Origin of the sequence: Faecalibacterium sp. An77, assembly GCF_002161315.1 — a bacterium.
In the GTDB taxonomy this organism is placed as follows: Bacteria; Bacillota; Clostridia; order Oscillospirales; family Ruminococcaceae; genus Faecalibacterium.
Map to the genome: position 1 here is coordinate 1 of NZ_NFHK01000019.1, position 47,247 is coordinate 47,247.

General features: G+C 60.0%; 44 protein-coding genes and 1 tRNA gene. 25 read left to right on the forward strand and 20 right to left on the reverse strand.

Annotated elements, in window-relative coordinates; translation table 11 throughout:
* Positions 1–168: 168 nt before the first annotated feature.
* Both B5G28_RS07865 and B5G28_RS07870 read right to left on the reverse strand, forming a co-directional pair.
* Positions 169–1,263: a DUF3048 domain-containing protein gene (locus B5G28_RS07865; protein ID WP_087247594.1), complete on the reverse strand. Its 1,095-nt coding sequence runs from the start codon at positions 1,261–1,263 to the stop codon at positions 169–171.
* 19 nt (positions 1,264–1,282) lie between these two features.
* On the reverse strand, positions 1,283–2,464 hold the full coding sequence (locus tag B5G28_RS07870) for a DUF3048 domain-containing protein (RefSeq protein WP_087247596.1): 1,182 nt from the start codon (positions 2,462–2,464) through the stop codon (positions 1,283–1,285).
* Positions 2,465–2,706: 242 nt separating this feature from the next.
* Here B5G28_RS07870 and B5G28_RS07875 point away from each other — a divergent pair.
* Positions 2,707–2,782: transfer RNA gene (locus tag B5G28_RS07875), tRNA-Lys, on the forward strand.
* 80 nt (positions 2,783–2,862) lie between these two features.
* On the opposite strand, the gene B5G28_RS07880 is transcribed toward B5G28_RS07875, so the two are convergent.
* The 3 genes from B5G28_RS07880 to B5G28_RS07890 all read right to left on the reverse strand — a co-directional run bounded on the left by B5G28_RS07880 (position 2,863) and on the right by B5G28_RS07890 (position 5,566).
* Positions 2,863–3,546 carry a VanZ family protein gene (locus tag B5G28_RS07880; RefSeq protein ID WP_158099599.1) on the reverse strand — a complete coding sequence of 228 codons (684 nt, stop codon included), beginning with the start codon at positions 3,544–3,546 and terminating at the stop codon, positions 2,863–2,865.
* Positions 3,547–3,751: 205 nt separating this feature from the next.
* Positions 3,752–4,234 carry a GNAT family N-acetyltransferase gene (locus B5G28_RS07885; RefSeq protein ID WP_087247600.1) on the reverse strand — a complete coding sequence of 161 codons (483 nt, stop codon included), beginning with the start codon at positions 4,232–4,234 and terminating at the stop codon, positions 3,752–3,754.
* Between the two features lie 24 nt (positions 4,235–4,258).
* Positions 4,259–5,566 (reverse strand): L-serine ammonia-lyase, iron-sulfur-dependent, subunit alpha, encoded by a 1,308-nt coding sequence (locus tag B5G28_RS07890; RefSeq protein ID WP_087247602.1) that lies wholly within the window; start codon positions 5,564–5,566, stop codon positions 4,259–4,261.
* A gap of 624 nt (positions 5,567–6,190) precedes the next feature.
* Here B5G28_RS07890 and rny point away from each other — a divergent pair.
* Positions 6,191–7,774, forward strand: coding sequence for a ribonuclease Y (gene rny, locus B5G28_RS07895; RefSeq protein ID WP_087247604.1), 1,584 nt, complete (start codon positions 6,191–6,193; stop codon positions 7,772–7,774).
* 117 nt (positions 7,775–7,891) lie between these two features.
* Here rny and B5G28_RS07900 read toward each other — a convergent pair whose 3' ends face one another.
* From B5G28_RS07900 to B5G28_RS07910, 3 genes are all read right to left on the reverse strand, one after another.
* Positions 7,892–8,122: a DUF4318 domain-containing protein gene (locus B5G28_RS07900; protein WP_242962192.1), complete on the reverse strand. Its 231-nt coding sequence runs from the start codon at positions 8,120–8,122 to the stop codon at positions 7,892–7,894.
* A gap of 45 nt (positions 8,123–8,167) precedes the next feature.
* Positions 8,168–9,118, reverse strand: a complete 951-nt coding sequence (locus B5G28_RS07905) for an ROK family glucokinase (RefSeq protein WP_087247606.1) — start codon at positions 9,116–9,118, stop codon at positions 8,168–8,170.
* Between the two features lie 192 nt (positions 9,119–9,310).
* Positions 9,311–9,502, reverse strand: coding sequence for a hypothetical protein (locus tag B5G28_RS07910; protein ID WP_242956992.1), 192 nt, complete (start codon positions 9,500–9,502; stop codon positions 9,311–9,313).
* 445 nt (positions 9,503–9,947) lie between these two features.
* Here B5G28_RS07910 and B5G28_RS07915 point away from each other — a divergent pair, with 445 nt between their 5' ends.
* The 6 genes from B5G28_RS07915 to B5G28_RS07940 all read left to right on the forward strand — a co-directional run bounded on the left by B5G28_RS07915 (position 9,948) and on the right by B5G28_RS07940 (position 15,043).
* Positions 9,948–10,805, forward strand: coding sequence for a hypothetical protein (locus B5G28_RS07915; RefSeq protein WP_087247608.1), 858 nt, complete (start codon positions 9,948–9,950; stop codon positions 10,803–10,805).
* 132 nt (positions 10,806–10,937) lie between these two features.
* Positions 10,938–11,537 (forward strand): RICIN domain-containing protein, encoded by a 600-nt coding sequence (locus B5G28_RS07920; RefSeq protein WP_087247610.1) that lies wholly within the window; start codon positions 10,938–10,940, stop codon positions 11,535–11,537.
* A gap of 95 nt (positions 11,538–11,632) precedes the next feature.
* Positions 11,633–12,121: an 8-oxo-dGTP diphosphatase gene (locus B5G28_RS07925; protein WP_087247612.1), complete on the forward strand. Its 489-nt coding sequence runs from the start codon at positions 11,633–11,635 to the stop codon at positions 12,119–12,121.
* Positions 12,122–12,508: 387 nt separating this feature from the next.
* A complete protein-coding gene (locus B5G28_RS07930; protein WP_087247614.1) occupies positions 12,509–13,201 on the forward strand; it encodes a hypothetical protein in 693 nt (230 codons plus the stop codon).
* A 776-nt stretch (positions 13,202–13,977) separates the two neighbouring features.
* On the forward strand, positions 13,978–14,367 hold the full coding sequence (locus B5G28_RS07935) for a CidA/LrgA family protein (protein ID WP_087247616.1): 390 nt from the start codon (positions 13,978–13,980) through the stop codon (positions 14,365–14,367).
* Positions 14,360–15,043: an LrgB family protein gene (locus B5G28_RS07940; protein WP_087247618.1), complete on the forward strand. Its 684-nt coding sequence runs from the start codon at positions 14,360–14,362 to the stop codon at positions 15,041–15,043. Before B5G28_RS07935 ends, B5G28_RS07940 begins: the two co-directional genes overlap by 8 nt.
* 110 nt (positions 15,044–15,153) lie before the next feature.
* On the opposite strand, the gene bsh is transcribed toward B5G28_RS07940, so the two are convergent.
* Positions 15,154–16,125: a choloylglycine hydrolase gene (gene bsh, locus B5G28_RS07945; RefSeq protein WP_087247620.1), complete on the reverse strand. Its 972-nt coding sequence runs from the start codon at positions 16,123–16,125 to the stop codon at positions 15,154–15,156.
* Between the two features lie 158 nt (positions 16,126–16,283).
* Between bsh and B5G28_RS07950 the strand changes: the two genes are divergently transcribed.
* Positions 16,284–17,705 (forward strand): RNA-binding domain-containing protein, encoded by a 1,422-nt coding sequence (locus tag B5G28_RS07950; protein WP_087247622.1) that lies wholly within the window; start codon positions 16,284–16,286, stop codon positions 17,703–17,705.
* A 75-nt stretch (positions 17,706–17,780) separates the two neighbouring features.
* On the opposite strand, the gene rpsI is transcribed toward B5G28_RS07950, so the two are convergent.
* Positions 17,781–18,179 carry a 30S ribosomal protein S9 gene (rpsI, locus tag B5G28_RS07955; protein ID WP_087247624.1) on the reverse strand — a complete coding sequence of 133 codons (399 nt, stop codon included), beginning with the start codon at positions 18,177–18,179 and terminating at the stop codon, positions 17,781–17,783.
* Between the two features lie 17 nt (positions 18,180–18,196).
* The gene (rplM, locus tag B5G28_RS07960) at positions 18,197–18,625 is read right to left on the reverse strand and encodes a 50S ribosomal protein L13 (protein ID WP_087247626.1); all 429 of its coding nucleotides are present in this window, start codon (positions 18,623–18,625) and stop codon (positions 18,197–18,199) included.
* A 307-nt stretch (positions 18,626–18,932) separates the two neighbouring features.
* On the opposite strand from rplM, the gene B5G28_RS07965 reads away from it, so the two are divergent.
* The 4 genes from B5G28_RS07965 to lepA are packed head-to-tail and all read left to right on the forward strand — an operon-like array spanning position 18,933 to position 23,331.
* Complete coding sequence (locus tag B5G28_RS07965) at positions 18,933–19,502, forward strand: hypothetical protein (protein WP_087247628.1); 570 nt, start codon at positions 18,933–18,935, stop codon at positions 19,500–19,502.
* The gene (locus B5G28_RS07970) at positions 19,499–20,296 is read left to right on the forward strand and encodes a tRNA 2-thiocytidine biosynthesis TtcA family protein (protein WP_087247630.1); all 798 of its coding nucleotides are present in this window, start codon (positions 19,499–19,501) and stop codon (positions 20,294–20,296) included. Before B5G28_RS07965 ends, B5G28_RS07970 begins: the two co-directional genes overlap by 4 nt.
* A complete protein-coding gene (gene alr, locus B5G28_RS07975; RefSeq protein ID WP_087247632.1) occupies positions 20,293–21,492 on the forward strand; it encodes an alanine racemase in 1,200 nt (399 codons plus the stop codon). The genes B5G28_RS07970 and alr overlap by 4 nt, the downstream gene beginning before the upstream one ends.
* A gap of 27 nt (positions 21,493–21,519) precedes the next feature.
* Positions 21,520–23,331 carry a translation elongation factor 4 gene (lepA, locus tag B5G28_RS07980; protein WP_087247635.1) on the forward strand — a complete coding sequence of 604 codons (1,812 nt, stop codon included), beginning with the start codon at positions 21,520–21,522 and terminating at the stop codon, positions 23,329–23,331.
* An 859-nt stretch (positions 23,332–24,190) separates the two neighbouring features.
* Here the strand turns inward: lepA and B5G28_RS07985 are convergent.
* The 6 genes from B5G28_RS07985 to B5G28_RS08010 all read right to left on the reverse strand — a co-directional run bounded on the left by B5G28_RS07985 (position 24,191) and on the right by B5G28_RS08010 (position 30,684).
* Complete coding sequence (locus B5G28_RS07985) at positions 24,191–24,904, reverse strand: ABC transporter ATP-binding protein (protein WP_087247637.1); 714 nt, start codon at positions 24,902–24,904, stop codon at positions 24,191–24,193.
* Positions 24,905–24,907: 3 nt separating this feature from the next.
* Positions 24,908–25,747, reverse strand: coding sequence for an ABC transporter ATP-binding protein (locus tag B5G28_RS07990; RefSeq protein WP_087247639.1), 840 nt, complete (start codon positions 25,745–25,747; stop codon positions 24,908–24,910).
* The gene (locus tag B5G28_RS07995) at positions 25,740–26,753 is read right to left on the reverse strand and encodes a branched-chain amino acid ABC transporter permease (protein ID WP_343214616.1); all 1,014 of its coding nucleotides are present in this window, start codon (positions 26,751–26,753) and stop codon (positions 25,740–25,742) included. Before B5G28_RS07995 ends, B5G28_RS07990 begins: the two co-directional genes overlap by 8 nt.
* A gap of 13 nt (positions 26,754–26,766) precedes the next feature.
* Entirely contained in the window at positions 26,767–27,645 is an 879-nt protein-coding gene (locus B5G28_RS08000) for a branched-chain amino acid ABC transporter permease (protein WP_087247641.1), read from the reverse strand.
* Between the two features lie 203 nt (positions 27,646–27,848).
* On the reverse strand, positions 27,849–29,066 hold the full coding sequence (locus tag B5G28_RS08005) for an ABC transporter substrate-binding protein (RefSeq protein ID WP_087247643.1): 1,218 nt from the start codon (positions 29,064–29,066) through the stop codon (positions 27,849–27,851).
* Between the two features lie 235 nt (positions 29,067–29,301).
* Positions 29,302–30,684 carry an MATE family efflux transporter gene (locus B5G28_RS08010; RefSeq protein ID WP_087247645.1) on the reverse strand — a complete coding sequence of 461 codons (1,383 nt, stop codon included), beginning with the start codon at positions 30,682–30,684 and terminating at the stop codon, positions 29,302–29,304.
* Between the two features lie 141 nt (positions 30,685–30,825).
* Between B5G28_RS08010 and B5G28_RS08015 the strand changes: the two genes are divergently transcribed.
* Complete coding sequence (locus B5G28_RS08015) at positions 30,826–31,725, forward strand: LysR family transcriptional regulator (RefSeq protein ID WP_087247647.1); 900 nt, start codon at positions 30,826–30,828, stop codon at positions 31,723–31,725.
* A gap of 4 nt (positions 31,726–31,729) precedes the next feature.
* On the opposite strand, the gene B5G28_RS08020 is transcribed toward B5G28_RS08015, so the two are convergent.
* Positions 31,730–32,308, reverse strand: coding sequence for a hypothetical protein (locus B5G28_RS08020; RefSeq protein ID WP_087247649.1), 579 nt, complete (start codon positions 32,306–32,308; stop codon positions 31,730–31,732).
* 84 nt (positions 32,309–32,392) lie between these two features.
* Here B5G28_RS08020 and B5G28_RS08025 point away from each other — a divergent pair, with 84 nt between their 5' ends.
* Positions 32,393–32,950 carry a biotin transporter BioY gene (locus B5G28_RS08025; RefSeq protein ID WP_087247651.1) on the forward strand — a complete coding sequence of 186 codons (558 nt, stop codon included), beginning with the start codon at positions 32,393–32,395 and terminating at the stop codon, positions 32,948–32,950.
* 107 nt (positions 32,951–33,057) lie between these two features.
* Here the strand turns inward: B5G28_RS08025 and argF are convergent, their stop codons facing one another.
* Positions 33,058–34,056 (reverse strand): ornithine carbamoyltransferase, encoded by a 999-nt coding sequence (gene argF / locus B5G28_RS08030; RefSeq protein ID WP_087247653.1) that lies wholly within the window; start codon positions 34,054–34,056, stop codon positions 33,058–33,060.
* A gap of 104 nt (positions 34,057–34,160) precedes the next feature.
* Positions 34,161–34,640, reverse strand: coding sequence for a dCMP deaminase family protein (locus B5G28_RS08035; protein ID WP_087247655.1), 480 nt, complete (start codon positions 34,638–34,640; stop codon positions 34,161–34,163).
* A gap of 389 nt (positions 34,641–35,029) precedes the next feature.
* Between B5G28_RS08035 and B5G28_RS08040 the strand changes: the two genes are divergently transcribed.
* From B5G28_RS08040 to B5G28_RS14450, 10 genes are all read left to right on the forward strand, one after another.
* Entirely contained in the window at positions 35,030–37,114 is a 2,085-nt protein-coding gene (locus tag B5G28_RS08040) for an elongation factor G (protein WP_087247657.1), read from the forward strand.
* Between the two features lie 248 nt (positions 37,115–37,362).
* Positions 37,363–37,845, forward strand: coding sequence for a transcription elongation factor GreA (greA, locus tag B5G28_RS08045; protein WP_087247659.1), 483 nt, complete (start codon positions 37,363–37,365; stop codon positions 37,843–37,845).
* Positions 37,846–37,864: 19 nt separating this feature from the next.
* On the forward strand, positions 37,865–39,838 hold the full coding sequence (gene lysS, locus B5G28_RS08050; RefSeq protein ID WP_087247661.1) for a lysine--tRNA ligase: 1,974 nt from the start codon (positions 37,865–37,867) through the stop codon (positions 39,836–39,838).
* A gap of 363 nt (positions 39,839–40,201) precedes the next feature.
* On the forward strand, positions 40,202–41,416 hold the full coding sequence (locus B5G28_RS08055; RefSeq protein ID WP_242956750.1) for an ABC transporter substrate-binding protein: 1,215 nt from the start codon (positions 40,202–40,204) through the stop codon (positions 41,414–41,416).
* A gap of 85 nt (positions 41,417–41,501) precedes the next feature.
* Positions 41,502–42,377 (forward strand): branched-chain amino acid ABC transporter permease, encoded by an 876-nt coding sequence (locus B5G28_RS08060; RefSeq protein ID WP_087247663.1) that lies wholly within the window; start codon positions 41,502–41,504, stop codon positions 42,375–42,377.
* Positions 42,378–42,388: 11 nt separating this feature from the next.
* Positions 42,389–43,795: a branched-chain amino acid ABC transporter permease gene (locus tag B5G28_RS08065; RefSeq protein WP_087247665.1), complete on the forward strand. Its 1,407-nt coding sequence runs from the start codon at positions 42,389–42,391 to the stop codon at positions 43,793–43,795.
* Positions 43,792–44,646: an ABC transporter ATP-binding protein gene (locus B5G28_RS08070; protein WP_087247667.1), complete on the forward strand. Its 855-nt coding sequence runs from the start codon at positions 43,792–43,794 to the stop codon at positions 44,644–44,646. Before B5G28_RS08065 ends, B5G28_RS08070 begins: the two co-directional genes overlap by 4 nt.
* Positions 44,633–45,337, forward strand: coding sequence for an ABC transporter ATP-binding protein (locus B5G28_RS08075; protein WP_087247669.1), 705 nt, complete (start codon positions 44,633–44,635; stop codon positions 45,335–45,337). The genes B5G28_RS08070 and B5G28_RS08075 overlap by 14 nt, the downstream gene beginning before the upstream one ends.
* A 184-nt stretch (positions 45,338–45,521) precedes the next feature.
* Positions 45,522–46,328, forward strand: coding sequence for a zinc ribbon domain-containing protein (locus B5G28_RS08080; protein ID WP_087247671.1), 807 nt, complete (start codon positions 45,522–45,524; stop codon positions 46,326–46,328).
* A 17-nt stretch (positions 46,329–46,345) separates the two neighbouring features.
* The gene (locus tag B5G28_RS14450; protein WP_144265500.1) at positions 46,346–46,996 is read left to right on the forward strand and encodes a zinc ribbon domain-containing protein; all 651 of its coding nucleotides are present in this window, start codon (positions 46,346–46,348) and stop codon (positions 46,994–46,996) included.
* Positions 46,997–47,247 lie beyond the last annotated feature (251 nt).

The window sequence follows — 47,247 nt, forward strand, 5'->3', positions numbered from 1 at the left end:
CTTCTCGTGTTCCTGAATGTGGCTGTATTTTCTGGGCATAGCAAAAACCTCCTGTAGTAGTTTTATTCTACCACAGGAGGCCTTCTTTTTTCATTGTCTACTTTTACTGGAGCGGTTCAGTTCACCGGCAGAGGGCGGCGTTTTTGATTTGCTGGTGCAGAAGGGGGATCAGTTGGCGGTCATCTCGGTGCCCTGGCTGTCCCGCAGGATGACTTCCTGGCCGGCCACGCTGCCCATAAGGGCGATGTAGCTGGTGCCGGGATGGATGTTCAGGGCGGTGCCGTCCGAATTGTAGATGGCGAGGGTGGAGTCCACCCCGGGCATCCAGAGGATGCTCCATACCGATCCGCCGTTCAGATATACCCCGGCGCCCATGGTCAGATCGTATCCCCAACAATAGCCGTCGTCCCGCAGGGAGGGGGCACTGTAGAGAATCAGCAGGTTGTCAAAGCCCGCCTGGGTGCTGGTGTTGGCGTCGGTCTGAGGGGACCCGTCCGACCGGGCCATCAGGTACTGGCCGGTGCCCTCGTCGTAGGTGAAGTGGGTGGAGCTGGAGGGAGAAAAGATCAGTTCCACCGAGGAAGCGCCCTCCTTGCCGTTGGCGGTCTCGCCGAAGGGAAGGAGCGGGGGCAGCTTGGCGGTGGATTCTCCGCCGGAAGCGTCGCTGTCGGCGGACGACGGGTCGGTCTTGGGCTGTACATGGAGGGAAACCCCGGCGCTGTCTGCCAGAGGCAGCAGGTCGGCGCCGCTGGTGGTCCAGCTGATCTGGTCGGGCTGGCCCCAGACCCCCTCATAGGTGAAGCCCTTGATCCCCAGGGACAGAGCGTCCAGAGGGAGAACCTCGTAATAATCCTCGAAATTGGCCGCGTAGACGGTGGCGCCGCGCTGAATGGGGATTACCTGCTGGCAGGCCAGAAGCTGGAGATAGAGGTCCCGCCCCTGGGCCACCGGCCCCGTCTTGGGAACCGCCTCCAGGGAAGGGTAGACCAGACAGAGGCTGGTGGAATTTTCCCCCTCGGTGAGGGCCTCAAAGACCACCGACGCCTCCCCGATGCCCCATTGACGGCTGGCCTCCGGGCCGTTGTCAATAAAGACGGCGGCCGGCCGCTGGCCGGGCCAGCGGGCAGCCTCGCCGGTGAGAGGGTCCAGGGCAAGGGTATCCTCCTCCGCGGCAGAGCGGCTCTGCTGGGCAAACAGGGCGCAGCCGGTCAGCATCAGCACTGAAAAACAGAGGGCCGCCCATGCCAGAGTGTGTTTCTTCATGGCGAAAATCCTTCCAAAATCAGGCGTTGAAGGTGAAGTAACCCTGCTCGTCCTCGTCCACGATGGCCAGATAGGTGCGGCCGCGGTTCAGGGACACCGGCTGGCCGTTGTCGGTCAATTCCAGAGGCAGGTCGGGGGCCAGCTTGGACCACTGGCAGACCCGCACCCGGCCGCGGGTAAAGAGGTAAGCTTCGCCGCCGGCGATGTACTGGACCTGCTGGACGTCGCCCGAGTCGCCGGGATAGGCGGCGATGGGGGCAAAGCAGACCACCAGGTTCTCAAAGGCCAGCTGCTGGCCGTTCAATTCGTCCACAGCGGCCTCAAACTGGCCGGTACGGGCGCTGTACATCTGCATCCGATAGACCTTGTCGGGGCTGCTGTAGCTGAAGGCGGACTGATAGTTGGCCGAATGGCGGACGGTGATCGACCGGGCGGCCTCATAACCCTCCAGCAGCTCGATCTCGCCGGTGCGGTAGTCGGTGAAGGGGAAGAAGGTGGTGTCGTAGTTGTAGGTCAGGCCGATGGATGCGTTTTGGGCGGCCTGACGGATCTCGGGCCCCGAGGTGAACTCGGTGTGCTCATAGGCCACCACGCCGCCCCGGCTGTCCCGATGGGCCACATGGGGATGGGTGGGGGTGTTGAAATAGCTCTTGCCGCCGATGTTCAGGCCGGAATAATTCCACTGGCTGATGTACTGGGTGCAGAACACACTCTCGCCGTCGTGGTAATACAGGCCCTGCCAGGGCATAATCAGCTGGAGGAACTGATCCCGGCCCGAACGCAGGGGGCCCACCTCGGGGATGGCGTCTACATTGTTATAAAGGGCGCACAGGCGGCTGATGTTGCCCTCCACCTTGGATTCGATGAGGATGGAGGCCGACGACAGGCCACGGTGGGGCCGGGCGTTCTGGCGGGCGCTGTTGCAGATGTTGTTGACCATGACGCCGATGATCCGGCCGTTGCCGGTCTTGGCTTCACCGGTGAGGGGGTCGGCATCGTAGGGGGGCAGCGCCGGGGCGCTGCTGGCAGCAGGCTGGGAGGAGGCAGCAGAGGAGGCTGCGCTGGAGGAAGCGGCTTCCTCCTTGCCGAACACCTTTTGCAGCCAATCCATGAAGCTGCCCTTGGTGCTGGCGCCGGTAAAAACCAGGCAGCCGGCAAAAACTGCCGAGCAGCGCAGCAGCAGACGGCGAGTGATCTTCATAAATCTATCGCTCCTTTATCGTGGTGTGGGGGACGGGGCTCCGCCCGGTGTCCTGGTGCACAGGAACGTGCAAAGCCAGGCACGCTGTATATCTCCCATTGTAACTATTTTGTTTTCCTTTGTAAAGAGGAACTTCCTGCCGCGCCGGCGGACTTTTTTGCGTCAGGTCTTGCAATTTGGCTTCAGCTGTGGTAGAATAGTCGGGCAGTATAGCACTGTGCAGTTTTTCTGCCCCAAAATATGCGCTCGTAGCTCAGTCGGTAGAGCATCTGACTTTTAATCAGAGGGCCTGGGATTCGAGTTCCCACGAGCGCACCAAGGAAAAAGCGTTGAATCTACGATTCAACGCTTTTTCTTTTTGCCTATGGGGTATGAGGAAGGAAGCTGCGGCCAGTATATTACATATAGAAAGCTTTGGCCAGACCAAATTCATTGTACAGGAAGAAACGCCCCAAAAAAGCCGCGGCGACCAGAATCAGAGGATAAGAAGGCGAACGGCTCGACAGAGAGAAGAACCGCTGGCAAAGGCGGCTGTGGGAGCAAAGTTTTTGAAAAATCCAAAAGCCAGCTGCGCCGCCGAAGGTATTCAAAATCAAATCATTGACGTCGGTATTCCGGTTGTTCAAAAGCTGGCTGAGTTCAATTCCCAGCGAAAAGAGCAAGCTGAGCATAGCGACCTGACGGAAGCTCGGCTGTTTTTTCCACAGAACCGGTAGAAAAAAGCCGAATGGAATAAATAGAATGATATTCAGCACGGCGCCTACCAGACTGGTGTACAGCCATTGGAGCAGGGAGAGCGGACCGCTGATAGGGGTGAGGGGATTTAAAAATGCGCCGATCACAGGAATCAGATTCAACTGCTTAGAGGAGGGAAGGATACCATACAACAGGCCATCATAAAGCGTTCCTGCACCGGTAAAATGGAATACACCGGCCAGATAGACCCCAAAGGCAAGCAAGAACATATAGTATTTCGGTTTGTAGGAGATGGGGCCGCAAACTGCCCGTACAGCAGCAACACCTACTAGAAAACCCAAAAACGACGCAATGGTTTCATATCCCAGAAAAATGAGATTCTCCAAGGTGATTTCCTCCTTACGCAGATCTTGTGAAAAAGTATAGCAGAGAAGTGATTTTTTGACAATAAACGTGCAATAAATAGGAGGAATTGTGCAGTAAAAAGGGGGCGCTGCGGGATGACGCGCGAAAATATACATTGACCTGGCCTCCATTCAAAAAACGGCCGCCCGCCCCGACAAACAGGGAACAGGCAGCCGGTTTGCAGATTCAGAAGGTCAGGCGCATCTGGTACCACACCACGTCCCCGTGGGTGGACTGGGAGATGCCCTCGCTGACAAAGCCGAATTTGGCGTAGTAGTGGACCAGACGGTCCTTGCAGGTGAGGACCAGGCCCCGGCGGCCCTGGGCGCGGGCTTCGCCGATGACGTGGTTCAGCAGGGCGGCGGCACAGCCCCGGCGGCGATAGGCCGGCCGGGTGTCCACCCCGAAAATCATCTGCCAGGCCCCGGCCTCGTTGTGCAGGGAGGGGGCGTCGTACATGACGTCCTCCAGGTCGGGGGTGTCGGTGACCATCCCGTTCACAAAGCCCACCATGGTGTCCCCGTCCATCAGGACCCAGAAGTGGTTGGGGTAGACCGCCAGACGGCCGGCCAGGCTGGCCGGACCGGCAGCCTCCGCCGGCGGGAAGCATTCCGCCTCGATGCAGCTCACCGCCTTCAGGTCATTGGGGCGCGCGGTGCGTATTTCCATACCGGGGTGTCCTTTCTGCGGGCCTCAGCGGTCCTGCATCATGATCTTGACGATTTCCTTGTCGGTCTCCCGCATGCCTTCGCGGCCCAGCTGGCTGACGTTGCGGATGGTGTTCTCCACGCCCTTGGTGACAATGCCGTCGCCCGCCAGGAACTGCTGGCCGTTCAGGTACATGTGATAGCCCATGATGCCGGCCTCCACGCTGGAGGCAATCTTGGCGGCGCAGCTGGGCTTGGCGCCGTCGCAGATGATGCCCGACACAATGGCCAGAGAGTTCACCAGGGTGTGGGCGATGGCTTCGTAGTCCGCACCCTGGAGATAGGCGATGCCGCAGCCCGCCGCACAGCCGGCGCTGACGGCGCCGCAGTAGGCCGACAGCCGGCCGATGCCGCTCTTTTCATGAATGGCGATCAGGTTGGAGACCGCCAGAGCCCGGTACAGCTTGTCCTTGGGAACTGCCAGGGCCTTGGCGTACTCAATGACCGGCACCGATACGGTGATGCCCTGGTTGCCGCTGCCCGAGTTGATGACCACCGGCAGCTCGCAGCCGCTCATCCGGGCGTCCGAGCCGGCGGCCGCCTTGGCAATGGCACGGTTGCGGACGTTGTCGCCGTAGAACTTGAGCATGGTGGAGCCGATGTTGGCGCCGTAGTCTCCCAGCAGGCCCTCCTCCGAAATCTGGGTGTTGTACTGAATCTGGGTGTCCAGCACCGGCCGGATGTCGGCCAGATCGCAGGAATTGGCAAAGTCCAGGATGTCGGCAATGGTCAGCAGGTTCTTGTCGGTGAGGCCGCTCTCGGCGGGATTGTCCCCGCCGCAGGTGGCTTTGGCCCCGGCGTCGGTGTTGTCCAGCAGGACCTGGCCGTCCTTTTCAATGTACACAATGTTGGTGTGGTACTGGCTGATCCGCACCGCGGCCGACTGGCTGCCGCTGGTCAGACGGATGATGATGTCAAAAATAATCCCGTTGTCCACCGGATGCACCGTGACCGGCACCTGCTGCAGGAACTGCCGCATCTGGTCCTTCTGCTGGGCGCTGACCTCCGAAATGACTTCCAGAGCCTTGCCGGCCTGGCCCGCCACCACGCCGGCGGCTGCGGCGGCCTCGATGCCCTTCATGCCGTCGGTGTTGGGGACGATGACGCTCTTGACGTTCTTGATGATGTTGTTGCTGACCCCGATGTCCATGGCCTCGGGCAGGCAGCCCAGCACCTCCCGGGCCTTGGCGGCGGCGTAGGCGATGGCGATGGGCTCGGTGCAGCCCATGGCGGGGATCAGCTCCTCTTTCAGAATCTGTACATATGCCTGATAAAGTTCGTTTGTCTTATCCATTGTTCTTTTATCTCCTTCTGGGGCGGCGGCCTTATCTTGGTATAAATATACACATTCCGGGGCCGGATTGCAACCGGCCCAAAGGGCTTTGGGCCGGGTTTTGGGCCTGGGATACAATCCGGCAAAAAAATCCTGCATGGTTTCGCCTCCTTCCACTTGACAAGCGGTCGGATGTTTCGTAAACTAATAAATAGTAGAAACAACGGGGTTCCAGGCTGCCTGACCAGCCCGAAACTCCTTTGGAAGGGCAGCGAGCGGCTGAGCCCGACGTCGGAGCGGGAGGCTGCGGCGCTGTCCCAGGGGTGTATCTTCCAGTGATTCGGGCGCTGTGGGCTGTCCTGCCGTCGGGCAGGGGTCAGCGGCGCCGTCCACGGTTTCGGTGCACCCCACAGATGCTGCTTGCAGGGGCGCTGCCCACAGACAAACCGAGCGGTCCAACGCTCGTTTCTATTTATAAGCTTGAAACTGTAACTTGGAAGCCGCCGACCCGTGCGCCGGTCTTGTTCCTGTGCGCGGTTTTGTTGTCTTTTTTGATCAAAGGCTCACTTATAGATAAAAGGTTTATGCCCGCGCGCTGCCGCAGCATCTCCGCAAACCATTTATGCATTTGAGGAGAACGAAACAATGGAAGCGACCACGATCATCATCACTGTCGTGATCGCCCTCGTTGCACTTGCTGTCGGCATTGCAGCGGGCTTTTTTGGCGGTTTCAACTACCGCAAAAAGACCGCTGAGGCCCAGATCGGCAGTGCAGAGGCCGAGGCAACCCGACTGGTCAACGAGGCGATCAAGACAGCCACCCAGAAGAAAAAAGAGGCCATTCTGGAAGCAAAGGACGAAGTCTTTCGGATGAAGGCGGACGTCGATGCCCAGAAGGCCGAGGCCGACCGGGAGATCAAACAGCGCCGCGCTGAGATCAGCCGCCAGGAGAACCGGATCGACCAGAAGGAAAACGCCCTGGACAAAAAGACCGAAGCCCTGGAAAAGCGGGAAGAAGAGGTCAAGAAGCGTATGGCGGAGGCCGAGGCACACCTGGCCGAGGCCGACGAGCTGCGTGCCAAGCAGATGGAGCGGCTGGAGATGCTGGCCGGCCTGAGCCAGGCCGACGCCCGGGAAGTGCTGCTGAACAAGGTGGACGAGGAGCTGACCCACGAGAAGGCTCTGCGCGTGGCCACCTATGAGTCGGACCTGAAGGACGACTGCGAGAACATCGCCCGCAACATGATCGCCCAGGCCATCAGCCGCTGCGCCGCCGACCATTCCAGCGAGACCACCGTCACGGTGGTGCCCCTGCCCAGCGACGAGATGAAGGGCCGGATCATTGGCCGCGAGGGCCGGAACATCCGGGCCCTGGAGACCGCCACCGGCGTGGACCTCATCATCGACGACACCCCCGAGGCCATCACCCTGTCCTCCTTTGACCAGACCCGCCGCGAGGTGGCCCGCATGACCCTGGAACGCCTCATCGGCGACGGCCGTATCCATCCGGCCCGCATCGAGGAGACGGTGGAGAAGTGCCGCCGCGAGCTGGAGATCCAGATGAAGAAAGAGGGCGAGCGCGCCGTCATGGAGCTGGGTATCCATGGCCTGCACCCCGACCTGGTGAAGCTGATCGGCCGTCTGAAGTACCGCACCAGCTTTGGCCAGAACGCCCTGACCCACAGCATGGAAGTGGCATGGCTGGCCGGCCTGCTGGCCAGCGAGCTGGGCCTGAATGTGACCATGGCCCGCCGCGCCGGCCTGCTGCATGACATCGGCAAGGCTCTGGATCACGAGATCGAGGGCAGCCACGTCCAGATCGGCGTGGACATCTGCCGCAAGTACAAGGAGAATCCCCAGGTCATCCATGCGGTTGAGGCACACCACGGCGACGTGGAGCCCAAGACCGCCCTGGCCTTCATCGTCCAGGCCGCCGACGCCATCAGCGCCGCCCGGCCCGGCGCCCGCCGCGAGAACGTGGAGAGCTACGTCCGCCGTCTGGAGAATCTGGAGGAGATTGCCTCCGGCTTCGAGGGCGTGGAGCAGGCCTTTGCCGTCCAGGCAGGCCGCGAAGTGCGGATTATGGTCAAGCCCGACGTCATCGGGGACGACCAGGTCATCCTGCTGGCCCGGACCATTGCCCACAAGATCGAGGAGAGCCTGGATTATCCCGGCCAGATCAAGGTCAATGTCATCCGCGAGAGCCGCGCTGTGGAATACGCCAAGTAATTCCGCCCAACCTTTCAAAAACAACAGCCGCCGCCTTTCAGAACGAAGGGCGGCGGCTGTTTTGTTTGTCACAGGATGGAGAAGCGGGTCAGGGCCTTCTCTTTTGAAGAGAACGTCTTATTTTTCCCTGCACTTGACGCCGTAGTTGCCCCGGCTTCCGCTCTCATATCCGCGGTAAATCTCGTAGAGCTTCCCGTCGATGATGGCCTGGTCGTCGCCGGGAAAAGCACAGGACAGGCCGTTTTTCTCGCAGTAGGCGGCGATAGCCTGATGAGCCTTTTCCACCGTGGGGTAGACGTCGGCAGGCTCATAGGGAACCCAGAAGGCTTTTTTCAGCAGGTTCAGCATGATGGTACACTCCTTTTCTTATAAATTCAGGGGCTCAAACGCAGCTCAGGCGCCCACGATCAGACGGACGGCGCCGTAGATGCCGGCGTCGTTGCCCAGGCTGGCCTGCTTGATGGGGGTCTCCCGGCAGGACTTGAAGGCGTAGGTCTTGTAGTGCTCGGTCAGGGGCTGGAACAGGACGTCGCCGGCCCGGGCCACGCCGCCGCCCACCAGGAAGACCTCGGGGTCTGCGGTGGCGGCAATGATGGCCAGCGCCAGGCCCAGGTCGTCGGTCATCTGGTCCACTTCCTTGGCGGCCAGAGCGTCGCCGGCGCGGGCTGCGTCAAACACATCCTTGGCGGCAAAGTCGGTGCCCCGCAGGGTGCAGGGAACGTCGGGGTTTTCTTCCAGCAGCTTCTTCATGCAGCGGACCACGCCGGTGGCGCTGGAATACTGTTCCAGACAGCCGTGCTTGCCGCAGCCGCAGACAGCGGTCTCGTTCTTGTTGACGGTGATGTGGCCGATCTCGCCGCCGGCCCCGTGGGCGCCGTCGATGACCTTGCCGTTGACGATGACACCGCCGCCCACGCCGGTGCCCAGAGTCACCATGACGGCGCTGCGGCAGCCCTTGGCGGCGCCCATCCAGATTTCACCCAGGGCGGCCACGTTGGCGTCGTTGCCCACCAGAACCTTCATGCCGTTCAGCAGCAGGGACAGGTTGGCGGCCACGTCCTGCTGGCCCCAGCCGCCCAGGTTGGCGCAGACGATGGGCACCACGCTGGAATCCTGCACAGGGCCGGGCACGCCGATGCCCACGCCCTCGATCTGATCGGGGGTCAGGCCCTTTTCTTCCATTTTGCCCAGAACGGCCGCGGCCAGATTGGGCAGGATGCGGACACCCTTCTCGGAGGTGTCGGTGGGAACTTCCCATTTTTCCAGCAGAGCGCCGGCGGTGGTGAACAGGCCGACTTTGGCGGTGGTGCCGCCCAGGTCGATGCCGAATGCGTATTCCTTCATGATCCTTTTACCTCGCTTTTCGTCGGCCCGGATGCCCGGGCTGTACTTTCTATCAGTATAACATACTCAGCGAAAAAATACAGACCCTTTGCGATCTTTTTGACGGTCCCGGCGTTTGGACGCAAAAAGGCCGCCGCTCCGGCGGGAGACCCGGAACGGCGGCCAGCTGTCTTAACGTTGGCTCTGCAAAACTCAACGTGCTGCAATATGCATCTGCATGGAACGGCGGCTGCTTGCCCGCACCAGATGGCGGACCAGAGCAACAGGCCACAGCAGGGTATTGATGGCGATCTCGACCGGCTTGACATCAACGGTGTCCATACTGCTGATGCCGGTGAAGATCAGACAGGCGATGCCACAACCAAGAATGTAACAGTACAACATGTGCAAACCTCCACTAAAATTTTTTCGGCCGCAAAGGGCCTTTTTTATTTTTCAGGCCGGAAGAACCCGCGCCCTGATTTTACGTCTCGAGGGTGCTGCGCACCCTTCTGCACCTTTACTATACTCCAAATGAGCGGTAAAGTCAATGGGGTGATATGCTGAAAAAATTGAAGGTATCGGGTGAATGAAAGTGTAATCATGAAAGTGATTCGGGGTAAAGTGGTTTACTTTGTGCCGCTAAAGCGAAAGCGCGAAATGTCCGTTCGGCGAGGACAAAGAAGGGCCTTTCAGGCCATAAAAAGGCCGGTCTGTGCGCGCAATATGAACAAAATGTGAATACGGCACACCCGGCCGGGAGGGACGGAATTTGGTCTGCCCGGCAATGAAACCGAAGGCAGGAACGTATTTCCAGTAGAGAGAATGCAGCCGGAAGGAGGATCATACCATGAAACGATGGAAAAACTGGACCCGCAGGCTGACTTTGCTGCTGGCCGTGGTGGTGCTGGCGGTGGGGGCGGCCCTGCCTGCCGCTGCCGATATGGGCCCCAAGCCCTCGGTGGAAGTGGTGTTTCAGGGGCTGGAGGGTCAGCGCTTCTATGCGACCCTGCTGGGCAATGTCACCCAATATGGGCCCTGGTCGGCCAAGGAGGAGTATCTGGACTGGAGGGGAGACCCCGAGGCCTGGGATGCCTTTGTCCGCTATCCGGAGCCGGAGGGGTGGTATTTTCTGGGGAACTATGCCGACTGCACCGAGACCGGGCGGTTTGTGTGGAGCTATTATCCCCCCGAGACCTTCTATATTTTAGTCTGGCTGCCGGAGGAGGACCGGTACCTGTGCAGCACCCAGCCGGTGAGCCGCTATGCTTTCGACAGCCGGTTCACCGTGACGGTCGCAGGGGAGGGCTTGACGGTCCGGTCCAGCTATGACTATGCCGGGGAGGTGCTGGGACTTTTGGCGCGGGCCGCCCTGACCATCGCCCTGGAAACCGCAGCCGCCTGGCTGCTGTTCGGCCTGCGGCGGCGGGATCAGCTGGCCCTGATCCTCAAGGTAAACCTGGTGACCCAGCTGGCCCTGAATATCTTGCTGAACCTGTGCAGTTATTTCAGCGGCCCGCTGCTGACGGTGCTGGTGTATGGCCTGCTGGAGCTGCTGGTGTTTTTCACCGAGGGCCTGGTCTATGCAAAACGGCTCCGCTGGGCCGAGAACCAAAAGCCGCACCCCTGGCTGTATGCCCTGGGAGCCAATGCGGTTTCCTTCGCGGCAGGGTGGGAGCTGGCCCACTGGCTGCCGGGCGTATTCTGAAAATGCAAACACTGCGTATAAAAATTATCAAGAATAACTTAAAAAATTGTTCTTGTTGACAGATGCGGCCTGCGCTATTATAATAGTATCAACGTAACTGGCATTGTGCCCAGGGAAAGGAGCGGTCATTTTATGGCACGGGCATCGCAGGTTGTCTTATCAGAGAACGAATATTACCTGATTAAAGCACCCAACGGGAAGGTGCTGGAAGTAAAGGACTTCAGCACTGCCAACGGTGCATTCATTCAGCTGTGGGATTATGCCGGGCACCCGTGGCAGCAGTGGCGGTTTGTGGACGCAGGCGAAGGGCGCTGGCGGATTCAAAACCGGTTCACCGGCAAGATGATTGACCTGGTCCAGGACGGCGTGGTGGAGGGCACCTGGCTGCACCAGTGGAGCCGCACCAGCGGCCTGAGCCAGTGCTGGGTGCTGGAACCGCTGCGCAACGGCCGGACGCGGATTCGCAGTGTGCTGGCCAACAAGTACATCGACCTGGTGGGGATGAATACCTCCAACGGCGCCCAGGCCCAGATCTGGCTGGAAGTCCATGGAGGAAACCAGGAATGGAATCTGGAGCGGGTGGACGACATCACCGCCCGGACGGCTCCCCATACCAATGAGGTGAGCTATTCCCATGGGCCCACCCCGGGGCAGCGCCGCCAGCAGGATGACCTGGTGCGGAAGCTGAACCAGTCGGGCCAGGGCCGCAGCCGCAAGGGCAGCAAGGCCTGACCATTTCAATAAAACCCTACGTCGCCCCGTCGGCATGCACGCCCGGCGGGGCACTTTTTGCAAAAGATTTCAGATGTAAAGGAGAGGGAACGACCATGGCACTGGCACAGAATACAACCCTGTGTTATCTGGAACGGGACGGAGCGTGGCTGATGCTCCACCGCACCAAAAAGAAAAACGACTGCAACCACGACAAATGGATTGGAGTGGGCGGCAAATTTGAATCCTGCGAGAGCCCGGAGGAATGCCTCCTGCGGGAGGTGAAAGAGGAAACCGGCGTCACCCTGACCCGCTGGCGCTACCGGGGGATCATCACCTTTGTGCTGGACGGGGTGGGGGAGTATATGCACCTGTTCACCGCCGACCAGTGGGAAGGGGAACCCGTCTGCGGCGACAGCGCTGAGGGCGTCCTGGAATGGGTGCCTCGGGACCAGGTGCCCAGCCTGCCCATCTGGGAGGGAGACAAAATCTTTTTCCGCCTGCTGGCGGAGGAACGGCCCTTCTTCTCCCTGAAACTGTGCTACCAGGGGGACACCCTGACGGAAGTCGCCCTGGACGGCAAGGTCTGGGACGGAAACGCCTGACTTTTTACTTCCTATATATAAATAGGCAAACCAAGTACCCCGTCTGTCTGAAAAGGCAGGCGGGGTATTTTTTGCGTTTGTGGGGATGTTTGTGGGTGATTTGACGTCCCCTGTTTCCCGCGATACACCATGAAAAAGACGGGATCTCCTGCCCTGTATTCTTCGTACACCAGAGAAATTTCTCCCGCCCTTCCTGGGGTGAAAAGGAGTTGTATCCAAGATAGGCCTTTCCAAACTATATAAAATTAAGCAAAAATGGGAAAATTTGAAATCGGGTCTTGACACCGGGGGGGGTATGATATTATAGGCACACAAAGGAAAGGACCTTCCTTTGAAACCTGTTTTGGGTCTCTATCTTTTACACCATTTAAGGAGGAAAAATTCATTATGAAACTCAAGAAAATTGCTTCTCTGATGCTCGCTGGCGTCATGGCTGTCAGCATGCTGGCTGCTTGCGGCAGTAACGGTACTGAGAATGGCGGTGCTTCCAGTGAGGAAGAAAAGCCTTCTACTGGCTATGCAGATGTCTTCAATGCAGAACTGACTGCTCGTGCACAGGAGCGTGTTACTTTTACTGATAGCACAGCTCTGGATGCGGTTGTAGATGAAGCTATTGGCGCTATTAATAGCAATACCATTTTGGGGAGCCTGAACTACAATACTGTTCAGCGCATTCAGACGGCTGTAGGCGGCTCGTTCATTCCTATGCTGAATGATCTGGATGATGAGCTGGATCTCCTGCCCGGCTTCCCTTATGATGGTGCTACTTTGAACGGAACTATGAACGCTGTTGCCGTCACTCCTGGTGAGCTGGATGAGCCTGATACTATCGCTGCTGTTTATGCATTCGATGGCACTAAGGTTGATGTAAAGAGCGCTCTGAAGCAGATTGCTCAGAATATGAGTGCCTCTATCTCCGGTCTGGATAACGAGCAGCAGAATCATCTGAACACTCAGCTTGTTTACAATCTGCATTATACTGGTGAAATCAGCGTTCGTTCGAAGACCTATGAGAATAGTATTGCAGATGTTACTATCACTTTCGTGGTTGTGACCATCAGCCGTACTGCTACTGTCTAAACTAATTTACTTATAACATCCCGGCAGCACCATAGCCGTGGGTGATGTAAGGGATCTCGGGCAAGAGACCGCCTGAGATTCGGGTAATAAACCCATCCGATGTGGCGACAAAGGGGAATGTCTAACCAATGTTCCTTCTGTTGTTGATCGCACCAAAACAAAAGAACTTTTGCGTCACGAAAGATAGGGTCCCTCTGCGAGGGCCGGCTCTCACGAGCTGGCCCTCGCATTGTTTGTTGTGGGGAAAACCTACAGAATAGAGAATGCACCCCGTGTCCAGAGCCCCGCCGGGGCAAATACAGCGGTCTGAATTTTCAAGCATCATGCTTGAAAATTCAGGGCACCGCAAGATGGAGCTTTTCTGCGGGTCAGAAAATCAGGCTATGAGGTAGTTTGCATCGTACCCGGCCGCAGGCCGGACGTAACGTGAGCGCGGCATGGCCTGCAACCTCCACAAACGGTATAAAGAGCGGCCAGAGTGTATGGTACCCAGTAAAGTCCTCTTGCGCTTAGCCAATTTTCTCTGCGGGCATGAATGCCCTTGCGAAAATTGGAGCGCTGCGCCAGCGGCGGCTCCCCGTTTCATCCACTGGATGCGGTCGCCGCCGCTGCAAAGCTTTTTTTCAAAAAAGCGTGAAAATGGGGGAAGAATATGGGATGGTTTGCACATTGTACAGGGGAGGGTGTTGTGGTACAATAGCCGCTGCATGGTCCATAGAGGGGCTGTGGGATGATAAGAATCAATGATATTGAAAATGAAAAGAAGGGGATTGGTTTTGCGTTATCTGCGTCAATTTTTGTGGATTATTGGCTTCACCCTGGCAGGTGAAGTGCTGCATGCGGCTGTCCCGCTGCCGGTCCCGGCGGCGGTGTGGGGCCTGGTGCTTCTGTTCGCAGCGCTGGAAAGTGGAAAACTGAAACTGAGTTCCGTGCAGGACTGCGGTCAGTTCCTGCTGGGCCTGATGCCGGTGCTGTTCATTGCGCCGTCGGTGGACCTGATGGACAGCTGGCCGCTGCTGGCCAGCGTCTGGCCGGCAGTTCTGGCCATCATTGTGCTTTCGACGGTGGTGGTGTTCGCCGTCAGCGGCCTGGTAACCCAGGGCCTGCTGGAGGCTTCCAGCCAGACCGAAAACGCCGCCCAGGCGGAGGAGGTTTCCGATGAGTGAGTTTCTTTCCGGATCGTCGCTGTTGGCGATCCTGTTGACGTTTGGCGCCTATGAGCTGGGCCGTATGTTCCAGCAGAAAACCCGCATGGCGATTTTCAACCCGATTCTGGTGGGCGCTCTGCTGGCCGGTGTGGTTCTGGTCCTCACCGGCGTGTCCAATGAGGCTTATCAGGAAGGCTGCGCCACCTTCTCCTGGCTGCTGACTCCGGCCACCGTCTGCCTGGCTATCCCGCTGTATGCCCAGTTCAGCCGCCTGCGGCACAATCTGCCCGCCATTCTGGCCGGCGTCACCGCCGGCACCCTGACCAGCCTGGGTTTTGTGTGGCTGCTGACCCGCCTGTGCGGCCTGAATGAGGTGCTGACCGTCTCTCTGATGCCCAAGAGCATCACCACCGCTATGGGTATTGTGGTCAGTGAGGCCGCCGGCGGCGAGCCCGCCATCACCACGGCCGCCATCATCCTGACCGGCATTCTGGGAAGCATCCTGGGCCCCGCCCTGTGCAAGGCTCTGCGGCTGCGGAATTCGGTGGCCCAGGGCGTGGCCTTTGGCACGTCAGCCCACGTGGTGGGCACCTCCAAGGCGGCCGAAATCAGCCAGACCGCCGAGGCGGTCAGCAGCCTGTCGCTGGTGTTTGCAGGCATCCTGACCGCGGTGCTCTGCCCGCTGATCCTGTGATTCCCATTGTGCGATTTCCAGACCCAAGTGCAGGCGTCTGAAACGAAAAACCGGCATTCCCGAGGCTCTGTCAGCCCGGGGTATGCCGGTTTTGTTTGTTGGCTGCGGAATCAGTTCTCAAAGGCTACGTCCTGTGCCTCCCGCAGGGGGAAGGCCATGGGCTGGTCGCTTTCCAGGTCGGTCCCGGCCATGCGGACCGCTGTGATCCGGCTGTTGCCGTAGGTCTTGTAATAGTAGGTTCCGCCGGCACAGCAGCAGGAATAGGTGGTGAGGTCGTATTTCCCCTCGGGGGTGAGGACGGTTCCCCGCACCATGGCCACCGTGTCCAGCAGGTGGAAGAACTGGGTGACCCGGGTCAGCTCATCCCCTTGGTCGGGGCTGTTCAGCTTGCTGAAGGCGGCCCGGACATACCGCGACGCCGGAGAGGCGTCGCCCGGCAGGCCGAGGGCGCCCATGCCCTGGCCAAAGGGGGCCAGATCCACCCCCGGCGCCAGATGGTTTTCCGGGGGCCGGGCGGTGAGGGCCTGGTACTGCCGCAGGTTCAGCTGGTGGAAGGGGAAGGGCGGGTTGTTGGTGAGGACCCCCACCGGGTCGTCGTAGAGATGGACCCCGTCCCGGGTGGCTTCCAGCACGGCGGCCCCGGTCTTGTCGGCAATGTGCCAGTGGAGGGCTGCCAGGGGCAGCCCCTCCGCAAAGGCCACCCCCAGCGGCCGGAATCGGGCCAGCTTCTCTTTGGCCTGGGCCAGGGTCTCGCAGCTGCCCAGCACCCAGGGGATCAGCTCATAGGGAGCTACGGCGTCCCATTCCGGCGACACCTCGGGCTCGTACCAGGCATTCCCCGGGAAATACAGCCCCGCCATATACAGCCCCGCCTCGTTGACGGCCTCCGCATACAGGGGATGTCCATCCGCCATGTGGGCCATCCCCACCATGGCCAGATGCCGGTCCAGCGGCGGCTGACGCCGGAACCGCAGGGGATACCGCCGCGGCGTCACCACCACCTGTTCCCCAAAGGAATATTCCAGGTCCAGGTTGCGGCCGAACAGGCCGCCGCCCTGCTGCATCGCGATACTGGTGCACATCTTGTCTGCCTCCTTTTGTATCTTTCATTATGAACCGAAGGGCTTCCGTTTACACCGGTTTGGTCCCGGCGGGCAAAGGTTTCGTTTGCTTCCCGCCGCGGCCTATGATATGATAAGAATAACATACGGCCGTCCAACCTGCAAGGAGGTGCCCGCCTGTGATCGACCTGGATCATCTGGAACAATACCGCGAAAACAACCGCATCGAGGCCAAGAAGGCGATGGGCGGTCTGCCCAAGAGCCTGTGGGAGACCTATTCTGCCTTTGCCAACACCATGGGCGGTCTGCTCCTGCTGGGGGTGGAGGAACTGCCCGACAAGTCCCTCCACGCGCTGGAACTTCCGGCGCCCCAGCGGCTGGCAGAGGAATTCTGGGAGATCGTCAACGACCCCAACCGGGTCAGCGCCAACATCCTCTCCCGGGGGAGCCTGTCCATCGAGGAGACCGGCGGCGGGCGGATTCTGGTGATTCGGGTGCCCCGGGCCCAGCGCACCGACCGCCCCATCTACATCGAGGGGGACCCCATGTGGGGCACCTACCGGCGGAGCGGAGAGGGGGATTACCGCTGCACCCCCGAAGAAGTGCGGGCCATGCAGCGGGACGCCGCCGTCAAAACCCAGGACATGACCCTGCTGGAGGATGTCTCTCTGGATGTGCTGGACAGGAACAGCCTCTGCCGCTACCGGGCCCGGATGGAGGCCTGCCGGCCCGGGCACATTTCCCAGCAGGACAGCGACAATGAGTTTCTCCGCTGGATTGGCGCGGCGGACCAGGGCCCAGACCAGAAACTGCACCCCACCGTCGCCGGCCTGCTGATGTTTGGCCGGGAACCGGCCATCCGGCAGGTGTTTCCCAACTATCAGCTGGACTACCGGGAACAGGCTGTCCCGGGCGGCCCCTGGACCGGCCGCCTGCTGTCCTCCTCGGGGACCTGGAGCGGCGGCCTCTATGACTTTTACTGCGGAGTATCCCGGCGGCTGGACCGGGGCCTGTCTCAGGAGCCGGTGCGGAATGCCCTGCGGGAAGCCCTGGCCAACTGCCTGGACAACGCCGACTTTCACAGCCGCCAGGGGGTGGAAATCACCCGGCGGCCCGACAATGTCACCTTCATCAACCCGGGCGGCTTCCGAATCGGTCTGCCGGAGGCCCTCAGCGGGGGCATCTCGGACCCCCGCAACAGCGCACTGACCCGGATGCTCAACCTGATCGACGTGGGCACCGGCACCGGCCGGGGCCTGCCCAACATTTACAACGTATGGAACGCCCAGGGCTGGCCGCCTCCGGTGATTCGGGAGCAGTTTGACCCGGAGCGGATCACCCTGACCCTGTCCATGTCGGCAGGGCTGACGGTGCCGGTCAGCAGCGCCCTGCAGGTCCCGGCGCCGGCCCAGGACGCGGTCCAGAAGGCCGCCATCGTGGAACATCTCACCAACTACTCCCGGGCCTCCTCGGCCGAGCTGGCCGCCCTGCTGGGGGTGAGCCGGGCCCGGGCCTGCATCCTGCTGAACCAGCTGGCGGAACAACAGATCGTGGTCCCTCTGGAGGAGGGCAATCAGCGCTTTTACCGGCTGAAACGGTGACTGTACATAAAAAGAAAAATCCCCGAAGCCGCAGGGCCTCGGGGATTTTGATTGCATAAAAGGGACGGGCTGAAATCAGCGCTTGGAGAACTGGGGAGCGCGGCGGGCAGCCTTCAGACCGTACTTCTTGCGCTCCTTCATACGAGGATCGCGGGTCAGGTAGCCGGCCTTCTTCAGGACAGCGCGGTTCTCCTCATTCTGCTGCAGCATAGCGCGGCTCAGGCCGTGACGGATGGCGCCGGCCTGGCCGGAAACGCCGCCGCCTGCAACGCGGACAACCACATCAAACTTATCCTCAACGCCCAGCAGAACCAGCGGAGCGCGGACAATCAGCTTCAGGGTCTCCAGACCGAAGTAGTTGTCCAGATCACGGTCGTTGATGGTGATCTTGCCGGTGCCGGCGTAGACGCGAACACGGGCAACGGAATCCTTACGACGACCAGTGCCGTAGAAATAAGGTTTGGTTTCGTACATATTCGATTGCCTCCTTCTTAGAACTCGATCTTCTCGGGCTTCTGTGCAGCGTGAGCGTGCTCAGCACCCTTGTAGCAGTGCAGGCGGGTCAGAGCCTTGGCACCGATGGTGTTGGACGGGATCATGCCCTTGACAGCGTAGGTCATAGCCAGGTTGCTGTTCTCAGCCATCAGCTTCTTGTACTGGACCTTCTTCAGGCCGCCGATGTAGGCAGAGTGGGTGATGTGGAACTTCTGCTCAGCCTTCTTGCCGGTCAGGACAGCCTGATCGCAGTTGATGATGACAACAAAGTCACCGCAGTCCACATTGGGGGTGAAATCGACTTTCTGCTTGCCGCGCAGCAGGACGGCGGCCTCAGCAGCGACGCGGCCCAGCGGCTTGCCGGCAGCGTCGAGCAGGTACCACTTACGCTCGACTTCAGCGGGCTTCACGAGAGTAGTGCTCATATATATTTCCTCCTGATAAGCATTCGTAACAGTTCAGGCGCCGGGTGGGCGCGAATGATAGTATATACCATCAAAAGCTGCCTGTCAACACGATTTTTTGATTTTTTCGGCTCAAATTTATCATTCTTTCAAAATCTCTTGTTTTCTCTTGAATACTCTTGAATTCTCTCGTCGCATTTTTGCTTTTCGGGGCGCGGCCAAAGCGGGGTTTTCTTTGCATGGGCGCTGTAAATCCGCCGTGTTTTATGCTATACTATAAAATACGCTGTGTTCAGCGTTCATCACGAGTAAAAAGGAGATTTTCCACATGCCCAGAGAGATCGACCGCCAGGCCGCCGCCCAGAAGCGTTCCTCACGGCTTCTGGTGGGGATGGCAGCGTTTATATTGGTGGGCGTCGTCGTCTACGGCGTCCTGCTGTTCATGACCAGCCGCCGCACCCCCGCCAACCCCGACACCCACTACACCGCCGAAAACGGCATCTCGGTCTATTATGAGTCGGCCGCATGGCCGGTCTGCCGCATGACCGAGGACCCCACCCTGGGCCCGGTGCTGGAGCTGGCTTCCAGCGAGGACCCCGACAACGACCAGTATCAGGTGGTGCTGTTCCAGCGGGGAGACGCCTCCACCTATGAGGACTTCCTGACCAAGAGCCAGGATGACCTGCGGGCCAACTACGGCGTCATCAGCCCCAAGAAAATCGACATCGAGGTGGAAGGCGCCGCGGTGGAGGCCGTCCGCTGTGACATCCAGGCCTATTATGCGGTGCTGGCCACCATCACCTACGACAGCGGGGATGTGATTTACGTCTCGGCCCTGACCCGGCTGGCATCCATCAACGACGTGTTGAATCTGATTGAAAGTGTGGCCCTGGCATGAGTGAACCGAAAGCAATGCAGCGCCTCACCGGCCTGATGCGCAAGGCCGTCCAGGATTATGAGATGCTGGCCCCCGGGGACCGGGTGCTGGTGGGCGTTTCGGGAGGCAAGGACAGCGTGGCCCTGACGGTGGGGCTGGCCCTTCTGCGGCAGTACATCGGCTTTGACTATGAGCTTCAGGCCGTTACCCTGGACCCCCAGTTCGGCCGGCAGCCGGGGGATTATTCCCGGCTGGCCCAGCTGATGGAGCGGTACAACATCCCGTATCAGGTCCGCCGCACCGATATTGGCCCGGTGATCTTTGAGGAGCGGCAGGAAAAGAACCCCTGCGCCCTCTGCGCCAAGCTCCGCCGGGGCGCGCTCCACACGGCGGCCCAGGAACTGGGCTGCAACAAGGTGGCTCTGGGCCATCATCTGGACGACGCCATCGAGACCTTTTATATGAACCTGTGGCAGGAGGGGCGGATCGGGTGTTTTTCCCCGGTGACCTACCTGTCCCGCCGGGATTTGACCTTGATCCGGCCCATGCTGCTGGCCACCGAGGCCGAGGTCCGGGCCGCCGTCTACGAGGAGGAACTGCCCATCGTCAAGAGCCTCTGCCCCGCCGACGGCACCACCACCCGGGAGCGGACCAAGGATTTTGTCCATGAGCGGTGCCGCACCGACTATGCCTTCCGCCAGAAAACCCTGCACGCCCTGCAGGAGAGCGGGATCGACGGCTGGCGGCCCCTGCACACCGGGCGGGGCTCTTTTAAAATCCCGCAGCAGAAAGGAAAGGCGGAGGAGAATCTATGAACGAGCCTTTTGAGCGGCACGTCTGGGCCGAAATCGACCTGGACGCCCTGCGCCATAATTTTCGCATCACCCGGCAGCAGGCCGGCGGCCTGCCCCTGTGCGCTGTGGTCAAGGCCGACGCCTACGGCCACGGCGCGGTCCGGTGTGCCCAGGCCTTTGCCGAGGAGGGCGCGGCCTGGCTGGCGGTGAGCCGTCTGACCGAGGCGCTGGAACTGCGCCGGGCCGGGCAGAAGCTGCCCATCCTGATTCTGGGCCGCACCGAGCCCCAGTACGCCCGGGTTCTGGCCCAGTACCAGATCACCCAATGCTGCTATTCGCTGGCCTATGCCCGGGCCCTGTCCCAGGAGGCACAGAAGGCGGGGGCAAAGGTGCAGATCCACCTGAAGGCCGACACCGGCATGGGCCGGATCGGCTTTGCCCTCCGCACCGACTTTGACGCCGCCGTCCGGGAAATGGCCGAGGCGGCATCCCTGCCGGGCCTGGAGATGACCGGACTGTTCCAGCACTTCGCCGCCGCCGACGAGGCCGGCGAGGACAGCGAAGCCTATACCGCCGGACAGCACGCCCTCTTTGTGCGGGCCTTTGAGGCCCTGCGGGCCGCCGGCCGGGAGCCGGCCCTGGTCCATTGCGACAACTCCGCCGGAACCCTGCTCCATCCCGACTGGCCCGCCGGCCTGCCCCGGGAGCGCTGCATGGGCCGTCCCGGCATCATTCTGTATGGCTATCCCCCCAGCGCCGAGGTGTCCTGCCCCGACCTGCGCCCCGTCATGACTCTGAAAACCGTGGTCAGCATGGTGAAGGAGCTGCAGCCCGGCCAGTCGGTGAGCTACGGGCGGCGGTTTACCGCCCAGACTCCCACCCTGGCCGCCACCATCTGCGCCGGCTATGCCGACGGCTACCCCCGGCTGCTCAGTGAGGGCAAAGGCGTGGTGGACCTGCACGGCCAGCCCTGCCCGGTGCTGGGCCGGGTCTGCATGGACCAGATGCTGGTGGACGTCACCAACGTGCCCCATGTGGCCGATGGGGATGAGGCCATCCTCTGGGGCGGCAGCGGCGCAGGGGACACCGCCGAAACCATCGCCCAAAAAACCGGCACCATCTCTTATGAGGTTTTGTGCGGGGTGGCCCGCCGGGTGCCCCGCGTCTACCTGGAAAACGGCCGGGCCGTCTTTGTTGACGACCACCTGGACAGCTGAACCTTCACTCGTTTCACGGAGGAACCCATGGCAAACAAAAACATCCGCAATTTCTGCATCATTGCCCACATCGACCACGGCAAATCCACCCTGTCCGACCGCATCCTCGAGCTGACCGAGAGCGTGGATGAGCGGACCATGTCCGACCAGATTCTGGATAACATGGACATCGAGCGGGAGCGTGGCATCACCATCAAGGCCCGGGCCGTCACCATGCACTATACCGCCAAGGATGGCCAGGTGTATGAGCTGAACCTCATCGACACCCCGGGCCACGTGGACTTCGCCTATGAAGTCAGCCGCAGCCTGGCGGCCTGTGAGGGCGCCATCCTGGTGATTGACGCCACCCAGGGCGTGGAAGCCCAGACCCTGGCCAATACCTATATGGCGCTGGAACACGACCTGGAGCTGGTGCCGGTGCTGAACAAAATCGATCTGCCCAGCGCCCATCCCGACGAGGTAGCCCAGGAGGTGGAGGACGTCATCGGCCTGCCCTGCCTGGACGCGCCCCGCATTTCGGCCAAGGTGGGCCTGAACATCGACCAGGTATTGGAACGGGTGGTAGCGGACATTCCGGCCCCCACCGGCGACCCCGACGCCCCCCTCAAGGCCCTGATTTTCGACAGCGTCTACGACAGCTACAAGGGCGTTATCGTCTACATCCGCGTCTTTGAGGGCACCGTCAAGCCGGGAGATACCATCCTGCTGATGGCCACCGGGGCCAAGTTCACCCTGGTGGAGGTGGGCCATATGGGCGCCACCAACCTGTCCCCCTGCGACCAGCTGTCGGCCGGCGAGGTCGGCTACCTCACCGCCAGCATCAAGACGGTGCAGGACACCCGGGTGGGCGACACTGTCACCCTGGCAGACAATCCCACCCCCGAGGCCCTGCCGGGTTACCGTCAGGTCAAGCCCATGGTGTTCTGCGGCGTGTATCCCGCCGACGGCAAGCGCTATCCCGACCTGAAGGACGCCCTGGAAAAGCTCCAGCTCAACGACGCATCCCTGACCTATGAGCCCGAAAACAGCGCCGCGCTGGGCTTTGGTTTCCGGTGCGGCTTCCTGGGCCTGCTCCATATGGAGATCATCACCGAGCGCCTGGAGCGGGAATTTGACCTGGACCTGGTCACCACCACCCCCGGCGTTCAGTATCGGATCACCCTCACCGACGGCACCGAAAAGGTCATTTCCAACCCCTCCGAGTACCCCGATCCCTCCCAGATCGCCAAGCAGGAGGAGCCCTTTGTGGACGTCCACCTCTACACCCCCAACGAGTACGTGGGCGGTCTGATGGACCTGTGTCAGCAGAAGCGGGGCGTCCTCATCAACATGAAGTATATGGACGACGTCCGGGTGGACCTGCACTATGTGATGCCTCTGGGCGAGATCGTCTACGATTTCTTCGACGCCATCAAGAGCCGCAGCCGCGGCTACGCCAGCTACGACTACGAGTTCAAGGAGTACCAGGAGAGCGACCTGGTGCGTCTGGACTTCCTGCTGGCGGGCGACCCGGTAGACGCCCTGTCCATGATCGTATTCCGTGACAATGCCTACGCCAAGGGCCGCCGCATCTGCGAAAAGCTGCGGGACAACATTCCCCGGACCCTGTTTGAGATTCCGGTTCAGGCCGCGGTGGGCGGCAAGGTCATTGCCCGCGAAACCGTCAAGGCCATGCGCAAGGACGTGCTGGCCAAGTGCTACGGCGGCGACATCACCCGCAAAAAGAAGCTGCTGGAAAAGCAGAAGGAAGGCAAAAAGAAGATGCGTCAGCTGGGCTCGGTCTCCCTGCCCAGCGAGGCCTTCACCGCCGTCCTCAAGCTCGACAACTCCGACGACTAACCTTTTCACTGGGTACCATACACTCTGGCCGCTCTTTGGAACGTTTGTGGGGGTTGCAGACCATGCCGCGCTCACATTACGTCCGGGCTGCGCCCGGATACGATGCAAACTTTGTCTTGTCTGGTTGTTGTTCCCCGGAGGGCTCATTTCCAAGCAATGCGGGTTTTATCTCACCTGTGTCAGGTCTGGGCCGTATTTAAGGGACGATATGAAATTTTGCCGGACCTGCATTTTATGAAAAGCAGGCCGACGCAGCAAGAGGGTGGTTTGCTCTCCAGGTTTGGATCGTTTGCATGAAATCCGGGCATCAGGAAGTCGGACAAGCATAAAGCGGGGACCTTCCAGGGCCCCGCAGGGATAAAAGAAAAGCCTCTGTTCCATCCGCAAGGGTAGAACAGAGGCTTTGTTATTTTGAATGAAGCAGTTTCAAAAGAAACAGGGCTGGACCGGAAATCAGGGAGAAACCGGTCAGAAAGGCAGGCCGTTTTTGCCCCGCAGCTCAGACAAGGCCGATAGCAACCATAAATAATGATACGGATACCCGGCAGCTCAGACGCGGCTCGCGCCACAACAGGCCGCAACTATAAACAATGATACCCGATGAAGTTTGCATCGTACCCGACCGCAGGTCGGACGTAGCGTGAGCGCGGCAAAGTTTGCAACCCTCACAAACGTTATAAAGAGCGGCCAGAGTGTATGGTACCCAGTGAAACCTCTTGCGCTTAGCCGATTTTTGCAGCGCGCCGCGGCGGGCGCTTGCAAAAATCGGAGCGCTGCGCCAGCTTTGGCCCGGCTGTTTCGTCCGCAGGACGCGCCGGACCAAAGCTGCCTTTGCCTACTTTTCTTCCAGAAAAGTAGGTTAGCCGCCCAGGTATGCGGTCTGAACTTTTTCGTTGGTGAGGAGCTCGGCGCCGGTGCCCTCCATGACGATGCGGCCGGTCTCCAGAACGTAGGCGCGGTCCGCAATGGACAGGGCCATCTGAGCGTTCTGCTCCACCAGCAGGATGGTCATGCCCTCCTTGTGGACGTTCTGGATGATGTCGAAGATTTCCTGCACCATCAGAGGGGACAGACCCATGGAGGGCTCGTCCAGCATCAGCATGGATGCGTTGCTCATCAGGGCGCGGCCCATGGCCAGCATCTGCTGCTCACCGCCCGACAGGGTGCCGGCCATCTGGCGGCGGCGCTCCTTCAGACGGGGGAACAGGGTAAAGACCTTCTCCATGTTGGGCGCAATGGTGCTGCGGTCCTGGGTGTAGCCGCCCATCTCCAGGTTTTCCTCCACCGACATGTGCAGGAACACCCGCCGTCCCTCGGGAACCTGAGCCAGGCCCGCCTGGACGATCTTGTGGGCGCGCATCCCCGAGATGTTCTGCCCCTTGTAGGTGATGGAACCGGTCTTGCTGTGCAGCAGGCCCGAGATGGTTTTCAGGTTGGTGGATTTGCCGGCGCCGTTGGCGCCGATCAGGGTCACGATCTCGCCCTCGTCCACGTGGAAGGAGATGTCCTTGATGGCGTGGATGGCGCCGTAGTAGACGTTGATGCCCTCAACGTTCAGCATAGTCTGTGCCATGGATCAGCCCTCCTTCTTGCCAAGGTATGCTTCGATGACCTGGGGATTCTCGCGGATCTCGTCGGGGGTGCCCTTGGCGATGACACGGCCGAAGTTCAGCACGGCGATGCCCTCGCAGATGCCCATGACCAGGTTCATGTCGTGCTCGATCAGCAGAATGGCGATGTCGAACTCGTCCCGAATCCGGCGGATGACTTCCATCAGCTCGGCGGTCTCGGAGGGGTTCATGCCGGCGGCCGGCTCGTCCAGCAGCAGCAGTTTGGGCCGGGTGGCCAGGGCGCGGATGATCTCCAGACGCCGCTGGGCGCCGTAGGGCAGGCTGCCCGCCTGCTTGCCCGCCAGATCGGCCATATGGAAGATGTTCAGCAGCTCGATGGCCTCGTCGGTGGTCCGCTTTTCCTGCTTCCAGTAGCTGGGCAGGCGGAGCAAGGCCTCCGGCAGACGGTAGTTCATGGACTGATGCAGGCCCACCTTGACGTTGTCAATGACCGCCAGGTCTTTGAACAGGCGGATGTTCTGGAAGGTGCGGGCCACGCCCATCCGGTTGACCTGATAGGTCTTTTTGCCGGCGGTGGGCATGCCGTCCAGCAGGATGGAGCCGCGGCTGGGCTGATAGACGTTGGTCAGCAGGTTGAACACGGTGGTCTTGCCGGCGCCGTTGGGGCCGATCAGACCGGTGATCTCGTTGCGGCCGATCATCAGGTTGAAGTCGTCCACGGCGGTCAGGCCGCCGAAATCAATGCCCAGACCACGGACGTCCAGCACCGGGCGCTTGTCCTTGTCGCGTTCGGTCAGGAAGCCGCCCGACGGGATGCTGTGCAGGCTGGTCTTAAACTCACTCATGGTGTGCCTCCTTCGCGCTGCCGAAACTGAGGGCCTTGCTGATGAGGCGGCTCAGAGAGAAGTCGTAGCTGCCCAGCAGTCCGCCCGGACGGAAGATCATCATAAAGATCAGCACCACCGAGTACAGCACCATCCGGTAATCGGAGAAGCTGCGCAGAGCCTCGGGCAGGATGGTCAGGACGGTGGCCGACAGGATGGAGCCCAGCATGGAGCCCATGCCGCCCAGAACCACCATGACCAGAATCTCGATGGACTTCATGAAGTCGAAGCCGGATGGGTCCAGAACGCCCAGATAGCCGGCGTACAGGCCGCCCGCCAGGCCGGCAAAGGCTGCCGAGAAGGAGAAGGCCATGACTTTATAGTAGGTGGTCTGGATGCCGCAGCTCTCGGCAGCGATTTCGTTGTCCCGGATGGCCAGGACGGCGCGGCCGTGGCGGCTCTTGAGCATGGTGTGGATGAAGAAGCAGGTCAGCACCACGCAGAGGAACACCGACAGCAGGTCGGAATACTTGGGGATGTTCTTCAGACCCTTGGCGCCGTAGAACAGGGAAAAGCCCAGCACGTTGTCGATGTTGTTGAGGGTGATGCGGATGATTTCGCCGAAGCCCAGGGTCAGGATGGCCAGATAGTCGCCGCTCAGGCGCAGGGCGGGAATGCCGATCAGGACGCCGAACAGGCAGGCCACGGCAGCGCCCAGGATCAGGCCGGCGGCAAAGGCCACGGGCTCAGGCAGGGTGCTGTATTTGGTGAACAGGGCGCTGGTGTAGGCGCCCACCGCCATAAAGCCGGCGTGGCCCAGAGGCAGCTGGCCCAGGTAGCCGGTGGCCACGTTCAGGGACACCGCCAGGATAATGTTGATGCCCACCAGCAGCAGGACCTTGTTCTGGTAGGTGCTCAGGACGTTCTGGCTCAGCAGCTGCAGACCCACAAAGAGCAGCACCACCAGGACCGTATTGATGAGGTAGCGCACCGGCATTTTCAGTGCGCGGTATTTCGATTTGCTCACAGTCCAACCCTCCTTAAACCTTTTCCTGTACCTTGCGGCCCAGGATGCCGGTGGGTTTGACCAGCAGCACGACAATCAGGATCGCAAAGGTGACAGCGTCGCGCCAGGCCGACAGGCCGATGGCCGAGACCATGCTCTCACACACGCCGATGGCCAGGCCGCCGATCATGGCGCCGGGGATGGAGCCGATGCCGCCCAGAACGGCGGCGACAAAGGCTTTCAGGCCCAGCATGGAGCCCATGGTGGGGGTAGCCTGGGGATAGCTGCAGCAGTACAGCACCGAGCCGATGCCCGCCAGGGCCGAGCCCACCGCAAAGGTGAAGGAAATGGTGCTGTTGACGTTGACGCCCATCAGGCGGGCGGCGTCCATGTCCTCCGAGACGGCCCGCATGGCCTTGCCCAGCTTGGTCCGCTGGACCAGCAGGGTCAGCACGATCATGGACACCACCATGACACCCAGGGTCAGGATGGTGGTGAGGCTCAGGTTGACGCTGCCCAGACGGTACACCTGGTTGGTGAAGTAGGAGGGGATGACCTTGGCGCCCGAACCCAGCAGCAGCTCAGCGGTGTACTCCAGGAAGAAGGAGACGCCGATGGCGGTAATCAGCAGGGACAGGCGGGGCGCGGAGCGCAGGGGAGTGTAGGCGATTTTTTCAATCACCACGCCCAGCAGGGTACAGGTGATGATGGAGGCGCAGACCGCGGTCACAGGACCCAGGCCCAGCTGGTTCATCACGAACCAGGACATGTAGGCGCCCACCATGATGATGTCGCCGTGGGCGAAGTTCAGCAGCAGGATGATGCCGTACACCATGCTGTAGCCCAGGGCGATCAGTGCGTAGATGCTGCCCAGCGAAAGGCCGTTGATCAGCTGGCTAAAAAACACTGTCATCGTTGCAGTTCCTTTCTTTTTGACATGATACGCTCGGAATCCGGCGGATATGAAAAAGCGGAGACCATCCGAGCATTTCCTGTTCGAGCGGTCTCCGCACTATACGTTTTTTATTGCTCCGCAGTATTCCGCAATAAAAACAAGATAAGACGCACAGGCAAACGCTGCGCGCAGGCCCGGCGGACGGGCCCTTTTGACGCCGATTAGTACTGCTCGACGAAGACGGCCTCGCCGTTCTCGAAGGTCAGGATGGCGGCAGTCTTGACGGGGTTGTTGTACTCGTCAAAAGTGAAGGAGCCGGTGACGCCCTCGAAGGAACCGTTCTTGATGCCGTCGATGACAGCCTGCTTGTACTCGTCGGTACCGGGCTCCAGGCCGGCGTCCTCAGCAGCCTGCAGGCCGCCGCAGACGGTCAGAGCTGCGTCGTAGCCCAGGGGAGAGAAACCGTTGGGATAGCTCTCGCCGTACTCGGCCTCGTAAGCGCTCTCGAAGTCGGGGTTGGAACCGGTGGCGTAGTTGGCGCAGAAGTAGCAGCCGTCCAGCTGCTCTGCGGTGGCGTACTGAGTGACGCCGTCCCAGCCGTCGCCGCCCAGGAAGGGAACGGTCAGGCCCACGTCGGTGGCCTGGGACAGGATCTGGCCCACATCCTCATAGTAGTTGGGGCAGTAGACCACGTCGGGGTTGGCTGCCAGGATGGTGGTCAGCTGGGTGCGGAAGTCCACGTCGCCGGCCGAGTAGGTCTCGGAGGCCACGATCTCGCCGCCGTTGGCTGCGAACTCGGACTCAAAGTTGGTGGCCAGGCCCTCGTTGTAGTCGGCGCCCAGCTGATAGATGACGGCAGCACGGGCGTAGCCCAGCTTGTCGGTGGCGTAGTCGGCCATCTTGATGCCCTGGAACGGGTCGGTGAAGGTGGTGCGGAACACGTTGCTGTAGACGGTATCGGTCTCAGCGTCGTAGGTGACAGCCTCGGCGGTGGCGGAAGCGGTGACCATGGGCATGTTGTAGTCCTGGGTCTCAGCCACGACAGCCAGGGTGGGGGTGGTGGTGACGTCGCCGATCAGAGCGGTGATGCCCTGGTCCACCATCTGGGTGAAGCAGGTGACGGCCTGGGTGGCGTCGCCCTGCTCGTCCATCTCAACAACCTCGACCTGCTTGCCGTTGATGCCGCCGGCCTCGTTCAGCTGCTTGATGTACAGGTTGGCGCCGTTGGCAACGGCAATGCCGTAGACCGACACGTCGCCGGTCAGGGGGGCCAGCAGGCCCACCTTGATGGTATCGCCCGAAGCGGAGGCGGAGCCGGAAGCTGCGCCGGATGCAGCAGTGGAGCTGCTGGACGAGGAACCGCAGGCGCTCAGGGCGCTCACAGCGGCGGCAGCGCCCACAGCAGCCAGGAACTGACGGCGGGAAATGCTCGTTTTCATGATATTATCCCTCTTTCTTGCTTGCTTCATAACATTCAGTTGAAAATGAACAAACAAGGGAGCCCCTTCTCCCATTGAAGCTCCCTTGCTTTGTTCTAGTATAATCAACTGAAGCGCCCGCCGCAAGTCACAAACCCGACATAGTTTCTTAATACATGAGACTTTTTTATTGTGAACTTTAACAAATTTCACCTGCAAATCCCATGGATGGAAGATCCTGCCAGGGCGGAGGGGATCAGATATTTTCGCTGGAAAGGACGGCTGCCTGTGCAGCGGCGTCGGGCTGGGTCTGCTTGGCCTTGTTCATAACCCGCAGGCAGAAGAACAGGGACAGGGCGGTGCCCACGGTCCAGCCGATGGGCCAGGACAGCCAGATGCCGTCCGAGCCCAGAGCGGTGGCGGACAGGCCGATGGCCAGGGCCACACGGAGGATCAGGTCGGCAAAGGTGGAGATCATGAACTGGACCATCAGGGCGCAGCCGCGGAGCACGCCGTCCGACACCAGCTTGACCGACACCAGGAAGTAGAAGGGTGCCACGATCCGCAAAAACAGGATGCCGGTGTCGATGGCGGTGCCGGTGGGCTCATTCATGAACAGGAACAGCAGCTGGCGTCCGGCGAAGAAGTACAGGCCGGCCAGGGGCACGCAGAGGGCCCACACCAGCTTGATGCCGGCCAGATAGCCCTGGCGCATCCGGTCGGGTTTGCCGGCGCCCAGGTTCTGGGAGGTGTAGTTGGAGATGCCGTTGGCCAGGGTGGTGAAGGAGGTGATGACCAGGTTGTTCAGCTTGACCGAAGCGGAGTAGCCGGCGATGACGCTGGCGCCGAAGCTGTTGACCACGCTCTGAATCACAATGTTGCCCACCGAGATGAAGCTCTGCTGCAGGATGCTGGGGATGGCGATGACCGAGATCTTGCCCAGCATGCTCCAGGAGAACAGGGCGGGCTTGGTTTCGGTGTGAATGCCCATCATCCGCTTGGCCACCACCCACATGGCCAGGATGCAGCTGACGCCCTGGCACAGGAAGGTGGCCCAGGCCACGCCGGCCACACCCATGTGGAAGGCGGTGACGAACAGGATGTCCATGAAGATGTTGCTGGTGGAGGAAGCCGCCAGGAACAGGAAGGGGGTCTTGCTGTCGCCCAGGGCCGAGAAGGTGCCGGTGGCCACGTTGTAGAAGAACATGAAGGGCAGGCCCAGGACGTAGATGTCCAGATACAGGGCCGAGTCGGCCAGGATTTCCTCCGGGGTGTTGATGAGCTCCAGCAGGGCGTCGCAGCCGAACAGGCCCACCGCCATCAGGGCGGCCACCAGGACGGCGCAGCCGATCAGGGAAGTGGTGACGGCAGTTTTCATGTCCTCGTACTGCTTTGCGCCGAAGAACCGGGACACGATGACGGAACAGCCGATGTTGCAGCCAAAGGCGAAGGCGATGAAGATCAGGGTGATCTCATAGCTGTTGCCTACGGCCGCCAGGGCGTCCTCGCCGACGAATTTGCCTGCCACCAGGCTGTCGGCAATATTGTAAAGCTGCTGAAAGACGATGCTGCCAAACATGGGAAGGCAAAACTGCCACAACACAGTGGACGGCTTGCCCACCGTCAAATCCTTATTCACAGATATTCCTCCTTACAGATGCTGCACAGACAGAGCTGTTGTAATTTCTACCGAAAGATAGTATACTTTTTTGGAGAGCATATGTAAAATATATGTTTTATATAAAAACCATATCCACATGATATGAAAGGATGCGCGCTCATGTCGGTACCGTATGACTACTATCGGATTTTCTATTACGTAGCCAAATACAGCAGCTTCACCCAGGCCGCCGCGGCGCTGCATGGCAGCCAGCCCAACATCACCCGCACCATCAACCTGCTGGAACAGGAGCTGGGGTGCCGCCTGTTTGAGCGAAGCCACCGGGGGGTGACTCTGACCCCGGAGGGGGAGAGGCTGTACGCCCACGTCCAGGTGATGCAGGAACAGCTGCAGGCCGCCGAATATGAGCTGGCCAGCCGGCGGAGCCTGCACAGCGGCCAGATTGCCATTGGCGCCAGCGAGACAGCCCTTCACGGGCTGCTGCTGCCGGTGCTGCGGGATTTCAAGCGGCGGTATCCGGGGGTCAGGCTTCAGATCACCAACCATTCCACCCCCCAGGCCATCGCGGCGCTGCGGTCGGGCCTGGTGGAGCTGGCGGTGGTGGGCACCCCCTGCGGGGAGCTCACCGCCCCCCTCACTGAACAGCGGCTGCGGCCGTTCCACGACTTATTGGTGGCGGGGCCGGAATATGGCTATCTGGCGGGCCGGCGCCTCACCTATGAGGATATCGCCGGGCTGCCCCTGATTTCCCTGGGGCATGACAGCTCCACCTATGCCTTTTATGCCCAGCTGTTCGCAGAACACGGGGCCATGCTGGAGCCGGACGTCCAGACCGCCACCACCGACCAGATTCTGCCTCTGGTCTGCTATGGGCTGGGGGTGGCCTTCGTCCCCGAGGACTTTGCCCGGGAGGCCCTGGCCAAAAAGGATGTGGTCCAGCTGGAGCTCCAGACCCCGCCCCCGGTCCGGTACATCAGCCTGGTGAAGGACAAGAGCCGCCCCCTGAGCGTGGCGGCCATGGAACTGGAGCGGATGCTCCGGGCTGCCTCGGCCCAGTAAAGGGTTACCGCCACAGCTTCTGCCAGCGGGCGCCCTGGGCTTCCAGCCAGCGGTCCAGCTTGGGATGCTGTACCCAGGCCTTGCCCTCGGGGTTCTCGATGAGCTGACGGGCCAGAGCGGCGGGATTGGCGTCGGCCAGATCCACCGCCCGGGGCCCTAACGTCAGGGTCAGGGCCATGGCACAGTCGGGCCAGGCCGGGGTTTCTTCCTCCGAGGGCCAGAGGAAGGGCGGCAGCAGCCGCAGGGCGCAGCTGGTCCGGGTGCCCTCCTGGGTGAGCACCAGAGCCGAGGGCGCCCCGGCGGCGGTGCACCGCAATTCGCTGTAGAGCACCCGCAGCCGCCCCGGCGGCACAATCTGGGTGAAACCTTCCCGGGGAACGGGAGACAGGCTGCACCAGTCCCGGGCCTCGTGAGCCTCGATGGGCCAGGCCGGCGGGTCAAACCGGGCGTACAGGCCGGGCAGAGCAAAGCTCTCGGCCTGTTCCAGCCCCTCCAGCACAAGGGTATAGAATTCTGTCATGGGATGCCCCGGGTCGGGCTGCCCCAGCCCGAAGTCGGGCCGGGTTACTTTTCCGCCGCCCATCGAACCACGCTCCTTTTTCACAATTTTGCATTTGACCTTTTCCTTCGCATTTTTTATACTGGAAACAGAAAGGAAGGACTGTTCATGACGCTGAAAGATAAAAAACAAACCGCTTCGCACCTGACCGTCACGGCCCTGATGGCCGCCGTGATGTGCATTCTGGGCCCCCTGTCGGTGCCCATCGGGGCCATTCCCATCTCCCTGACCAACCTGGTGGTCTGCCTGGCCGCCTGGATGCTGGGCCCCCGGCTGGGCGCCGCCAGCGTGGCGGTCTACCTGATGCTGGGCGCGGTGGGCCTGCCGGTCTTTTCGGGCTACGGCGGGGGTCTGGCCAAGCTGCTGGGCCCCACCGGCGGTTATCTGATCGGCTTTGTGGCCCAGGCCGCCATCGGCGGCTGGGTGGTGGAACGCAGCCATGGCCGCCCCGTCTGGTCCAGCCTGGGGATGATCGCCGGCATCGCCGTCAGCTATGCCTTCGGCACCGCCTGGTTCATCGTTCAGATGGGCTGCACCCTGCCCTATGCTCTGGGGGTCTGCGTGCTGCCCTTCATTCCCTTTGACCTGGTCAAGGTAATCTTGTCCTCGGCCGTGGGCAGCCCCATCCGGGCACGGCTCCTGCAGGCCGGACTCATTGGCCGCTGAAAGCTGAAACTTGCGCGCCTTTTTAGGCCAAAAAGTGAATCTCTTTCATTATTATAATACAACAAGAAGGCCGCAGCCCAAAAACGCTGCGGCCTTTGCTGTTTTGTTTAAGCTTCCTGGTAGCCCAGGGTGGCGGCCATGACCGCCTTGATGGTGTGCATCCGGTTTTCGGCCTCGTCAAAGACGATGCTCTGGGGGCTCTGGAACACCTCGTCGGTGACTTCCATGGCATCCCGGCCGAACCGCTCGCCCATCTCCTTGCCCACGGTGGTCTTGTGGTCATGGAAGGCGGGCAGGCAGTGCATGAACACCGCCTGGGGGCCTGCGGCAGCCATCAGCTGGGCATTGATCTGGTAGGGGGCCAGGTCGGCGATCCGCTCGGCCCAGACTTCCACCGGCTCACCCATGGACACCCACACGTCGGTGTACAGGACGTCGGCACCCTGCGCGGCCTTCATGGGGTCCTCCTCAAAGCGGATGGTGGCGCCGGTCTCGGCGGCCACCGCCTGGCACTGAGCCACCAGGTCGGGGTCGGGCCAGTACTTCTTGGGGGCGCAGGCGGTGAAGTGGAGGCCCATCTTGGCGCAGCCCACCATCAGGCTGTTGCCCATGTTGTAGCGGGCATCCCCGAAGTAGACAAAGTTGATCCCTTCCAGCTTGCCGAAGTGCTCCCGGATGGTCAAAAAGTCGGCCAGAATCTGGGTGGGGTGGAACTCATTGGTCAGGCCGTTCCACACCGGAACCCCGGCGTAATGGGCCAGCTCCTCCACGATCTCCTGACCATAGCCCCGGTACTCGATGCCGTCAAACATCCGGCCCAGCACCTGGGCGGTGTCGGCGATGGACTCCTTTTTCCCGATCTGACTGCCCTGGGGGTCCAGATAGGTCACCTGCATGCCCAGATCGTGGGCCGCCACCTCAAAGCTGCACCGGGTGCGGGTGGAGGTCTTTTCAAAAATCAGGGCGATGTTTTTCCCGCGCAGGGTGTCGTGGGGGATGCCGGCCTTCTTTTTGGCCTTCAGGTCGGCCGCCAGGTCAATCAGACCGCCGATCTCGGCGGGGGTATAGTCCAGCAGTTTCAAAAAGCTGCGTCCTTTCAAATTCACAGGAAAGTCCCCTTTCTGCATATATGCTGCATTTAATGAAAATTATTGGATAAATATGCATTTCATTATACGACGCAGACCGGGCCTGTGTCAAGCGGGGTTTCTCAAAGTGTGAAGGTGACCTCCCGGCCGGTGGCACGGTAGGGGGTCACACGGACCCCGGCCTTCTGGAGCATGAACCGGGCCGCGATGCTGGAATCGCTGTCGTGGTACTTGTCGCCGTAATACACCAGCTCCTTGATGCCCGACTGAATGATGGCCTTGGTGCACTCGTTGCAGGGGAACAGGGTGACGTAAATCCGGGCGCCCTTGAGGTTGTTGTGGGCGCTGTTGAGGATGGCGTTGAGCTCAGCGTGGCAGACATACATGTATTTGGTCTCCAGGGGAGCGCCCTCCCGGTCCCAGGGCATGGCGTCGTCGTCGCAGCCGGTGGGCATGCCGTTGTAGCCCAGAGAGAGGATTTTGTTCTCGGGGCTGACGATGCAGGCCCCCACCTGGCTGTTGGGGTCCTTGGAGCGCATGGCGCTGAGCATGGCGATGCCCATAAAATATTCGTCCCAGTTGATGTAGTCGCTGCGTTTCATAGCAATGGTACGGGCGGGGCGCAGGGGAGTCGGGCGCCCTGCCGTAAACTCCTTTCCGGTCAAAGTTTTCGTCGTTCCGCACAATTTCGGCGGCAAAATTTTTTCGCAAAAGCCCCGCCTGTCTCAACAGGCAGCCCTGAAACCGGCCCGGCGGGGCGGTTCAGGGCCTGAAAGGCCCTGGAATTGGTAAAGACATTATACCGTAACAGCGTTTAAAAAACAATCGGCAATCAGCCCGCTGACAAAATGCACAAAACCAACCCGGGAACTTTGGAGGCCAAATGCGGGACAAATGATTTAAATTCCGGGAGAGTTGTGGTATTATCTTTGTAAAATATGCCACAAAAGCGGAGAGAAGTCCCGCCAGGCGGAAATGAGGGAAGACCGTTATGAAATACGCAAGCAACAATATCCGCAATATCTTGATTGCAGGCCATGCCGGCAGCGGCAAGACGACGCTGACTGAGGCACTGGTCTATTTTTCGGGCGCTTCCGAGCGGATGGGCCGCGTGGAAGACGGCACCACCATCTCCGACTTTGACCCCGAGGAGTCAAAGCGCAGAGCCAGCCTGTCGGCATCGGTGGTTCCGGTGGAGTTCGGCGGCATCAAGTACAACCTGATCGACGCGCCGGGCCTGTTTGACTTCGAGGCCGGCGAGTACGAGGGCATCCGGGCCGCCGAGAGCGTCCTGGTCTGCGTGTCGGGCCGCAGCGGCGTCACCGTGGGCGCCGAGAAGGCATTCCAGCTGGCCCGCAAGAACAACAAGGCCACCATGGTCTTTGTCTCCAAGTCGGATCTGGAGCACTCCAACTACTTCCAGATTCTGGAGGACCTGAAGATCAAGTTCGGCTCCAGCATCTGCCCCTGCGTGGTGCCTGCCCGTCTGGATGACGGCACCAGCGTGTACATCAACCTGTTCAGCCAGAAGGCATTCAAGTATGAGAGCGGCAAACAGATCCAGGTGGATCTGCCCGACATCGGCCACCGGTTCCAGGGCCTGATCGAGGCCATGAGCGAGGCCATCGCCGAGACCGACGACGAGCTGATGGAGAAGTTCTTCGGCGGCGAGCCCTTCACCACCGAGGAAATCGTGGAAGGCATGCGCAAGGGCGTCAAGGACGGCCTGATTACCCCTGTGTTCTGCGGCAGCGCCGTCAATATGCAGGCGCTGGATATGCTGCTGTTCAACATGGAGAAGCTGCTGCCCAGCCCGGCCCACGCCGAGGGCATCCCTGCCGAGAACGCCGACGGCGAGATGGTGGAGCTCCACTGCAAGGCCGACGAGCCCACCGCCGCCTATGTCTTTAAGACGGTGGCCGACCCGTTCGTGGGCAAGATGAGCTATCTGCGCGTGGTCAGCGGCCGCGTGACCGCCGGCATGAGCCTGGTGAACGCCCGCACCGGCGACACCGAAAAACTGGGCAAGCCCATGTTCATCTGCGGCAAAAAGCAGATTGATACCGACGAAATCTGCGCCGGCGACATCGGCGCGGTGGCCAAGATGGTGAGCGCCCGCACCGGCGACACCCTCTGCGATCCCTCCCGCGTGGTCAGCCTGGACGCACCGGTCTTCCCGCAGCCCAGCTTCTTCATGGCCGTCACCGTGGCCAAGAAGGGCGACGAGGGCAAGATCAGCAGCGCTCTGGCCCGTCTGATGGAAGAAGATCCCACCCTGAGCTACGAGAACAACGCCGAGACCCATCAGCAGATCATCGGCGGCCTGGGCGAGCAGCATCTGGATGTGGTCAAGGCCAAGATGAAGAACAAGTTCGGCGTCGAGATCGGCCTGGAGGCTCCCCGGATCGCTTACCGTGAGTCCATCCGCAAGCCGGTCCAGAAGCAGGGCCGCCACAAGAAGCAGACCGGCGGCCACGGCCAGTTCGGCGACGTTATCATCAAGTTCGAGCCCTGCGACGGCGAGGCCATCCTCTTTGAGGAGAATGTCTTCGGCGGCAGCGTGCCCAAGAACTTCTTCCCGGCAGTTGAGAAGGGCGTCCGCCTGGCCGCCGAAAAGGGCATCCTGGCCGGCTACCCGGTGGTGGGCCTGAAGGCCACCCTGCTGGACGGCAGCTATCACCCGGTGGACAGCTCGGAAATGGCCTTCATCATGGCCGCCAAGCTGGCTTACAAGGCCGCCATGCCCGAGGCAGGCCCCGTCATCCTGGAGCCCATCTACACCGTCCGCACCCACGTCCCCAACGACAACACCGGCGACGTGATGGGCGATGTGACCAAGCGCCGCGGCCGCGTGCTGGGCATGGAGCCGGATGAAGACGGCCTCCAGACCATCATCGCCGAGATCCCCCTGTCCGAAATCACCACCCTGACCACCTTCATCCGTCAGACCACCCAGGGCCGCGGCTGGTTTACCCGCGAGTTCGCCCGCTATGAGATCCTGCCCGAGAACCTGGTGTCCTCGGTGGTGGAGCAGGCCCGCAAACTGGGCAACCTGGACGAGAGCAGCGACGACTGAGCCTTGTTCTGAACCCATATTGTGACATCCACCAGACCCTGTCGGCAATTCCCTCTGCCGGCGGGGTCTTTTTTGTACCGTATCTGCGATGTGTTTTGGTTGACATCCCGCAGGGTTGCTATTATAATGGAGAGGTTAGAGTGCCGGCCGGCCCGCCCGGGCGCCGCTGCACCCCGAAAAACAGCCCTCAGCTCGCGGCGCCCAGAGCCCCGCGGGCATATTTCGAGCATAAGGAGAGATTCAGATCCATGGCACAGGAAATCGTAATGTCTGCTGCCGGCCTCAAGGCCGTACAGGAAGAACTGGAATACCTCAAGACGGTACGCCGCAAGGAGCTGGCCGAGGAAATCAAGGAAGCCCGCAGCCACGGCGACCTGTCCGAGAACAGTGAGTACGACGAGGCCAAAAACACCCAGGGCCTGGTGGAGAACCGCATCACCGAGCTGGAGCAGATGATTAAGAACGCCCGCGTCATCGACGAGAGCGAGCTGAGCGTGGATTCTGTCTCGGTGGGCACCCACGTCACCATCCAGATGGAGGACGAGGAGCCGGAAGAGTACGACATCGTCGGCCGCACCGAGGCAGACCCCCTCAACGGCAAGATCAGCGACGAGAGCCCGGTGGGCCATGCCCTGCTGGGCAAGGCTGTGGGCGAAGAAGCCGAGGTTCTGCTGCCCGCGGGCCATACTGTAGTGTGCAAGGTGCTGGCCATCACCCACAGCAAGGGTTAAGCCGGTACAGGAGGTAGGAATGGAAGAAATCAAGAACGGCACCGGGGCTGCTGCGGACAGCGAGCAGGTGCTTGTCCGCCGTCAGAAGCTGGCCGACCTGCGGGCCGCCGGCAGCGACCCCTTTGAAATCACCAAGTTTCCCCAGGACGCCTACTCGGCCGATCTGAAGGCCGAGTTTGCGGACCTGCCCAATGAGACCGACGCCGGCCGCACCGTGGCCCTGGCCGGCCGCATGATGTCCAAGCGCGTCATGGGCAAGGCCAGCTTTGCCCACCTGCGGGATGACAAGGGCGACATCCAGCTCTACGTCCGCCGGGACGAGCTGGGGGAGGAGGCTTACGCCGCCTTCAAGAAGCTGGACGTGGGCGACATCATCGGCGTCAAGGGCGAGGTGTTCCGCACCAAGACCGGCGAGCTGAGCGTCCGGGCCCTGGAGCTGACCCTGCTGGCCAAGAGCCTGCGGCCCCTGCCCGAGAAGTTCCACGGCCTGACCGACACCGAGATGCGGTACCGTCAGCGCTATGTGGACCTGATCGCCAACCCCGAGGTGAAGGATACCTTTGTCAAGCGCAGCCAGATCCTGCGGGAAATCCGGGCTTACCTGGATGAGCGGGGCTTCCTGGAAGTGGACACCCCCATCCTGACCCCCTTTGAGATCGGCGCATCGGCCCGTCCCTTCATCACCCATCACAACACCCTGAACATGGACATGGTGCTGCGCATCGAGACCGAGCTGTACCTCAAGCGGCTGGTGGTGGGCGGCATCGACCGTGTGTACGAAGTGGGCCGCATCTTCCGCAACGAGGGCATGGACCCCAAGCACAACCCCGAGTTCACCAGCGTGGAGCTGTACCAGGCTTTCACCGACTACCACGGCATGATGGATCTGGTGGAGGAGCTGTACAAGCGCCTGGCCCAGAAGATCTGCGGCAGCCTGGTGATTCCCTATCAGGGCAACCAGATCGACATGAGCCACTGGGAGCGCCTGACCATGGTGGAGGCCGTCAAGAAGTATTCCGGCGTGGATTACTACGACTGGAAGTCGGACGCCGACGCCATCGTGGCCGCCCGCGCCCACAATGTGGACCTGCCCGAGGTGCCCACCCGCGGCTCCATTCTGGCCGCCTTCTTTGACGCCTTCGTGGAGGATAAGCTGATCCAGCCCACCTTCATCTACGATTACCCGGTGGAGATCAGCCCCCTGGCCAAGCGCAAGCCCAGCGAGCCCGCCTTCACCGAGCGGTTTGAGTACTTCATCAACTGCACCGAGTTCGGCAATGCCTTCAGCGAGCTGAACGATCCCATCGACCAGAAGGAGCGCTTTGAGCGCCAGGTGGCCGAGCGCAAGTCGCTGGAGCCGGGCTGCAAGGCACAGGTGGACTACGACTACGTCAACGCTCTGGAGTACGGCCTGCCCCCCACGGGCGGCCTGGGCTTCGGCTTCGACCGTCTGGTCATGCTGCTGACCGATTCGGCCTCCATCCGCGACGTGCTGCTGTTCCCCACCATGAAGCCGCTGGACGCTCCCAAGAAGGAGGAGGCCCCCGCTGCGGAGGCCGCTCCGGCTGAGACTGCTTCGGCAGCCGCTCCCGCGGCCCCCGTCCAGGCAGAGCCCATCGACTTCTCCAAGGTGGAGATCGAGCCTCTGTTCCAGGATCTGGTGGACTTCGAGACCTTCTCCAAGAGCGATTTCCGCGCCGTCAAGATCAAGGAGTGCTCGGCTGTGCCCAAGAGCAAGAAGCTGCTCCAGTTCGTTCTGGACGACGGCAGCGGGGTGGACCGTGTGATCCTCAGCGGCATCCACGCCTACTATGAGCCCGAAGAGCTGGTGGGCAAGACCTGCATCGCCATCACCAACCTGCCCGCCCGCAAGATGATGGGCATTGACTCCTGCGGCATGCTGATCAGCGCCGTCCATCACGAGGAAGGCCAGGAGCGCCTCCATCTGCTGATGGTGGATGATCACATCCCCGCCGGCGCAAAGCTGTATTAAGTATTCCGGGAAATTTCCCGCCTTTGGTCCAGGCCGGACGTTCTGCACGTCCGGCCTGGGCTTTTTTTGCGCCCTTTTGGCGGACGGTCTGTACGTGAAATAAATACATCTGTCTTTTTGGATACAAGAAAAAGATTTTGCGGTGTACGCCAATGAAACACAAAAATAAGGCAAAAACCAGAAGTACTACTTTATTTTCTTCGTTTTTCTCAGAAATGGGAGGGCTGAAACTTTGTTTTGTGTGGAAATTGGCTATTGCAATTTTCTTCCGGATGCTTATAATAGTGATATCGCAGCAAATACAAATGTATTTATAGAGCGTACACTCCGGCCCTGTGCCGGAATCAGAGGGAGGAATACGATATGAAAATGAAACGGTTTGTAGCCCTGGCCGCTGCAGCTGCTATGAGCGTCTCCGCACTGGCTGGCTGCTCGTCCTCGTCCACGGCGGCCAGCGGCTCGGCCGCCGCAGGCAGCTCCGCCTCGGGGGACAAGGTGGTCAAGATCGGCGTCTTTGAGCCCTCCACCGGCGACTCGGCTTCGGGCGGCAAAAAGGAAACCCTGGGCATGCAGTACGCCAACGCCGAGACCCCCACCGTGGAGATCGGCGGCGAGACCTATACGGTGGAGCTGGTCTATGCGGACAATGGCTCCTCCACCGACAAGGCTCCTTCGGCCGCTGCCGAGCTGGTGAGCCAGGGCGTCTCCCTGGTGCTGGGCTCCTACGGCTCGGGCGTGTCCATTGCGGGCGGCCCGGTCTTTGACGATGCGGGCCTGGCTGCGGTGGGCGTCACCTGCACCAACCCCAACGTCACCGCCGGCAACGACTACTACTACCGCATCTGCTTCCTGGATCCCTTCCAGGGCACCGTCCTGGCCAACTTCGCCAAGGATAAGTTCGACGCCAAAGTGGCCTACTGCCTGGGCGAGACCGGCAACGAGTACGACCAGGGCCTGATCGCTTACTTCACTCAGGCCTTTGAGGCGGCCGGCGGCACCGTCGTCACCGCATCCTTCCCCACCAACAACTCCGACTTCAGCACCTACCTGAACCAGGCCAAGAATGAGGGTGCCGACGTCATCTTCACCCCGGTGTCCATCGCCTACGCCACCCAGATCATCCAGCAGGCTGCTGCCCTGGGCATTGACGCAGCTTTCCTGGGCTCCGACACCCTGGACGACAACATGGTTCTGGCTGCCGCTGAGGGCACCGATGTCCAGCTGTACGTCTCCACCTTCTACCAGGAGGGCGGTTCTCCCGAGTTCGATGAGGGCGTCAAGGCCTACATCAACGAGAACGCCGAGGCCATGACCAACAACGGCGGCAACGACACCATCGCTGCGGTCACCGCCATGGGCTATGATGCTTACTATGTGGCTCTGGAGGCCCTGAAGGCCGCCGGCTCCACCGATCCCGCTGCCGTCAAGGCTGCCCTGGCCGGCGTCACCTACGACGGCGTGTCGGGCCACATCGCCTTTGATGAGGAGGGCGACGCCATCCGCGATACCGCCTACATCAAGCACTCCACCAACACCGGCGCATGGGAGCTGGAGACCCAGCAGACCGTCGCCCAGTAAATCACAAATGACCGAAGGTTTGGCGGGAGCCGCTGGCTCCCGCCAAACCATTTGTTGAAACCTGCCCTGAGCGGAGGGAACCTGTATGGAATATTTCGTTTCGGTCCTGCTGTCCGGCATTGCAGTAGGCGGCCAGTATGCCCTGATTGCCATTGGCTACACCATGGTCTACGGCATCCTGCGCCTGATCAACTTTGCCCACGGCGACGTGTTCATGGTGGCCGGCCTGGTGGGCGTGTACGTCTCCACCTGGATGCCCCTGTATCTCGCCCTGCCCCTGGTGCTGGTGCTGACGGTGGCCCTGGGCTTCATCATCGAGCGGGTGGCCTATAAGCCCCTGCGCTCCGCCCCCCGTATGTCGGTGATGATCTCGGCCATCGGCGTCAGCTACCTGCTCCAGAACACCGCCACCTATGTCACCGGCGGCCAGCCCATGAGCTATCCCACCATCCCGTTTTTGTCCGATACCGTCACCATTGCGGGCACCCCCACCCGCTGGGCGGTCATTCTGACCCCCTTCCTGGTGCTGGCCCTGGTGGTGCTGCTGACCCAGCTCATCGACCGCACCAAGGTGGGCATGGCCATGCGGGCGGTGGCCAAGGACTTTGAGACCAGCCAGCTGATGGGCATTAAAATCAACTCGGTGATCTCGGCCACCTTCATCATCGGTTCGGCCCTGGCCGCCATCGGCTCCATGCTCTACTTCACCAACTATCCCTCCATCACCCCCACCGCCGGCGCCATGCCGGGCCTGAAAGCCTTTGTGGCGGCGGTGTTCGGCGGCATTGGTTCCATCCCCGGCGCGGTCATCGGCGCTTTCATCATCGGCATCTGTGAGAACCTGGTCAAGAGCACCCAGTTCACCGTCTTTTCGGATGCCATTACCTTCGCCCTGCTCATCGTGATCCTCGTCTTTAAGCCCACCGGCCTGTTCGGTGAAAAGGCGACCGACAAAGTGTAAGGAGGCCCCGCATGAACAAGAAAAAATCGGTCAGCTGGGGCGCACTGGGCGGGATCGTCGCCTTTCTGGCTCTGGTGATCCTGCTGGAAAACATCACCGCCCTGATTCCCGCCGCACCCCGCGTCCTGCTTCCCACCAGCCAGCTGTTCACCGTCCTGAAAAAAGGCGCGGTCTACTCCCTGGTGGTGGTGTCCATGAACCTGCTGAACGGCTTCACCGGCCTGTTCTCCCTGGGCCAGGCAGGCTTTATGCTGCTGGGCGCCTATACCTACGCCATCCTCACCGTCCCTGTGGCCCAGAAAGATACCGTCTACTACCTGTTCGGCGGCTCGGCGGTGCCTTTCTCCCTCCAGGATACTTTTGGCCTGGTGTTCGGCACCACCGGCGTGGGCGGGGCGGTCAGCATGGTGCTGGGCGTCCTGGTGGCCCTGATTCTGGGCGGCCTGGTGGCCGCCGGCTTCGCCTACCTGATCGGCCTGCCGGTGCTGCGGCTCAAGAGCGACTATCTGGCCATTGCCACCCTGGGCTTTGCGGAAATTCTCCGCGCTGTGTTCCAGTGGCAGCCTTTGGGCCCCATCACCAACGGCGCCAACATGCTCAAGAGTTTCCCCACCTTTTCCGACTTCAACATCGAGAACGCCTCGGGCCAGACCGTCCTGCGCCTGTCGGCCTTTGTGCCCATGCTGATTGCGGTGATCTGCATCGCCATCATCGTCCTGCTGATCAACTCCTCCTATGGCCGGGCCTTTAAGGCCATCCGGGAGGATGAGGTGGCCGCCGAGGCCATGGGCATCAACCTGGCCAAGCACAAGATGCTCTCCTTCTGCATTTCCTCCTTCTTTGCCGGGGTGGGCGGCGGCCTGTTCGCCATGTACGCCGCCAACGCCCAGGCCAAGGTCTTTACCTCTACCATGACCTATGAGCTGCTGCTGATCGTGGTCATCGGCGGCATCGGCTCGGTGTCCGGTTCCATCATCGCCACCTTCCTCTATGTGGCCTGCTCGGAGTGGTGGCTCCGGTTCCTGGACTCGGAACTGGTCTTTGCTTCGCCCACCGATCCCGGCCGTCTGGCCTTCATCGTGGTGTTTGCCGCCGCGGTGATTGCGGCTGCCTTCCTGGCCATCCGGGCCATCCGCAAAAAGGAGGGCCATACCCTGACCCAGGAACTGCCGGTGTGGATTGCAGCCATTCTGCTGCTGGGCTGGCTGGTGTACTTCGTCATCTCCCGCAGCCTCAAGCTGCCGCTGCTGCGCAACGGCTTCCGTATGGTGGTGTTCTCGGTCATCATCATGATTGTGGTTCTGTTCTTCCGCCGCGGCATTATGGGCGACCGGGAACTGCCCGACGTCCTGCGTGGCCGCAGGCTTTCGGCCCGCAAATCCACCCCCAAACACGCTGAAAAGGAGGCGCTGAAATGAGCGAACGTCAAAACGTCCTCCACGTGGAACATGTGACCATGCAGTTCGGCGGCGTGGTGGCCATGAACGACCTGTCCATGGATGTGAACGAGGGGGAGATCGTGGCCCTCATCGGCCCCAACGGCGCCGGCAAGACCACCGCCTTCAACTGCATTACCGGCGTGTATGAGCCCACCAACGGCAAAATCGACTTCTGCGGCCAGCCTCTGGTGGAAAACTATCCCCAGGGCAAGATGGACAAAGCCTATCTGGGGGAAAACAAGGGGATGTACACCCACAAGCTGAACCCCACCCCCGACCGCATCACCCACCGGGGCATTGCCCGTACCTTTCAGAATATCCGGCTGTTCGGGGCACTGACCGTCTTTGAAAACGTCCTGATCGCCAAGCATATGCGGGCCAAACAGAATTTCCTGTCCGCCACCTTCCGGCTCAACGCCAAGGAGGAGGCCCGGATGCGGGCCGAGGCCATGGCCCTGCTGGAAGAACAGGGCCTGGCCCAGCACAAGGACGAGGTGGCGTCCTCGCTGCCCTACGGCCTGCAGCGCCGGCTGGAAATCGCCCGCGCCCTGGCCACCGAGCCCAAGCTCCTGCTGCTGGATGAGCCGGCCGCCGGCATGAACCCGCAGGAAACCCAGGAACTGACCGACTTTATCCGGGAGATCCGGGACAAATACCACCTGACCGTCCTGATGATCGAACATCACATGGACCTGGTGATGCAGATCTCCGACCGTATTTATGTGCTGGATTTCGGCAAGCTGATCGCCGAGGGAACCCCCGAGGAAATCAGCGGGAACCAGCGCGTCATTGACGCTTATCTGGGGGTGGCCGACGATGCTGAGAATTGATGACCTGTGTGTGAGCTACGGCGGCATCGAGGCCGTCAAGGGGATCTCCTTCAAGGTGGAGGAGGGTCAGATCGTGACCCTGATCGGCGCCAACGGCGCCGGCAAATCCACCACCCTGCGGGCCCTGGCCGGCCTGGTGAAGGTGAAGAGCGGCCGGGTCCACTTCCAGGGGGAGGACCTGACCGGCCTGCCGCCCGACCGCATCGTCTCCAAGGGCCTGACCCTGGTGCCCGAGGGACGCCATGTGTTCCCTGACCTGACGGTGCTGGAAAACCTGAAAATCGGCGCCTACCTGCGCCGGGACAGCCTGGAGAGCGACCTGGCCTGGATTTATGAGCTGTTCCCCCGGCTGAAAGAGCGGTCCTGGCAGGCCGCCGGCACCCTGTCGGGCGGTGAACAGCAGATGCTGGCGGTGGGCCGCGCCCTGATGGCCCGCCCCAAGCTGATTATGATGGATGAGCCCTCTCTGGGCCTGGCCCCCATCGTGGTGAAAGGGATCTTCGACATCATCAAGGAGATCAACCGCAAGGGCGTCACGGTGCTGCTGATCGAGCAGAACGCCAACATGGCCCTGCAGATCGCCGACGTGGGCTACGTCATGGAAACCGGCCGGATTACCCTGTGCGGCACCGGTAAGGAACTGCTGGCCAACGAGGCCGTCCGGAAAGCGTACCTGGGCAACCACGCATAATAAAAATTACCACAATAAAAGCCCGTCGTGAAAAATTCACGCCGGGTTTTTTATTGAGAATTTTGAAAAGAATAATTCTATTGATGTGAAATGATTTTTTTGATATAATTCTTAATAAAGATAAGGATGAAGGAATTTGAAAACTTCATTCAAAAAAGTTTAAAATAAACTGGGAGGAATCAATATGGCGCTTGTTCAGTGTCCTAATTGCGGAAAAGAGATATCGGACAAATCAAAGAAGTGTATACATTGTGGATATGTTATAATTGAAGATCCAAAGCCGATTTGTCCTGAATGCGGTGCAGAAATCGAAAAGGGTGCTACAGTATGTGATAAATGCGGATATCCTCTAGAGGTGAAATCAATTGCTCGGATGGAGCCGCAACAAGTAGAGGTTACAAAAGTTAGTATTATTAATGATAGGCTTTCAAAAAGAAAAATTGTTGTAATTTTGATAGCTGTTTTGATTGGAATTGGTGTAATTCTTGGAATATCTAACTTTATACGTCAAAAGCAAATAGAAGCGTACGGCGAAAAGCTAGAGCTTATATCAACAACAATGCTTGAAGGAGCGGCGGATGCAGAGAATTGTGGAAATCTTATAAAAAGTGTATGGTCTAATAGCATTTTTGAAGATAAAGATAGCACAACTGATAAATATACAAGAGCAAATAATGGGACGGGTTATTTTTATGACGATTTCAATATTGCTCTTGCAAATTTGTTTGATGATAAAGAATTTCAAGAGAAAATTGACGAGATAGAAAATAATCAACAAGTAGTTACTGATCTGATGAAAGAAATGCAGAATCCACCAGAAAAATGGGAAAAGGCATATGAAGATTTACAAGATTATTATGATGCATACCTTACATTAACAAATTTGGCTATAAGTCCTGCTGGTAGTTTGCAGTCTTTTTCTAGCAATTTTAGTGATGCGGATATGGAAGTTGTAAATTGCTATAATAAAATGGAGTTTTATTGGGAATAAATAGAAGGAATAATATAATGGCTCTTATAGTGTGTCCTGAATGTAGTAGTTATGTGAGCGAAAAAGCTGAGTTATGTCCACATTGCGGGTATCCAATTGCTGAAAGTATAAAGAGCAAAAAAGCAGAAGAGCAACAACTAATCCGGACTGAAAAGAAAAAGAATATAAAAAAGAGAAAGATAGCTTTTTGGTTTGTTCTTATTTCTGCTGTAATAGTAATAGGAATAGGAATAGCATGCTTGATTCAGAACTCTTTAGAAAAAAAGCAACTATACGATGGTATCAAATGGGGAACAGATATTGATACAATTAAAGAGAGATATCCAAATGGAGGTGAGGTTGAGCCATCTGATGCAGAAACGACGAGTGCATATCTTAGTGTTTTTGACTCATTGGTAGGAATGGACAAATTGTCGGGAATAGCTATCTATTATTTTAATGAAGATGGGCTTTACCAAATCACTATAGCAGCGACAACTAATGAGGAAGATAGTGAAAATGAACTTTCACAGCAAGTAATTAACTACTACAAAAACTTATATGGTAAACCAGAAGAAGATAGTACCTCAAATTATATGGTATGGAAAAAGTCGAAAAGTAAAATAGAAATTAATACTTATGAAAATTCTGCAATCCTAATCGTTTATCAAGATGCTAAATATCAGTAGTTAAATAATTTGTATCAAAATGCCCGCTGCGAAGGTTTCGCGGCGGGCATTTTGTATGGTCAGCAGGGGAGTTGAAAAACATCTTCCCCGACCGTAGCCGAGACCTGATGAGGACGTTTCTGGCAGATGTTGTGTAAGCGCTCCATAATCCCCCGACTGTAAAAAAGTACTGACCTGTGAGAAAATAAGAGAAAGTATCAAAAGTCTTAGAAATCTCAGAAGTCTCACGGGGGTAAAAATGAGCAATCAAT

Coding starts and splice junctions, on each gene's coding strand:
- B5G28_RS07865 (WP_087247594.1), bottom strand. CDS start 1,263: ATGAAGAAACACACTCTGGCATGGGCGGCCCTCTGTTTTTCAGTGCTG.
- B5G28_RS07870 (WP_087247596.1), bottom strand. CDS start 2,464: ATGAAGATCACTCGCCGTCTGCTGCTGCGCTGCTCGGCAGTTTTTGCC.
- B5G28_RS07885 (WP_087247600.1), bottom strand. CDS start 4,234: ATGGAAATACGCACCGCGCGCCCCAATGACCTGAAGGCGGTGAGCTGC.
- B5G28_RS07890 (WP_087247602.1), bottom strand. CDS start 5,566: ATGGATAAGACAAACGAACTTTATCAGGCATATGTACAGATTCTGAAA.
- rny (WP_087247604.1), top strand. CDS start 6,191: ATGGAAGCGACCACGATCATCATCACTGTCGTGATCGCCCTCGTTGCA.
- B5G28_RS07900 (WP_242962192.1), bottom strand. CDS start 8,122: ATGCTGAACCTGCTGAAAAAAGCCTTCTGGGTTCCCTATGAGCCTGCC.
- B5G28_RS07905 (WP_087247606.1), bottom strand. CDS start 9,118: ATGAAGGAATACGCATTCGGCATCGACCTGGGCGGCACCACCGCCAAA.
- B5G28_RS07910 (WP_242956992.1), bottom strand. CDS start 9,502: ATGTTGTACTGTTACATTCTTGGTTGTGGCATCGCCTGTCTGATCTTC.
- B5G28_RS07915 (WP_087247608.1), top strand. CDS start 9,948: ATGAAACGATGGAAAAACTGGACCCGCAGGCTGACTTTGCTGCTGGCC.
- B5G28_RS07920 (WP_087247610.1), top strand. CDS start 10,938: ATGGCACGGGCATCGCAGGTTGTCTTATCAGAGAACGAATATTACCTG.
- B5G28_RS07925 (WP_087247612.1), top strand. CDS start 11,633: ATGGCACTGGCACAGAATACAACCCTGTGTTATCTGGAACGGGACGGA.
- B5G28_RS07930 (WP_087247614.1), top strand. CDS start 12,509: ATGAAACTCAAGAAAATTGCTTCTCTGATGCTCGCTGGCGTCATGGCT.
- B5G28_RS07940 (WP_087247618.1), top strand. CDS start 14,360: ATGAGTGAGTTTCTTTCCGGATCGTCGCTGTTGGCGATCCTGTTGACG.
- bsh (WP_087247620.1), bottom strand. CDS start 16,125: ATGTGCACCAGTATCGCGATGCAGCAGGGCGGCGGCCTGTTCGGCCGC.
- rpsI (WP_087247624.1), bottom strand. CDS start 18,179: ATGTACGAAACCAAACCTTATTTCTACGGCACTGGTCGTCGTAAGGAT.
- rplM (WP_087247626.1), bottom strand. CDS start 18,625: ATGAGCACTACTCTCGTGAAGCCCGCTGAAGTCGAGCGTAAGTGGTAC.
- B5G28_RS07965 (WP_087247628.1), top strand. CDS start 18,933: ATGCCCAGAGAGATCGACCGCCAGGCCGCCGCCCAGAAGCGTTCCTCA.
- B5G28_RS07970 (WP_087247630.1), top strand. CDS start 19,499: ATGAGTGAACCGAAAGCAATGCAGCGCCTCACCGGCCTGATGCGCAAG.
- alr (WP_087247632.1), top strand. CDS start 20,293: ATGAACGAGCCTTTTGAGCGGCACGTCTGGGCCGAAATCGACCTGGAC.
- lepA (WP_087247635.1), top strand. CDS start 21,520: ATGGCAAACAAAAACATCCGCAATTTCTGCATCATTGCCCACATCGAC.
- B5G28_RS07985 (WP_087247637.1), bottom strand. CDS start 24,904: ATGGCACAGACTATGCTGAACGTTGAGGGCATCAACGTCTACTACGGC.
- B5G28_RS07990 (WP_087247639.1), bottom strand. CDS start 25,747: ATGAGTGAGTTTAAGACCAGCCTGCACAGCATCCCGTCGGGCGGCTTC.
- B5G28_RS08000 (WP_087247641.1), bottom strand. CDS start 27,645: ATGACAGTGTTTTTTAGCCAGCTGATCAACGGCCTTTCGCTGGGCAGC.
- B5G28_RS08005 (WP_087247643.1), bottom strand. CDS start 29,066: ATGAAAACGAGCATTTCCCGCCGTCAGTTCCTGGCTGCTGTGGGCGCT.
- B5G28_RS08015 (WP_087247647.1), top strand. CDS start 30,826: ATGTCGGTACCGTATGACTACTATCGGATTTTCTATTACGTAGCCAAA.
- B5G28_RS08020 (WP_087247649.1), bottom strand. CDS start 32,308: ATGGGCGGCGGAAAAGTAACCCGGCCCGACTTCGGGCTGGGGCAGCCC.
- B5G28_RS08025 (WP_087247651.1), top strand. CDS start 32,393: ATGACGCTGAAAGATAAAAAACAAACCGCTTCGCACCTGACCGTCACG.
- B5G28_RS08035 (WP_087247655.1), bottom strand. CDS start 34,640: ATGAAACGCAGCGACTACATCAACTGGGACGAATATTTTATGGGCATC.
- B5G28_RS08040 (WP_087247657.1), top strand. CDS start 35,030: ATGAAATACGCAAGCAACAATATCCGCAATATCTTGATTGCAGGCCAT.
- greA (WP_087247659.1), top strand. CDS start 37,363: ATGGCACAGGAAATCGTAATGTCTGCTGCCGGCCTCAAGGCCGTACAG.
- lysS (WP_087247661.1), top strand. CDS start 37,865: ATGGAAGAAATCAAGAACGGCACCGGGGCTGCTGCGGACAGCGAGCAG.
- B5G28_RS08055 (WP_242956750.1), top strand. CDS start 40,202: ATGAAAATGAAACGGTTTGTAGCCCTGGCCGCTGCAGCTGCTATGAGC.
- B5G28_RS08060 (WP_087247663.1), top strand. CDS start 41,502: ATGGAATATTTCGTTTCGGTCCTGCTGTCCGGCATTGCAGTAGGCGGC.
- B5G28_RS08065 (WP_087247665.1), top strand. CDS start 42,389: ATGAACAAGAAAAAATCGGTCAGCTGGGGCGCACTGGGCGGGATCGTC.
- B5G28_RS08070 (WP_087247667.1), top strand. CDS start 43,792: ATGAGCGAACGTCAAAACGTCCTCCACGTGGAACATGTGACCATGCAG.
- B5G28_RS08075 (WP_087247669.1), top strand. CDS start 44,633: ATGCTGAGAATTGATGACCTGTGTGTGAGCTACGGCGGCATCGAGGCC.
- B5G28_RS08080 (WP_087247671.1), top strand. CDS start 45,522: ATGGCGCTTGTTCAGTGTCCTAATTGCGGAAAAGAGATATCGGACAAA.
- B5G28_RS14450 (WP_144265500.1), top strand. CDS start 46,346: ATGGCTCTTATAGTGTGTCCTGAATGTAGTAGTTATGTGAGCGAAAAA.